The sequence below is a fragment of the Geodermatophilus sp. FMUSA9-8 genome (genome assembly GCF_037034165.1).
Taxonomy (GTDB): domain Bacteria; phylum Actinomycetota; class Actinomycetes; order Mycobacteriales; family Geodermatophilaceae; genus Geodermatophilus; species Geodermatophilus nigrescens.
In genome coordinates, this window is record NZ_JBAGKE010000008.1 from 113,475 (window position 1) to 171,145 (window position 57,671).

Here is a 57,671-nt window from a genome sequence, read left to right on the forward strand (position 1 = left end):
GCGGCCGATCCAGCCGTGGATCTCCGCGCCGTCGCGGATGGCGAAGACCAGCCGGTCGCGGAAGCGGTCGATGACCCGCCCGGTGGAGGCGTAGCTACCGAGGCCGGCGGCGACGATCTCGGGGTCCGTGGCGCCGAGGCGGCGCAGATGGTCGGTCAGCTCAGTCCAGCCGGCGGGTGCGTAGCCGAGGGCGACCCTCTCGTCCGCGGCAAGGTCGGTGCCGAGCCTTCCGATGAGGTAGGACGGCGCCCACGAGTCGCGGAAGCAGGCGGCGAAGAAGTCAGCGGCCTCCTCGTTGAGCTTGAGGAGGCGCTGTCCGTCAACGCGGGGTGCGTCGCCCAACTCGGCATGGCCGATCGCGCGACCGGTGTCTGCGGCACCAGCGGGTTCGTCCTCGGGCGGCCCAGGGGCGTCCGGCTCGTCAGGTTCCGCGAGACCGGCCAGCCAGTCCTCATCGAGGACGCCGTCCGGCGTCGGGAGCTCGTCGAGGTCGTCGGGCGGCGGGCATGCGTTGGTGAGCCCGCCGGACGTCGGATCGGTGAGCAGGCCGATCCGCCACACCAGAGCGGTGGTCAACTCCTCGGGACGCAGCGGCTCGTCGTCGGGGTGGCCGGCGCGCAGTAGGTCGTATGCGGTGTTAAGGAGCTGCTCTGGGGACCAGCCGGTGAGGCGGGCCGAGCTGACGGCGGCGACCAGCGCGGGCCACCCCGGATCGCCGAGCACCCGGTCGGCAGACGGGCCGCCGACGACGGCGGCAAGGGCCGGCGCCCAGTCCGGGCGCAGCGTCTGCGCCGAGACGGCATCGCCTGCCAGTGCGGCGGGGGAGAGGTGCCCGGACAGCCGCGCCCAGAGCGCGGCGGCCGGCTGCTCGTCGGGCAGCGGACGGTCGCCGGCGGCTTGGACCAGCGAGGTGACGTCGATACCGGCGCGCTCGGCCGTGCTGAGACGCTGGGCGAGGGTCGGCCAGTAGGGGTCGGCGGTGAGGCGCGGGTCGATGCCGTGGGCCAGCGCCGACCACTCTGCGGCGGCCGTGCCCGGTGCGCCGAGCAGCCGCTCGACGCGGCCGTTGAGGGTGCGCTGGACGCGGGCGTCGGCGGCCGCGGGCAGCGGGGGGCCGGTGGGGCGCCGGTCGGCGCCGTCGACGCCGTGGGCCGCGCGCCAGACGGCGAGGTCGGCGACGAGGCTAGGGTCGCGGTCGAGCAGCGGCAGCGCCCAGGCGGGGGCGCTGGCCGGGGTCCAGGCGCGGGCCCCGTTGCTGACGGCGGTGGCGAGCGCGGCGACCTCGTCGGCGCGGTGAGTGAGGTAGGCGCGCCACTGGGGGTCGCTCCGCAGCGTCTCGGGGATGGCGGGCAGCCACGGCAGTGGACCGGTTCCGGCTGAGTGGGAACCGGTGCGGTCGATCCGCCAGTCGAGGACCGCCGCGGCGTCGCGGGCGTCGTGCAGACCGCGCGGCGAGGCCAGCGCCCGCCCGAGGAGATCGACCGGGTCCCGGCCGGCGACGGCGCACAGCGCCAGGTGCGCGCGCAACACCGGGTAGGCGTCCTGCGCGGTCAGTCCGGGCACCGCGGCCTCGGCGGCGCTGTCGATCGCCACGAGCGCGTGGGACCCGAGCCGGTCCTCCGCGGCGGTGCTCAGCGCGTGGGAGTACCGGTCGGCGCTGGAGGAGAGCCGGGCGGCTGGGTCGGCCAGCGCCCGGCTCTGGCTGGCGGCCGAGGTCTGGCTGCCGTCGCGTCCCAGGACCCGGGTGAGCAGGTCGACGGCGGTGGGTGGCAGCAGCGCGTCACGGGTGATCGCGCTGTGCGGGTCGCCGTCCCCGGCGGTGAGGAGGAAGACGTGGTTGGCGTGACGGCCGCGGGTGAGCGCCACGTACAGCATCTGGCGGGTCTCCATGCCGGTGGCGACGGCATAGCAGGTGTCAGCCGTGACGCCTTGGGCGCCGTGCACGGTGGTGGCGTAGCCGAGGGTGACGTGCTCGGTGACGTAGCCGGCGGGCAGGGTGACGTGCCGGCCGGTGCGCTGGTGGACGACGTCGAGGGCGCCGCGGTCGTGGACGGCGGTGACGGTCCATCGGTCGCCGTTCTTCACCCAGTCGGTGGCGCCGAGCGCCAAGGTGCGCTCGTTGCGGCGGGTGATCACCGCGTCCCCGGTGGAGGCGGACATCGAGTCGGCCAGCGTGACCTCGCGGCCGATCGGTCCGGTCTGCCGGACCAGGCGATCGGTGCGGGCGCGGGCGTTCAGCTCGGTGACCAGCTCGCGGGTGGGGGCCAGCATGATGGCGTCGCGGCCCGCGGCGCGGTCGGTGGCCCAGACGGTGTAAGCGTCCTCGGTGACCGTGGCGAGGTCGCCGACGTGCACCCGGCCGTGGTCGACATAGTAGGCCAGCGCGGCCGGGTCGCCGTCGCGCAGCGCCAGCGACGCCGCGCCCTCGGCGTGGTTGGCACTGCCGGTCTCCGGGTCGGTGAAGCGGACGACCTGGGAGAGGCTGACCGCGCCGTGGGTGGCGGCGAGGTCGCGCAGCACTCCGCCGGCGCCGACCGCGGCCAGCTGCTGGTCGTCACCGATCAGCCGGACCGACCCGCCGACCGCGGTGACGTGCTCGATCACGCGGGCGAGATCTGCGGTGCCGGCCATGCCGGCCTCGTCGACCACGACGAGGGTGTCCGGGCCGATCGAAGGCAACCACGCCGGGACGTCGAGGCCGGTGGTCAGCGCGTGGATCAGCTTGGCCAGCGTGTCGGTGCTGGCGCCGATCTGCTCGCGCAGCACCGTGGCCGCCGCCGCGGAGGGAGCCAGTCCGACGACGGTGCCGCCGCCGGCGCGCCAGGCGGCCGACAGCGTCCGCAGCGCGGTCGTCTTGCCGGTGCCGGCCGGCGCGAGTGCCAGCTGCACCGGCGCGCCCGACGTGGCCAGCTCACGGACCAGCTGCACCTGGCCCGGGTTCAGCGTCACCCCGTTGGCGACCGACTCCACGAGCGCGACCTCGACGGCCGCAGCAGGGGTGACATGCCCGTCGCGTCTGCCGGCCGCGGCAAGGATGAGCTGCTCGGCGGCGAGGATCTCGCTCGAGGAGTAGAGCGCCGAGCCGGCCACCACGTACACCGACGTGCCGTCGGAGCGGCGCAGCGCGGCGGGTTCGTCGGCGACGGGTCGGCCTGGTGTCACCCCGCCGTCCAGCCGGATCGACAGCGGGGGTGACAGCGCGGCCGTGACGACCGCGTCGACCGCCCGGTCCACGTCGGTCAGTCCGATTCCGGCGGCCCGGGCCTCGCGTTCGGCCTCGGCGCGGACGTGGTTCTCCTGCCAGGTCGCCCGCGCGCTGCTGACCACTGCGAGCACCTGGTGGGCGGTCTCGGTCACCCACGCGCGCGTCGGGCCGCGTGAGCGGCCGCGTGTACCGCGCAAGACGCCGTCCAGATACGCGCGCAATCCCGCTTCGCCACTCAACGTGGCCAACGCCTGCGCCCGCCAGGAGGCGCGCTGCTCGGCGTGGGACCGCGGCTCGTGCTTGGCCTGGCGGGTCTCCAGGTTGGCCCGCTGAGCCAGGGACATCGCCTCGACCGTGGTCGGTGGGCGGCCGTGGTCGGCCTGGAACCGCACCGCCAGTGCCGCGCGGCGGACCTCGATCGCCCGCCGCCTCGAGGACCAGAGCTGGGGGAGTGGCCCCTCGATACCGACGATCTCCCGAACCGGACGTTTGCCCGGCTCGGTGCCGGGCCGGTCGGCGAAGCGGACGCCGAGCCGCTCGACCACCAGCGCCTCCAGCCGGGTGTTGTACCGCTCGGAGGCGGCGACCTTGTTCTTGTAGATCGGTCGCCCGTCCAGCGCCAGCCACCGGCCGTCGAGGGTCTGCACCTTGTTGCTGATCGCCACGTGGGTGTGCAGGTCCGGGTCACCGGCACGGGAGTCGCGGTGGGTGAACGCCGCCGCGATCAGTCCTCGGACCTCCACCTGCGCCACTCCGTTGCGGCCGACACGGGTGTACGTCGCGTGGTCCTCCAGCCACGTCAGCGTGTCGGCGACGGCGTCGGCGTGCGCCTGCTCGATGACCGCGGCGACGTCTGGCGGGGCGATCGCCCAGAGCGTGGAGACACTCTTGACTGGGCTGAACGTCAGGTCGTAGCCGGCCACCGCCGTCGTGGCCTGCCGGGAGATCCGAGCCAGGTGGCCGGACAGCTCCCGAGCGTCGGCCGGGTGACGGCCGTAGCTCTCGACGAACATCGCGCTCGCCACGGTCGTGCGGATCCGCGCGCGGTCTTCCTCCGGAACCGGGGTGACGGCGTCCAGTCCGCAGGCGATGTTGTGGTCACGGAAGCCCTCGGCGCAGCGACGACGGAACTCGTTGGACTGATCGAACACGCGATACGGCGCACCCAGCCGGCTGGCCTGATCAACGTGCTGCGCGTCTTTGCCCGCGAGCCGGGCCGCTTGTTCGATCTCCTCGGCGTTGGGGTGACGTCCGTTTCCGAACAGCGCCACCATCTGCGTCTCGGTGACCCGCTCACCGAGCGGGAAGTCCGGCACACCGGCAAGGCCGCGGCCCATCCAGACGCCGGGAGCTTCGCCCTTCTCGCTGTAGTAGTCGCCGAGGCTCCCAGATCCGCGTGTCGTGGCGTCGTGCGCGGCCACCTGGCAGGTCAGATACGTGTACCCATCGCCCGCGGTGAGCTTGTGCAGCGTCATCACGACCTGACGCTAGGAAGCCCTGTCCCACCAAGATCATCCTGGATGCACTAGGTGTGTCGGTCAATGCTGCTGGTGGTGGTGCGTGACGGCGTGGTGTCTGCCAGAGCGGGTCGAGTCAGGGGTCCATGGGGTGCGGACAGACGCTGTTGCGCTTTCAGTTCTTCGCGATCGCTGGCCGGCTAGGGGCCCTAGCTCGCCGCTACTGGTGGCGGGAATCGAAGCCGGGACCCCGCCGGAATGACGGGACGCGGATCTTGCGCTCTGTTGGGTCCACCCCGGCCGAATCGACGCACCGGGACTTCACCGTGCCCCCACCGGTAGGTGTCTCCGGACCTCGCGTGCCCGGCACCCGCGTCCACACCGGTATCGGAGGCGTCACCGGCAGGAACTTCTCCGATAGCGTTTGCAGACGGGGAGCGAGGCACCAGCGCAGTCGTTACGGTGCGGCGATGACTCGACTCCCCGACGGTCACCGCGACCAGATCCACTGCCCAGGCTGCAAGGAGGCCTTGGTGGGACGGCCGGTGCTGCCGTTGGGCACCGGCCACGACATGGTCGTCCTGCGACACCTCGACGAGAACGGGGAGCCGCTGAAGGACCAGCCCGGGCGGCGGGTGATCACCCAGATGAGCCTCGCGACGTACCGCAGCGAGGGCGGGAGCTAGCCGGTCAGCTATTCAAGGGTGGCGAACACGCGGGGTGCTCGACGAAGACGTCGATGACCGTGGGCGCACCTGGTGGCGCTGGGTGGGCACGGTTCGGCCACACGCGTTTCCCGCTTGACGCGCCTGTAGCAGACCGGCTAAATTTTTAGCCGTGGATGAACATCCGTACGCCGACGGCTGCAGCGCGCTAAATCGGGTGCTGACCCGAATACCGCGACTGCCCGACATCGTCGAGAGGTCGGTCTACACCGCGCGCGCCCGGACGCAGGGTCTCGCTCCCGCCGCCGCCGAGGACGCCATGCCCGACTTCGTGCGGCCCGAGATCCGCACGGCGCTCATCGAGGAGGGCGTGCTCGAGCCCTGGGGTGGGAGGAAGGGCGACCGAAACAGCCTGGCTTTCCTGATCGACCCCGAACTGAACGTGAGCCTAAGAGTGCTGAAGAAGCCGACGGACGCACGTGTCCCGCAGCCGCGCAGCCGCCGCCGCTCGCTGGAGTGCTGGCAAAACGAGGCGCTGTTCGGCGAGGACGTGGCGCCCTCGCGGCTGGTCCTGAACTGGACGTGGCACCTGACCGCCGATGGTGTCGTCTTGCAGCACCTGCTCCTGCCCAAGAGCCACGGGGGACTCACCGCGGCCGCGGGGCACGCCTGGCGCGTCCGTGTCCCGGACGCCCTTGCCGGCCTCGCAGCCGGCGGCTCGGCGGACCACTACGACGACGACCGCGACGACCTGGACGATCTGTTCCAGCCTCGCGACGAGATCGCCGACGACGGTGACGACGACGGGCCGGCACTGGCATGATCCACGGCTCCCGCGTCAAGCAGGCGAGGGAGCTGCGCGGCATCAAGAGCGGATCCCTGGCGGACAGCCTGGGCATCTCCCCGGGCCGGCTGACCCAGATCGAGCGCGACGGCGTCATCGCCGGCGCAATCACCCCTGAGCTGCTCAGCGCCCACCTGCTTATGCCGCCCGCTTTCTTCAGCACTCCCATTCCCGAGGAGCTCAGCGACGGTTCCATGCGGTTCCGCGCCCGCAAGACCACCAAGGCCGACCTGGCCCTGGTCCGACGGCGCGCGGAAGTGGCGCACGAGCTCGCCCACCATCTGGTCCGCTTCGTCAACCCCCCGGCCAGTCGAGTACCGGCACTGCCCGCTGGCGACATCGAGGAGGCGGCGCAGCAGACCCGGGCAGCGCTGTCGATAGCCCCCGACGCGGTCATCCCGAACGTGGTGCATGCCCTCGAGCGCGCCGGCGTTTTTGTGTATGCGGTCGAGCCGATCGAGAGCGGCAAGATCGACGCCTTCACCACCTGGACAGGGCCGGCCCTGGAGAGGCCGATCATGGCCATCGCAGCGACCGGCAGCTGGGACCGCCTCCGGCTCACCGCAGCGCACGAGCTCGGCCACCTGGTCATGCATCGTGCCAGCGCTCACCTGCCTGAGCTGGCCAACGACGTCGAGGGCGAGGCCGATCGGTTTGCCGGTGCGTTCCTGATGCCTCGGGACGCGGCCCTGGAGGAGATCCCTCGCGGGTTCACGCTCAACCAGCTGTTCCCGCTGAAGGAGCGCTGGGGCATGTCCCTCGGCGCCCTCGTGTGGCGCGCCTTTGAGGTCGGCGTCATCGACCTTGAGAGACGCCGTGGCCTGCACCAGCAGATCGGCGTGCGGGGCTGGCGAACCCGCGAGCCCGGGTGGGATGCGCGTCCGCCTGAGCGGCCCCGCGCTCTTCGCAAGATGTTCGAGCTCGCCTACGGGCCCCAGTTCGACATCGCCCGGGTCGCCGGCATGATGCACCGCTACGCAACCGACCTGCAGCGGGATCTTGCCCGGTACGCCGGGGCGCCGAGCCGTACCCGTCCATCGCGCGCGACCACAACGATGCCAGCGACTGACGAGCCCCGGGAGATGCCGAACAACGTCGTCCAGCTACGCCGGCGGTAGAGCAGCATGGTGGTCAGGCATGCCAAGTGGATGTCGAACAAGGGGGCGAGATGACCAAGAGCAGCGACGCACAGGCGCCATCTGTGCCCGCCCACTCGACCATGAGCGGGACAGGACACCTCGCAGTCGGTGGCCTTCAGTTGGCCGCACGAGGCGGCGGCTTCACCTCTGCGCCCGTCCCGGTCACTGTCGACTCGCTGTTCGCGTCAGGGGTCAAGCAGGCTCAACGCGGTCTTCGAGCTCGTCACGACGGCGATCACGATGATGCGGCGTTTCACCTGGGCACGATGGTCGAGCACCTACTGAAGGCGGTGCTCGTCAATCTGAACCCCGTACTGATTCATGACAAGAACCCCGACTTCAACTCCATGCTGAAGCTTGCCGGCCAAGGGCACCGCGCGAAGTCCGACCACAGTCTGCGCACCGTCGGGTTCGAGGAGGCCATGGCCCGCGTGGCCCAGATCTTGCATCCCATCGGAGGCGCCGGGCAGACCTGGCTCAAGGTCTACAAACCCATCGCCGCCGCGCGGAACGATGCCGCTCACCTCGGCGGTAGCCCCGACGACCCCGAGAACATCGCCGAGCTCGCCGTCGCCTGCGCTCGCGACCTGGTTGCGGAGATTGGCCGGGACCTCGACGACCTCTTCGCCAGCTACGGCGACACCGCTCGCAGCCTCATCGAGGCCAACACCACCAAGCTTGAGCGAGAACTGCAGTCGAGGGTCGACACCGCCCGCACCGCGTTCCTGGCGCGTTACGGCACGGTCCCCACCCCAGAGTCCGAGGCGTTGCTGAGCCTCGCCGACATCCAGGCGGCCGTGCTCGGCGACGACAAGCGTTCGCCGGTTCTCTGCCCAGCATGCGGTCGCACCGCTGTCCTCAGCGGCTTTCCTTACCTCGACTACCCGGCCGCCGTCGACGTCGGACCCCACACCTCGGAGACCGATCTCCATCTCCTGCTCTCCGCGGAGCGGCTGGACTGTCCTGCCTGCCACCTTCACTTCGACAGCGCCTACGAGATGTTCACGGCCGGGGTCTCTCCCGTCGCGGACCTGCGTCCTTCGACTGCACAAGATCGTGAGACGTACCCGGACCTGGACGATCTGTGGATCGACGTCGATCCCGATGAAGATGAGCCGGATGACGACGACTTCGCATCTGATCCCTGCGACGCATGAGATGCCGAGGCCATGCACCCGCACGGCTGGTTGCAGTTCTGGTTGCAATTGGCGCGGAAGGGTCTTGTTCCGTCCTGGTTCGTCAGCGTCCAGAGCGGCACGTGTGGCTGCTTGACCAGCGCTTTTGCGCGCCGGCGCATGTTGGCGAACGGCGTCAGGTCGGCTTAACAGTGTGGGGATCGGAGGCCGCGGCGGCAGCCTCTCTCGATCAAGTGAGGGTCGTAGACCGTCGTCGAGCGCACCGTTCAGTGCGGTGAACGCGTCAAGTAGCTCGTCACCACGAACCGCAGGCGCTCAGGTACATGAGGCGGGCTGGGCTGGACGAGGGGGTCGTCGACCGTGGGTCATCAACGTCGATGGACGTGAGCCAGTCAATCTTGGATCTTGTGAGGGCCGACCCGTCTGGGCGGGGCAACCCTGTCCCGACGGTCTGTCAGGCAGGATGCGAGGCGTGACGGGGACTATCCACGCTGTCCTGGACCGGCTGCGCAGCGAAGCGCTGGACGAGCGGGACAAGGGCAGCAAGTTCGAGCGACTGATCAGGGCCTACCTGACCTCCGACCCTGAGTGGAAGTCGCGGTTCTCCGACGTCTGGCTGTGGTCGGACTGGCCCGAGCGCGCCGGCCGGCCGGACACCGGCATCGACCTGGTCGCTGCGAACGCAGACGACGGCGGGCTCACCGCCATCCAGTGCAAGTTCTACGCATCGGGTCGCACGGTCGCCAAGGCGGACATCGATTCGTTCATCTCCGCCTCCGCTTCCGCCCAGTTCACCAAGCGGATCGTGTTCGACACGGCAGCGGGCTGGTCGACCAACGCCGAGGAGACGCTGGCCGGGGGAGTGGCCCAGCGCGTCGACATCGGGTACCTCGCAGACGCAGCGATCGACTGGGACCAGTTCTCCTGGACGACTCCGGAGATCGTCGTCCCGACGGGCAAGAAGGCGCTGCGTCCGCACCAGCAGAAGGCGCTGGACGACGTTCGCGCCGGGCTCGCCGAGCACGACCGGGGCCAGCTGGTGATGGCCTGCGGCACCGGGAAGACCTTCACCAGCCTGCGGATCGCGGAGGAGCTGGTCGGCGCCGGCGGCACGGTGCTGTTCCTGGTGCCGAGCATTCAGCTGCTGAGCCAGAGCTTGCGGGAGTGGATGGCCAACGCGGAGGTCGACATCCGTGCATTGGCGGTCTGTTCCGACGTCCGAGTGGGGCGCCGAGCGCCGTCTGACGACGCCGACCAGCTGCCGATCGACCTGACCGAGCCTGCCTCGACCGATCCGCAGACGCTGCTGAGCCGGTTCCAGGCAAGCACGAACGCCGACGGGCGCATGCGGGTGGTGTTCTCCACCTACCAGTCGATCGACGTGGTCACCCGCGCCCAGGAGCTCGGCCTGCCCGGGTTCGATCTGGTCATCTGCGACGAGGCGCACCGGACGACCGGCGTCACCCTCGCCGAGGGAGACGAGTCCGCGTTCGTGCGGGTGCACGACGCCGATGCCCTGAAGGCGGCCAAGCGGCTGTACATGACCGCAACGCCCAAAGTGTTCGGCGAGGAGCTCCGTCGCAAGGCCACGGACGCCGATGCGGTGCTGGCCGACATGGGCGACCAGGACACGTTCGGTCCGGAGCTGCACCGGCTCGGCTTCGGGCAGGCGGTCGAGGCCGACCTGCTGACCGACTACAAGGTGCTGGTGCTGGCCGTCGACGAGAAGTACGTGGCGGAGAACTTCCAGCAGGCCATGGCGAACTCCGGTGAGATCCAGCTCGACCAGGCCGCGAAGCTGATCGGCTGCTGGAACGGCCTGGCGAAGAACTTCGGCCCGTCGGCGACCGATGGCCAACCGTCGGTCGTCGGCAGGGCGCCGATGCGGACGGCGGTGGCCTTCGCGCAGCACATCAAGGCGTCCAGGACGGCGGCCGCGGCGTTCCCGGACCTGGCCGACCGAGCGCAGATCGACGCCCCGGAGGACCGCCCCCGGCTGCGGATTCAGGCGGCGCACGTGGACGGCACGATGGGCGTACACGAACGCAACACCCATCTCGCCTGGCTCAAGGAGCCCGCCCCCGACGGCGTGTGCCGGGTGCTCACCAATGCCCGCTGCCTGTCCGAGGGGGTGGACGTTCCCTCGCTGGATGCCGTCCTGTTCCTTACCCCCCGCGGCTCGCAGGTCGACGTGGTGCAGTCCGTCGGCCGGGTGATGCGCAAGGCGCCGGGCAAGGAGCTGGGCTACATCGTGCTGCCGGTGGTGGTGCCCAGCGGCGTCGCGCCGGAGGAGGCGCTGCGGGACAACGAGCGGTACAAGGTGGTCTGGCAGGTGCTGCAGGCGCTGCGCAGCCACGATGACCGCTTCCACGCGATGGTCAACCAGATCGAGTTGAACAAGCGCAAGCCGGACACCATCGAGATCGTCTCCATCACCGGTCCGACGGACGGCGACGGCGTGGCCGTGCCCGACCCGGATCAGCCGGCGCAGAAGTCCACCGAGCAGTTGCTCATGGAGTTCCCGGCCGACGAATTTCGGGACGCGATGTACGCGCGGATCGTGGCCAAGGTCGGCGAGCGCCGATATTGGGAATCCTGGGCGAAGGACATCGCCGACATCGCCGCCGCGCACGTCACCCGTATCAAGGGCCTGCTCGCGACGCCGGGGCCGGCGGCCTCCGAGTTCGAGCACTTCGTCGCTGGGCTGCGCGGCAACCTGAATGACTCGATCACCGACGACGCCGCGATCGACATGCTGGCCCAGCACCTCATCACCCGGCCCGTGTTCGAGGCGCTGTTCGCCCACTCCAGCTTCCTGGCTGGCAACCCGGTCGCTCGGACGATGGAGAACATGCTCGCGGTGCTCGATGCCCACGCTGTGGGCGCAGAGAACGAAACGCTCGAGGGCTTCTACGACACTGTGCGCAAGCGGGTGGCCGGGGTGGACAACGCGGCCGGCAAGCAGCGGGTGCTGGTCGAGCTCTACGACAAGTTCTTCGCCACCGCGTTCCCGAAGACGGTGGCGAAACTCGGCATCGTCTACACGCCGGTGGGGATCGTCGACTTCATCCTGCGCTCTGCGGACGAGGTGCTGCGCGCGGAGTTCGGCCAAGGGCTGAGCGACGAAGGCGTGCACGTGCTCGACCCGTTCACCGGCACCGGCACCTTCCTGGTGCGGCTGCTGCAAAGCGGCCTGATCGAGCCGCACGACCTCGCCCGCAAGTACGCCAAGGAGCTGCACGCCAACGAGATCCTCCTGCTGGCCTACTACATCGCCGCGGCCAACATCGAGACGACGTACGAGGAGCTGGAGGGGACGCCGCAGCCGTTCCCTGGACTCGTCCTCACTGACAGCTTCCAGTCGTGGGAGGACGACGACCAGCAGGACATCGACGTCATCCCGGAGAATAACGAGCGCCTGAAGCGGCAGAAGCGGCTGCCCATCCAGGTGATCGTCGGAAACCCGCCATACTCGGTGGGCCAGGACTCTGCGAACGACGACAACGCGAATGAGAAGTACCCAACGCTCGACGCAGCGATCCGCGACACCTATGCTGCGCGGTCCACGGCGACCAACAAGAACTCGCTTTATGACTCGTACATTCGCGCCATCAAGTGGGCGACGCTCCGGATTAAGGACCGCGGAATCGTCGCTTTCGTGACCAACGGTGGTTTCCTCGACTCCAATACCGCCGACGGTATGCGCAAGGTACTGGCCGAGGAGTTCTCCGCCATCCACGTCTTCAACCTGCGCGGCAACCAGCGAGCGGCAAACTGGAAGGCCGAAGGAGGCAAGGTGTTTGGCGGCGGGAGTCGAGCGACCGTTGCTATCACTCTGTTGGTCAAGAAGCCGAAGGCAAGCGGGCCGGCCATCGTCAGCTACACAGACGTCGGCGACTACCTGACTCGCGAGGAGAAGCTAGCGAAGGTCTCCGAGGCGCGAAGCATCAGCGGTCTTGCCCCTTCCGCGATCGTCCCAAACGAGCATGGCGACTGGCTGGACCAGCGTGCCGATGACTTCTCGACATTTCTACCGCTGGCGGGTCGGGACGCTGCCGTGATCAAGCTTGGCACGGCCGGTATAAAGACCAATCGCGACCTTTGGGCCTACAACTTCTCGAGAAGCAAGCTAGAGCAGGGCATCGAGCAGCTTGTTAGAGCTTTCAACGAATTCGTTGCATCCGGACGCACCGGCACCAAACTCGGCTGGAGTGGCAACCTCGACAAGCGCGCCACTGCTGGGCAACCGCTAGCCCGCTCCGTCGATCGGTCCCGCGTCAGCCAGTACCGTCCCTTCACCAAACAGTTCCTGTACTACGACTCGGTCCTCAACGAGCGCCGCTACCGCGTTCCTGCAGTATTTCCAGAGGCCGGTCAGGCCAACTGGGGCTTCGCTTTGACTGGCGTAAGTTCGCACGCCGATTTCAGTGCCATCGCTGTATCCACCATCCCCGATCTGCACGTTCTCGACAGTGGGCAGTTTTTTGCCCGGTGGCGATACGACAAGGTCGACGAGTCGGGCATGTTCAACGTCCACGAGGGTGAGGTGATCGACGGCCACCGGCGGATCGACAACATCACCGACGAGGCGCTGGGCGCGTTCACCGCGGCCTACCCCGGGGAGTCGATCAGCAAGGACGACATCTTCGACTACATCTACGGGCTGCTGCACTCGTCGGAGTACCGGGAGACGTACGCCGCGGACCTGAAGAAGATGCTGCCGCGTATTCCGTTCGCCAAGGACTTCCGCGCCTTCGCCGACGCAGGTAAGCAGTTGACCGAGGTGCACCTGGGCTATGAGACCGTGAAGCCGTACCCGCTGGAGGGGCTGGACGTTGCCGGTCCCGGTGGCGAAGCGGACTACGGGTTCTTCGCCGTCCGGGACAAGAAGATGGCCTTCGGTAAGCCGACCGCCGAGCAGAAGGCCGCGGGGCTTCGACACGACCGGTCGGTGATCCACTACAACGAGCGGATCACCCTGCGCGGCGTCCCAGAGGAGGCGTACCGGTACACGTTGGGCAGCCGCTCGGCCATCGAGTGGATCATCGACCGCTACTGGGTGAAGACGGACAAGGCGTCGGGCATCGTCAACGACCCCAACGACTGGTCCCGCGAGGTAGGCGATCCGCGCTACGTCGTCGACCTGCTGGCACGCATCGTCACAGTCTCCTTGGAGACGATCAAGGTGGTGGACTCCCTGCCCCCGCTCGATGTCCGTCACGACGGGTGAAGTACAGGGATGGCCGGGCTGCGATCACGGTGCGCCGGCCACCCCCGGTAAGGGCACAGGCCAGCCACGAGATGACACCTGGCCGTCCGCGCTCGGCGTCGCTCGTGGGCTGGCGCCCCGTGTCCTGCGGCTGCACGACGTCGAGGTCATTCACGGTCGGGGCGTCCCTTGTCCGTGCCTTAAGCACCGGCCAAAGCCGGTCGTCAGCGGTCAACAGGGGTGGACCCGTCTAGGCACGGGAGGCGCGCCAGAGCTGCGCTGAGCTGCTCAGACGCGTCAGTGCGTGGAGCGGGTGATCGGGATCAAACCGGCACGGCCGGCTGGAGATCGCCGTCGCTGATGCCTGCTTCGGACCCGGACAGTCGGTCGTTGTCAAGGCGAAGGTCGGCCCTGCCCGCATCCACGAGGTCATGCTGCGCCGCGGGATGCGCGCCGGCGGGAGACGGTGCGCTTCGTGGTGCCGAGCTGGGCAGCAATGTCTCGGATGGAGCTACCGCGAGTGGTGAGACGGCGGATGACCTCCTGTTGTTCGATCGTGGTGAGGTCCTCGTAGGTGATGTGATCGCCGGCAAGGGCACGTTCCACGGCGATCTCGTCCATGTCGTCTCTAAGGGAGGCGCCGACGATCGCTGGCGGCGGTACAGGATCGGTGTCGATGTCGTCCCAGGCCAGCGGCGGCAGCCACCCTCGTGCCGCAGCGTGGGCTCTGGCGGCGTCGGCGGCCGCACACTGCTCGCTGGTCGTCCGTGGTGGTCGGTCGTTCCACAGTCGCTCGTAGAGCGTCGCGACGTCTTGGGCGGTGTGGGCGGTGACGGACTCGCCGGTCATGCTGCGGCACAGGCTGCTCGGGCGGCGGCCGAGCAGGGCGGCCAGTAGCTCGACCGGCCAGCCGATGGCGATGAGCGCTTGCAAACGACGGCAGGTGCCGGTGGCGTCGACACGGCTGTTCGGCGCACGGTTGGCGTCGTCGATACGGATGCCCAGCACGCGCATGGCGGTGCTCGGGCGGACCCTCTGTGTCCCTGGGGTGTCGCCGCGGCCATGCTGTGCGAGCTCGCGGATGTGGCTGACGGAGAGGCTGGCAAGTTGCGCGATGCGCTCGACGCCGATCCCTGCTGCCCGCAGAGCAGCGATGTGCTCGCGGACGGGGCCGGCGTCGACGTAGGGGTGCCAGCGGCCGTAGATCCGCTCTCTGGTGACGCCGCGGCTGGCGTCCGTGTTGGCGGCGGTGCAGTCGGTGCAGCGGCAGCGGTCCTTGACGTAGGCAGCACGGGTTCCGTGCTGATGGCGGGCCTGCGGATGGGTGCAGTCGCGTGGCACTCGCCCCTGGAGTCGCGCGGCTCGGCGAGCGGCTTGCTCGAGGCCGCGCCGATGCTTGGCGCAGGAGTGCTGCCGATGACGAGCGTCGGCGAGTGCGGCGCTGGCGTAGTCGGCGGTGTAGCCGCAGGACGGGCAGGTGCGGCTGACCCTCATAGCTGCCTCGGCTGCCGGGAGGGCTCCGACCTTCCGGTGGCGCGGAGGTGGCGGCCGAGGACGCCGGCTCGGTGAACCCGGTCCTCGATCCAGTCGGTGCGAACGGTGCCGGCGTCACCGACGTGCTCGTCGAAGGCCATCGCGGTGAACTCGGCGGCGACCGCCGACCATTCGTCGTCGGAGAGCGACCGTTCCAGATGGGCCTCGACGGTGGGCCGGTCGACGTAGGCGATGCTCGCTTCGAGGAGATCACCCAGATCGGTCAGCAGCCGGTAGGCGTCGGCGCCGTAGGCGGTGACGACGGCCTCCACGGCCCAGGGGCGAACGGTCTCCCCAATCGACGCAACGCCGTCGTGGCCGCCGGTGACCTGGGAGCCAAGTGCGCCCGCAACGGAGCGGGGGCCCGTGTCGACCCCGCGCGCTTTCCGAGCTCGCTTCTCCATCGGCGCTCCACTCCTGCGGCCGTTGCTCTCAGCCGGAGAAGGCGCCATTTCGGCCCGTTTGGTGACACAGCCAGCGGATGTTTTTCGCTACTGAGCTGAGTACGTGGTGCGCGCCGGACTCGGGGACTGGAGGCCGTGGGCAGACGTGACGGCGACCGCGCATGTCAGCACCGGCCGGCAGGCTGACCGGCACCTGCTGCGTGGAGGAGGTCCGAAGATGACGGTGAGCGAGCGTCGACCGCGTGGTGATGGGCGTCGCCACGCCGTCGGGGATGGCCTCTGGCGAATAGTGGCCGCAGCTCCCGCCGTGCTCGGCAGCTCGCTGCTGACGCTGGCGTCCGTCCCCCTGGGCCCGTGGGCGGCACTGTTCCCGTTGGTTTGGGTAGCCAGTGCGGCGGTGCTGTTGACCCGGGTCGGCGAACGGATAGCCGTCCGCGGCGCCTACAGGTTCGGTCGACCCAGCGCGGTGCAGGCGGTGGTGCTGCAGCCCGCATGGGCGACTGCCCTACGAATGACCGGAACCGCAGCCGGTGACGTCGAGTTGTACGTCCAGGCCGCTCGGGTGCCCAACGCGTACGCCGCCGGCGGACGCAGCGTCGCGGTCACCAGCCGGGCCGTGGAGGACTGCAAGTCCGGACGACTGTCGGAGAACCAGCTGGTGGCTGTGCTTGTTCACGAGCTCGGCCATCACGCCTCGGGAGCGACTCGTCCGATGCTGCTGGTGTCGTGGCTGGCCGCGCCCTGGCGCGTGGCGAGAAACCTGCTGATCGCTCTGGCGAGTGTTCTGGCCGGGCGGCAGAGCCAGCGAGGAGCCATGGTCGCCGTGGTCGTCGGACTGGCCGTCGCCGTGACCCGGACACTGCACCAGGGGCAGTGGATGGTCGGGGGAGTGCTGGTCTTTCTCGGGTTGGCGGTGGTGCTCTGTCCCCTTGCTGACGCCGCGATCAGCCGGCGGGCCGAGTTCGTCGCCGACCGCTTCGCTGCCGACCACGGCCTCGCACTGCAGCTCGCTGCGGCACTCGGCGCGATGGACGACGGTCAGCCTGCTGCAAGCGGGCGGTTGCGGCTGCTCTTGGCGTCACACCCGACTTCCGAACGGCGGATCCGAGCTCTCCTCGCGGCGAATACCGCCTCGCGGGTCTGAGTTGGTGCGCGGCGGTGCTGCCCCAAGTGGCACCGTGTCCCCGGGGACTTCGTAGCGGCGGGGGAGGGGCGTCCGAGGGACCGGAGCGGCAGGAGTTCCGCTGCTCCGGTTGGCGAACTACCGGGGGAAGGTCTCCTCGTCGATGCCGGTGAGCCCCCACGGTGTCGCGTCGACAAGATCCTGATCACCAGTGACCTCATGCAGGTGTGGACACCAGGCCAGGAATCGCTCGTCATCCGGTGGCAAAACCTCGAACCTCCGGGCCTCCGGCCCCGTTGTGGTGTCGGCTCCGAGGTCGCGGCTGACCATGGTCGGGTGGCGGAGGAGGAGCCCGGGGATAGGGACGCGAGTGCCGCCCACCTCCAGTTGGCCTGGGTGCACGGCTATTACTTGGGGAGGTTTGCCGGTGACCGCGGTGATGATCAAGGGGCCGCGGGTGGAGGCGACCAGGTTGCCCTCAAGGATTAGGCGCGTCTGCCGCAAATGTACTCGGGCGGCATCGTCGTAGGCACCGATGCAGGGGATCAGATCCTCGCCGGTCGCAGTCTCGATCGCGACGATGTCGGACACGGTCTCGGTGTGCGCCCGCACCTGGTACAGCGAGTGCTCATCCAACTGCGATGGCTCCAGTGTGACGAAGGCCTCGCCCCCCACCTCGAACACCATTGTCTCGGCCTCGTGCAGCTGCAGTTGAAGCTGAGTCGAGGCGAGAATGAGCTGGTTCGTGAAGTTGAACGCTTCCCACTGTGCGACCGAGGGACGCGTTAGCAGTTCGCCTTCGACGTCGAACTGGAAGTGAACCATGACGCTGCCGGCCACGAGGACATGCCAGTGAGCGGTGCTCCCCTCCACGCGCCGATGGGCGACCGCCGCCTCGTACTCCGCCACAGTCGAGGCATCCCCACGTGCGAGTCGAACACTGACATGGTTGGCGGGGTCCTGCCGCAGAAGGTCGGTGACGGTGAACGGCCTCCAGTCGTCGGTCAGGCCCACCGCGGAGTCCCGCAGGTCGGGGACGGAAGTCTCCGGCGGCGCGACGAGGATGCGCGCGGTCTCGGTCAGCTCGGAGGCGCCGACGATTACGTCCTGGTTCCAGGCTCGCTCGTCGATAGAGATTAATCCCGCTTTCCGCAGGGTCTCGACGAACGAAAGGGTCGATGCGGCGAGTGCGGCAATCCGAGAGAAGACGCGGACCGCCGCCGCATAGCGTTCTCGTAGCGGAAAGCGCAGCGCCTCCTGCTTGGGGCCCTTCGGGTCGGCGTGGACCAGGTCGGCGTACAGCCATCCGGCCGCCAGTTGGGTGTCGGACACGAGGGGCGTTGCGTCCGTGCCATCGACCCGAATGGACTGGACTGCGTAGCCCTGGATCGCAGTGCCCTGGAGTTCGGAGGCCTCCCAGGCGCCGCGAAGGCGTTGCAGCCTGTCCCGATGAGCATCCGTCGTGGCCGCCGAGCCATGGAGCAGCCGTTCGACGGCGTCCAGGACCGTGACGTAGTAGATCGGCTCGCTCTTGACCGTCAGCGGGCGCACGCGGGCAGCGAGTGACTCGAAGGCCTCCTCGTCCTCCGGCAGCTTTCGCGTGAGCGACGTCGTGCCTGAGATGTCGAGATGGCCCGTGAGCGATCCCTGCGCGTGATGAACGAGGGCATCCCAGTCGCGAACCAGCGAGTGCGCCTGGATGCGACGAGCGCGTAGGACGAACTGGGCGATGGTGTCTAGGTCGTCGAGGTCGGCCACGAGTCAAGCTTGGGTCACGTCGGCTGCTCCCGGGGACGACTCGCCCTGCCGCCAGGAGAGCGACGAGCGATGAAGGCTGGAGCCGGACGAACGTGCCGATCTGGACGGAAGTGACCGTCGTTGAGTGATCTGCCGGCGACCGGCTCGCTTTCGGGCACCGAGGTGGTCGCCGGTGCGCGCGACCGTCTGCAACGCATGGTCCCGTACGGTCGAGGCGTGGGTCCTGGCGATGGCCTTTTCAGAGCGTTCATCCGTGAGAACAGGCCACTGTCTGGATACCTGCGCCAGAGGTTCGCCGGCCCCCTACTGCAGCAGGTCAGGGGGTTGGAACCCGCAGATTGTGAGCGGTCGACCGAGCGGATCGTGAGCGAGCTCATAGCGGCGGCCCGCGTGGAGCCCCCCGCCCTCGGTGGCTGGGATCGCGGCTCAGTGCGGGAAGGGGCGTGGCGCCCAGGTCTCGAGCGCGGGACACGAGTGGCCACCTACAGGCACTACGTGGCTATCGAGGTCATCGGCGACCATGAGCTCCTGGAGTGGTGGCCGGACGACGCAGACGTCGACCTCGCGGTCGTCGATCCTGGCGAAGTCGCTCTTGAGCAAGTCGGCGACTACTCGGCGCCCTACGACTACGAGGCCGAACTTCGCCGGCACGGCCAATCGCTGGCCCGCGAGCAGTGGACTTTGCAGTACCGCGAGGAGCGTGGCCCGGTGGCGCTGTGGACCTTCGTCGATCTGACCGAGGACGAAGAGGATGAGGTCGAGCGGGGAGCGCGCGACCTCCGCGCCGAGGTGGAACAACAGCGGAGCCAGATCGAGCCGATCGTCGCGGCCATACGGGGCCAGACGGAGCGCTTCTTCGCCGACGAGCTTCCCTCGGCGCTTACCCAAGCGGTGGAGCAGCGCAGGCAGCGGGTTCGCGCTCGTCAAGCAGTGGCGGACAACCTCAGCTGGCCGGACGGGTGGAAGTACGCACGCCCACAGCTCGAGCGGGCCGTGCAGCCTCAACCCGAAGGTAACCGCCCGGCGGCCGAGAGCGCGCTTATACACGTGGAGCACCGACCGCGGCTGGCGCCGGCCTCCTTCGCTGATGTCCAGCGCACCATGCGGGTCTGGGCCGACGCCGTGGAGCGGTATCCGCGAGCGTTCAGCCGCCTGCCGGAGGACCGACTCAGCGACCTACTGGCAGCCACGCTGAACGCGGCGCTGCCCGGCGCCCAACGGGAGGTGTACCGACGGACCGGCAAGTCGGACATCTTCATCAGCGCCGACGTCCTGGCCGAAGGGACAGGACCAGCCAAGGTCTTCGTCTGTGAGAGCAAGTGGTGGGGCGGCCGGGCGAAGGTCAACGAGGCCTTGGACCAGCACCTGAGCTACCTGGACACGAAGGACACCGCGGCCGTCCTTCTCTTCTTCCACAGACTCGCCAACCCGAATCGGCCTCGGATGGAAGCCTTGGAGGAACTTGTCTCACGAAGCGACTACCGAAGCCAGACGCGCGGGGCGACAGGCTGGCCGGTGCTGACCTTCGACACCGGGTATGGCGGCACCGTCGAGGTCTGCCGTGCCATGGTGGACCTGCCCGGTCTCCGGCGGACGGCTGACAGGTAGGCACGGCAACCGTGCTAGCGGTCCTCAGCGCGGAGTCACCCGGAGTAGGCACTCTTTAGGCACCCAATACCACCGTCCTCAATCCTCGCCAACCATCGCAGCCAACGCGCCGCACCATGTTTGAGCTGGGCGTTTAATGCCTGCCAACGCGACCCAACCGCTCAAGATCAAATCGCAGGGTTATTGGTTCGAGTCCAATCGGGGGAGCACCACCGCAGGCCGCGCACCGCTGCCGTCGCCCGATGCGGTCGTGGCGTCCCGGCGGAGGCGGTGTGAGCACCCAGCCGCCCGACCGTCCCGAGGTCGAGGTCGTGGCCCACCGCGGCGCCTCCGCGACCGCGCCGGAGCACACCCTCGCGGCGTACCGGCAGGCCGTGGCGCTCGGCGCGGACGCCGTCGAGTGCGACGTCCGGATGACCCGCGACGGCGTCCTCGTGTGCGTGCACGACCGCCGCATCCACCGGACGTCGACCGGCCGGGGCGTGGTGTCGGCACTGGACCTGGCCGAGCTCGAGCAGTACCAGGTGGTGCACCGCCGTCCGCGCGGCGCCCGACGCGCCGCGGCCCCGGTCGCCGCCCCGGTGCTCGGGGAGGACGACGACCTGGAGGCCGACGACGTGGAGGCCGACGAGGACGCGGGCCGGGTGCTGACCCTGGACCGGCTGCTGGACTACGCGACCTCCTCTCCCGGGCGGGTGCGGCTGGCGATCGAGACCAAGCACCCGACGCGCCACTCCGGCCAGGTCGAGGTGGCGCTGCTGGCCAGCCTGCAGCGGTTCGGCCTGCTCACCGGTGGGCGCCCGCTGGAGTGGTCGGGGCGGGCCGCGGTGCGCGTCATGAGCTTCTCGCCGACGGCGTTGCGACGGGTCCGGCTGCTGGCGCCGGACCTGCCCACCGTGCAGCTCTTCGGGCAGGTGCGGCCGTGGATGTCCGCCCGGCGGCCGCACCTGGCGGGCCGCGTCGTCGGGCCCTCGCTGGCCCTGCTGCGCCAGCACCCGGCGCTCGTGGCCCGGCTGCACCGGGCGGGCGCGCAGGTGCACGTCTGGGTCGTGAACGAGCCGGAGGACATGCGCTTCGTGCTGTCGCTGGGCGTCGACGCCGTCATCACCGACGAGCCCGCGCGGCTGCTGCACCTGCTGGGACGGGGAGGGCCGTCCTCGCCGGGGGACGCGTGACGCTACGACGAGCTGCGCGGCGCCGGGTCGCGCCTGCGTCGTCGGGGACGGGGCGGGCGAGAGGGCGAGCGCGTCGGTGCTGCTGACGCCGAGCCCGGAGGTGACGGAGCCCATCGCCTCCCCGGCGGCCGGGCGGCGACGGCGTCAGTCCCGCCGCACGGGACCGAGCCCGCGCACGAACGCCCGCAGGTCGGCGACCAGGCTCGCCGGCTGCTCCAGTGCGGCGAAGTGCCCGCCGTCGTCGACGTCGGTCCAGCGCACGATGGTGTTGCCCTGCTCGGCGAAGCGGCGGATGGCGACGTCCTCGGCGTAGGCCAGCACCGCCGTCGGCACCCCGGAGTCGGCGAAGGCCAGCGGGTCGGCGAACAGGTCGCCGTAGGAGGCGTAGACGACGTCGGCGGCGGAGGTGGCCGTCCGGGTCAGCCAGTAGACGAGCACGTCGGCCAGGTGGCGGTCGCGGTAGTGCCGGTCGCCGAGCCGCGCCGGGTCGTGCGTCCAGGCCTCGACCTTCTCCACGATCCAGGTCAGCAGGGCGGCGGGGGAGTCCTCCAGGCCGTAGCCGATCGTCTGCGGCCGCGTCGCCTGGATGACGGTGTAGCCGTTGCCGTCGGTCATGAACTCGGCGATGCGGGCGAGCCGGCGCTGCTCGAGCGGCGACAGGCCCGCCGCGGTCTCCTCGTCGACCTCTCCCATCGGGATGAAGCCGACCGTCGCGGCGTTCACGTGCACGCCGCGCACATGGGCGGGGTCGACGCGTCCCACCTGCGGGGCGAGCACCGCGCCGTGGTCGCCGCCCTGCACCACGTAGGACCCGTAGCCCAGCCGGGCCATCAGCTCCGCGTAGGCCCGGGCGGTGCGCGGGACGCCCCAGCCCGGCTCGGCGGTCCGGCCGGACAGCCCGACGCCGGGGTGCGAGGGGATGACGACGGAGAAGGCCGGGTCGTCGTCGGACTCCGGGGAGGTCAGCGGCGCGACCAGGTCGACCAGCTCGACGACGGTGCCCGGCCAGCCGTGCAGCACGAGCAGCGGGACGGCGTCCGCGCGCGCGGAGCGGGCGTGCACGAGGTGGACGGTCGCGCCGTCGATCTCGGTGGTGAACTGCGGCAGCGCGTTGAGCTCGTCCTGGAGGGCGCGCCAGTCGAACACGGCCAGGTCGCGGGCCCAGGCGCGGGCCTCGGCCACGGGGACGCCCTTGGCCCAGCCCGTGTCGCCGGGCAGCTGCTCGGGCCAGCGGGTGCGCGCCAGGCGGTCGCGGAGGTCCTCGATGTCGGCGGCGGAGATGTCGAGCTGGAAGGGCTGCACGGGAGCTCCCTGGATCTCGGGGTGGGCGGTGCACCCATCCTGGGGAACCTGCAGGTCAGATCCTGTCCGCTGTGCTGCCGAGCGGGTCCTGGCGGGCGGCGGCGCGGCGCCCGTGCTCGTTGCCCCTGCCGCGAGCACCGTGGTGTGATCCGGCCGACGCGACACCGGGGTCGCGCGGGCGCCCCGGGAGGGCTCATGGCCGAGGTCCACGGCACGTTCGACGACCGCTTCCGCGGGGTGCGCGACGCCTTCGCCGCGCAGCTGGAGGGCGACGAGCTCGGCGGCTCGATCGCCGTCGACGTCGACGGCGAGACCGTCGTCGACGTCTGGGGCGGCTGGCGGGACGAGGCGCGCACGACGCCCTGGACGCGGGACACGATCGTCAACGTCTGGTCGACGACGAAGACGGTCACCGCGCTGGCGGTCCTCACGCTGGCCGACCAGGGCCGCCTCGACCTCGACGCCCCGGTCGCCGAGTACTGGCCGGAGTTCGCCGCCAACGGCAAGGCCGGGGTCCTCGTCCGGCACCTGATGGCGCACACCTCCGGCGTCGCCGGCTGGGACCCGCCGTTCGCCCTCGAAGACATGTACGACTGGGAGACCTCGGTCGCCCGCCTCGCCGCGCAGGCGCCGTGGTGGGAGCCGGGGACGGCGTCGGGCTACCACGCGCAGGACCAGGGCCACCTGCTCGGCGAGGTGCTGCGGCGGGTCGACGGGCGGTCGCTCAAGCGGTACGTGGCCGAGGAGCTCGCCGGGCCGCTGGGCGCGGACTTCCAGATCGGTGCGCGGCCGGAGGACGAGGGCCGGATCGCGCCGGTCGTCCCGCCCCCGCCGCTGCCGATGGACCTCGCCGCGCTCGACCCGGCCAGCCCGATGGTGCGCTGCTTCACCGGCCCCGTCGCCGACGCGAGCCGGGCCAACACCCCGGAGTGGCGGGCCGCCGACATGGGCGCGCTCAACGGGCACTCCAACGCCCGCGGCGTCCTCGACGTCATGCGGGTGCTCTCGCTCGGCGGGGAGGCCGGCGGTGTCCGGCTGCTGTCGGAGAAGACGATCGACCGGGTCTTCGAGGTCCAGGCCGACGGCGTCGACCTCGTGCTCGGGGTGCCGTTCCGGATGGGCATCGGCTTCGGGCTCTCGCCGTCGGCCGCCGTGCCCTACCTGCCCGAGGGGCGGGTCGCGTTCTGGGGCGGCTGGGGCGGCTCGCTGATCGTCATGGACCTCGACCGCCGGGTGACGACGAGCTACATGATGAACCGGATGGCGCCCGGGATCGTCGGCTCGCCGCGGTCGGAGGCGTACCTCGGCGCTCTCTACGCCGCCCTGTGACCCGCCTCCCGGTGGGGGCGTCCCCGGAACGCGCGCCGGGGCTGCTCCGTTCTCGGGGGACAGCACCGCTGTGCCCATCCGGCCGTCGAAGAGAGTCATGAGCCCTTATCACAGTCCCCAGGCCACGCCCCCCGGATCCGCTGAGGGGGTGCGTGGCCGGTGACCGAGGTCCTGTCTCTGCTCCTGGGCGTCCTGGTCGTCCTCGCGATCACCGCCGCCACGGGCTACTTCGTGGCGCAGGAGTTCGCCTACATGGCGGTCGACCGCTCGACGCTGGCGGCCCGCGCCGAGGCCGGTGACGGCGCGGCCGAGCGGGCGCTCGCGGTCACCCGCCGCACGTCGTTCATGCTCTCCGGTGCCCAGCTCGGCATCACCGTCACCGGCCTGCTGGTCGGCTACGTCGCCGAGCCGCTGATCGGGGAGTCGCTGGGCTCGCTGCTCGGCGGCGTCGGCATCCCGACGGCGGTGGGCGTCGGGATCGGCGCCGTCCTCGCCCTGCTGTTCTCCACGCTGGTGCAGATGCTCTTCGGCGAGCTGTTCCCGAAGAACCTCGCCATCGCCCGCCCCGAGCCCGTGGCGCGGTGGCTGGCCGCTTCCACCACCGTCTACCTGACGGTGCTCGGCTGGCTCATCCGGGTCTTCGACCAGGCCTCGAACCTGCTGCTGCGCGTGCTGCGCATCGAGCCGGTGCACGACGTCGAGCACGCCGCCACCGCGCGCGACCTCGAGCACATCGTCGACGAGTCCCGCGAGAGCGGTGACCTGACGCCCGAGCTGTCGATGATGGTCGACCGGATCCTCGACTTCCCCGACCGCGACGTCGAGCACGCGATGATCCCGCGGCCCCGGGTGGGCACCGTGTCCGACGCCGAGACGGTCGGCCGGCTGCGCGAGCTGATGGCCTCGGGGCACTCGCGCTACCCGGTGCTGGAGTCGGGCACCGGCGACGTCGTCGGCGTCGTGCACCTCGCCGACGTCCTGACCACCGCCGAGCCCGACACCGCGCCGGTCACCGCCATCGCCCGTCCGCCCCTGGTGGTCTCCACGCTCGCCTCGCTGCCCGACGTGCTGCACCAGCTGACCGAGTCGCGCAACCAGCTGGCCTGCGCCGTCGACGAGTACGGCGGGTTCGCCGGCGTGGTCACGCTGGAGGACCTCGCCGAGGAGCTGGTCGGCGAGATCACCGACGAGCACGACGCCGACGTCGACCCGGAGTACGTGCCGGTCGAGGGCGACGGCGTGTGGGAGATGGCCGGCGACGTGCACGTCGACGAGGTGGAGCGCGCTCTCGGCGTCGACCTGCCGCGCGGCGACTACGAGACGATCGCCGGGCTGGTGATCGCCGCCCACGGCGACCTGCCCGAGCCGGGCACGACGCTGACGGTCGAGCTGCCGCCCGACCCCGGTGACCTGGTCCACGAGGACGTCCCCGTCGGCCGGGCCCTCGCCGTCGAGGTGCTCGCCGTCGAGCGGCACGTGCCGTCCCGGGTGCGCCTGGAGCTGCCCGACCACCCCGGGAGCCACACCACCGACCGGACCGCCGCCGAGGAGACCTCCCGATGACCGACGACCCGTGGGTGATCGTCCCGGTCACCGTCCTGATCGTGGCGCTGTCGGCGTTCTTCGTCGCCGTCGAGTTCGCCGCGCTGGCCGCCAAGCGGCACCGGCTGGAGGAGGCCGCGCCCACCAGCCGCTCGGCGCGCGCCGCGCTGCGCAACTCCTCGGAGTTGACCCTGCTGCTGGCCGGCTCGCAGCTGGGCATCACCGCGGCCACCCTCGCCCTCGGTGCCGTCAGCAAGCCGGCGGTGCATCACTGGCTGACGCCGCTGTTCGAGGACTGGGGCCTGCCGCTGGTCGCCGCCGACGTCACCGGCTTCGTGCTGGCACTGCTGGTCGTCACCTTCCTCCACCTCGTGGTGGGCGAGATGGCGCCCAAGTCGTGGGCGATCGCCCACCCGGAGCGCTCGGCCACCCTGCTCGCCGGCCCCATGCGGGCGTTCATGGCGGTGTTCCGGCCGCTGCTGCGGCTGCTCAACTCCGCGGCCAACGCGCTGCTGCGCCGGGTCGGCGTCGAGCCGGTCGACGAGGTCGCCGTCGGCCACAGCCCCGACGCGCTGCGGCACCTGGTGGAGCACTCGGCCAACGTGGGCGCGCTCGACGCGAGCTTCTCCGCGCAGATCTCCGGCGCCCTGGAGCTGGAGCGGCTGACCGTCCGCGAGCTGCTCGGCACCGGCTCGCGCCCGACCGGGGTGCGGACGACCGCCACCGCCGGCGAGGTCCGCGCCGCCACCCGGGCCTCCGGGCACCTGCGGATCCTGCTCGGCGCGGTCGACGGTGAGCAGGTCACCGGGGTCGTGCACGTCCGCGACACCCTCACCGCCCCCGACGACGCGCCGGCCGCCCCGTTCGCGCGCCCGGTGTTCACCCTGGAGGCCGACACCACCGTGCACGCGGCCCTCAAGGCGATGCGCGAGACCCGCAACCACCTCGCACTCGTGATCGACGGCGGTGCGGTGGCCGGCGTCGTCACCCTCGCCGACGTGCTCCGCCGGCTGTTCCCGCAGCCGGCGGCGGCCTGACCGTGGCGCGGCACGTGAGCACCGTCCCGCTCTGGCAGGACGAGCCGTACGCCCCGCGCCCGCCGCTGGAGGGCGCGGTGACCGCCGACGTCTGCGTGGTCGGCGCGGGCGCCGGCGGCCTGGCCACCGCGCACCGGCTGTCCGCCGCCGGCCTGTCGGTCGTCGTGGTCGACCGCGCGGAGGTGGCCTCCGGCGCCAGCGGGCGCAACGGCGGCTTCTTCCTCGCCGGTGCCGCCCCCGCCTACGGCGAGACCCGCGCCCTGTGGGGCCGCGAGCGGGCCGCGGCCGTGCACGCGGCGACGCTGGCCGCGCAGCGGGAGATGCTCGCGGTCGCCGAGGCCGTGGGCGCGCGCGGGGCGTTCCGGGTGGACGGGCTCGTGCGGGTCGCCGCCGACGCGGCGGAGGCCGCCGAGGTGCGCGCGGACGCCGCCGCGCTGGCCGAGGACGGCTTCCCGGGCGACCCGGTCGCCGGAGAGGACCTCCCCGGCCGGCTGGCCCGGCCGGACCGGGCGGGGCTGTTCTTCCCGCACGACGGGTCGGTGCACCCGGTCCGCTGGCTGCGGGCGCTCGCCGCCGCCCTCGAGCGGGACGGGGTGCGCTTCCACGAGCGCACCGCGGTCGTCGCGCCGCCGTCGGTGGACGGCGACGGCGTCCGGGTGCCGACGGCCGCGGGGGAGGTGCGCTGCGACCGGGCGGTCGTGGCCGCCGACGGCGACCTCGCGGCGCTGGTCCCCTCGGCGGCGGCGGTGCGCCCGCGGCGGCTGAACATGCTGGCCACCGCCCCGCTGGCGGAGACGGTGCTCCCGTTCCCCGTCTACGTGCGCCACGGCTACGAGTACGCCCACCAGACCGCCGACGGCCGGATCGCGCTCGGCGGCTTCTCCGACCTCGACGGGCCGGCGAGCTGGACCGACCGCGCCGAGGTGTCCGCGCCGGTGCAGGCGCGGCTGGACCGGTGGCTGGCCGAGGAGCTCGGCGTGACCGCCCCGGTGACGCACCGGTGGGCGGGGGTCGTGGGCTTCGCCGACGACCCCCTGCCCCGGTGCGGCCCGGTGCCCGGCAGTGACGGGCGGGTGCTCGCGCTCGGCGGCTACAACGGCACGGGCCACGTGCAGGCGTGGGTGGCCTCCCGCGTGGTGGCCGACCTGGTCACCACCGGGACGAGCGCCGACGCCGGGCTCTACGCGCCGGTCGACGCCTGAGTCCGCGGCTCCTCGTACGGGAGGGCCGGCTCCGGTTCGGCGTGCACCTCGCTCCTGAGGATGCGCATCGAGCGGCCCAGCGACCGCGCGGCGTCGGGGAGCTTCCGGTAGCCGAACAGCAGCATGACGGCGAGGACGACGAGGCCGATCTCGGCCGGTCCCAGGTTCACGGGTCCCCCTGCCGCGTCAGGCCGGCGGGCTCGGCCGCGTGCCGCCGGGACCGCCGGGCGGCGCGCCCGAGGGGGCGCCGTCGCCGCCGGGGGCCGCGCCGCCGCCGCTGGGCGTCGTCGTGGTGTCCACCCCGGCGGTGAGCGCGACGGTGTAGCCGCCGCTCACGTCGCCGGTGACCGTGGCGAGCTGGCTCGCGCCGCCGTCGTCGCCGAAGACGTTGTCGCCGTCGAGCGACACCCGGGCGAGGTTGGCGACGGAGGCCTCGTAGCCCGCGGTGGCGTAGACGGCCTCGCACACGTCCTGCGGCAGGGCCACCTGCGTGGTCGCGACGGCGTTCGTCGAGTCGGTGATGGAGGCCTGGTCGGGGTAGACCTCGACGTGCACGTGCGGCCAGCGCCCGTCGTAGCAGGCGGGGAAGACGCTGGTGAACGTCACGGTCCCGTCGGACCCGGCCACCTGCACGCCGCGCAGGTAGTTCTGGTCGGTGATCCCCTCCGAGTAGAGCGAGTAGCCGCCCTCGCGGGTGCAGTGCCAGACGTAGACGGCGGCCCCCGCGAACGGGACGCCGCCGTTCGCGAGGTCGGTGACCGTCAGGCGCAGGGTCATCGGCACACCCTCGGCGGTGCCGCTGTACTCGCCGAAGCTGGAGCGGATGTCGCTGCGCACGACGCCGGACTGCTCGAGCACGTCGGGCCCGTTCGACCCGTCGCCGGGGTAGGGGCCGGCGGTCTCGTCGGGGATCTCCCCGGCCGCGGCGGCCGCGGAGGACGACGAGGACGACGACGAGCCGGCGGCCGACGAGGAGCCGGAGCCGCACGCGGCGAGGCCGACGGTCGCCGCGCCGATCCCGAACAGCCCGAGCAGCCGGCGGCGGCTCATGAGGGTGCCGATGTCGAAGGCCAGCCCCTGGTCGACCACCTCCTCGTCGGGGCGGGGCAGCGGGCGGCCCTCGTAGGCGGGGACGGTCGGGGGGTGCGGGGGCACGGGCTCTCCTGGCGGACGGTGGTGCTCGGTCGCCGTCCACGGTCGGTGTGCCGCCGGTGCGCATCCCGGGCACCGGCTGTGAGTCCGCTGGGACTCTCCCCGCCGGGCGTCCGCCCGGACCGCGGCGGGCATCATGACGACAGCCCGGATCCGGAACGGATCCGGCCGACCCCGAGGAGCCCACGTGCACACCGACGTACCGGCCGTGGTGGAACGCATCCACGAGGAGGTCCTGCGGCGCAACCCCGCGGAGCCGGAGTTCCACCAGGCCGTCCGCGAGGTCCTCGAGTCGTTGGCGGTGGTCCTCGACCGGCACGCCGAGTACACCGAGATGAAGACGATCGAGCGGATCTGCGAGCCCGAGCGGCAGGTCATCTTCCGCGTCCCGTGGCAGGACGACTCCGGCGAGGTGCAGATCAACCGCGGCTTCCGCGTCGAGTTCAACTCCGCGCTCGGTCCCTACAAGGGCGGCCTGCGGTTCCACCCCTCGGTGAACCTCGGCATCGTGAAGTTCCTCGGCTTCGAGCAGGTCTTCAAGAACGCGCTCACCGGCATGCCGATCGGCGGGGGCAAGGGCGGCTCGGACTTCGACCCCAAGGGCCGCTCGGACGCCGAGGTCATGCGCTTCTGCCAGTCCTTCATGACCGAGCTCTACCGGCACCTCGGCGAGTACACCGACGTGCCCGCCGGCGACATCGGCGTGGGCGCGCGCGAGATCGGCTACCTGTTCGGCCAGTACAAGCGGATCACCAACCGCTACGAGTCCGGGGTCATCACCGGCAAGGGGCTGGGCTGGGGCGGCGCGCTGGTGCGCACCGAGGCCACCGGATACGGGGCGGCCTTCTTCGCGCAGGCGATGATGGAGGCCGCGGGGGAGTCCTTCGACGGCAAGCGCGTCACCGTGAGCGGCTCGGGCAACGTCGCCGTGTACGGCATCGAGAAGGTCCACCAGCTCAGCGGGACCGTCGTCGCCTGTTCGGACTCCAGCGGCTACGTCGTCGACGAGCGGGGCATCGACCTCGAGGTCCTCAAGCAGGTCAAGGAGGTCGAGCGGGCCCGGATCGGTGCCTACGCCGACCGGGTCCCGTCCGCGTCCTTCGTGCCGGGCGGGAGCATCTGGGACGTGCCGTGCGACGTCGCGGTCCCCAGCGCCACGCAGAACGAGCTCGACGGCGCGGCCGCCGCGGTGCTCGCGCGCAACGGCTGCCGCTACGTCGTCGAGGGGGCCAACATGCCGGCCACCCCGGAGGCGGTCCGGGTCTTCCGCGAGGCGGGCACCGCCTTCGCGCCGGGCAAGGCCGCCAACGCCGGCGGGGTGGCGACCTCGGCGCTGGAGATGCAGCAGAACGCCTCGCGGGACCGATGGTCCTTCGAGCACACCGAGGCGCGCCTCGAGGAGATCATGCGCGGCATCCACCAGCGCTGCCACGACACGGCCGAGGAGTACGGCTCCCCGGGCGACCTCGTGCTCGGGGCGAACGTGGCCGGCTTCCTGCAGGTGGCCGAGGCCGTGCACGCCCACGGGCTGGTCTGAGCGCCGGTCGGCGCGGCCGGCGCCAGGCGCCTCAGGGGAGGAGGAGCAGCTTGCCCGTGGTGCGCCGGCCCTCGAGGTCCTCGTGCGCCCGCCGCGCGTCGGCCAGCGGGTACCGGCCGCCGACGCGCACGTCGAGCCGGCCGTCGGCGACCAGGCCGAGCACCCGCCCGGCGAGTTCCCGCAGCAGCTGCGGCGTGCGGGTGTAGGTGCCGAGGGTCGGGCGCTGCACGTACAGCGAGCCGTGCGAGGCGAGCGACTGCACCTCCAGCGGCTCGGGCTGCCCGCTGGAGGCGCCGTAGACGACCATCCGCCCGGTCGGGCGCAGCGCGCGCAGCCCGTCGGCGAACGTCGTCCGGCCGACCCCGTCGTAGACCGCGGCCACGCCCTCGCCGTCGGTGAGCTCGCGCGCCCGCTCGGCGAACCCGTCGTAGCCGACGACGACCTCGTCGGCGCCGGCCGCGCGTGCGAGCTCCGCCTTCTCCCCGGTCGACGTCGTGGCCAGCACGTGCCCGCCGCGCAGCCGCACCAGCTGGGTGAGCAGCAGTCCGACGCCGCCGGCGGCGCTGTGCACCACCACCCACTCGCCCTCGGCCACCGGGTGGGAGTCGGCGGCGAGGTAGTGCGCCGTGCAGCCCTGCAGCATCACCGCGGCCGCGGTCTCGGCGGAGACGCCGTCGGGGACCGGCACCAGCTCCTCCCGGGGTGCGGCGACCCGGCCCGCGTAGCTGCCGGGCACGTCCAGCCAGGCGACCCGCTCCCCGGTGCCGGCCACCCGGCCGGCGCCCTCGCTGCCCACCACGGCGGGCAGGTCCTGGCCGTAGGGCGGGCGGCCCTCGCGCTCGTACACGTCGCGGAAGTTGACGCCGACCGCCTCGACGTCGACCAGGACCTGCCCCTCGCCGGGCGAGGGGTCGGGCACGTCGCGCACCGCGAGCACCTCGGGTCCGCCGGTGGACTCGATGAGGACCGCCTGCACGTCGCCTCCCTGGCCGTCGCCTGCGGCCCCACGCTAGGGCGTGGCGGGCCTGGTGGCACCGCGTCCCGGCTGAGAGGCTGCCCGCCATGCAGCGTGCCTTCGGCCTGGACGTGCCCGAGTCCGTGGCGGAGATGTGCCGCCCCGGAGCGGCCGCGGTCCTGGTCTACGACGCCCAGGTGGGCATCCTCGCCGCCGTCCGCGACCGGGACGGGCTCACCGCCCGGATCGCCGACGTGCTCGCCGCGGCCCGCGCCGCCGGCGTCCCCGTCTTCTACGTGCGGCACGTGTCGCTGCCGCCGTCGCACCTGGGCGTGGCCGCGCTGCGCACCGCGATGGCCTGGCAGCGCAAGGACCGGGCCGACGCCGTCACCTCCTCCTTCCCGCCCGACGCCGCGCACACCCGGCTCGACCCCGCGCTCGCGCCCGCCGACGGCGAGCCGGTGTTCGACAAGCTCGGGATGTCGGCGCTGGTCGGCACCCCGCTGGAGGCGGCGCTGCGCGACCGCGGCGTCACCACGCTGGTCGTCGTCGGCGCGGTGCTCGAGATCGGCATCGAGCCGACCGCCCGCCACGCCGCCGACCTCGGGCTGCTGCCGGTGGTGGTCGACGACGCCTGCGGGGTGGTCGACGACGAGGCCGCGCAGCGGTCGCTGGCGAGCCTGGACTACAGCCTGCTCAGCCACCGCTGCTCCACCGCCGAGGTCGTCGCGGCCTTCGGGGGTGCGGCGTGAGCGCGGCGCTGCCGGAGGAGGCATCGGTCGTCGTCGTCGGCGGGGGGCTCACCGGCCTGGCCAGCGCCTACGAGCTCGCCCGCGCCGGGGTGCCCGACGTCGTCCTGCTCGACCGGGACTCGTTCGGCTCGGGCTCGACCAGCCGGGCGGCCGGGGGAGTGCGGGCGATGTTCTCCGACCCGGTCAACGTCACCCTCGGTGCCCGCAGCCTGGAGACCTTCCGCGACTTCCCGGCCCGCTTCGGCCAGGAGATCGACTACGCGGAGGTCGGCTACCTGTTCCTGCTGTCCACGCCCGAGGCGGTGACCGCATTCGAGGACGCCGTCGCGCTGCAGAACTCCCTCGGCGTGCCCAGCCGGATGGTCGACGTCGCCGAGGCGCGACGGCTGTCCCCGCTGATCGAGACCGACGGGCTGCTCGCCGCCGCGTTCTCGCCCACCGACGGGCACTGCACCCCGGAGTCGGTGGTGCTCGGCTACGCCTCGGCCGCCCGCCGGGCCGGCGCCACGCTGCTACCGGGCCGCGCGGCCACCGGCATCGACGTCACCGGCGGGCGGGTCACCGCGGTGCACACCGCCGCGGGCAGCATCCGCACCGGCGCGGTCGTCTGCGCCGCGGGCCCGTGGTCGGCGGAGGTGGGTGCCTGGGCCGGCGTCGACCTGCCGGTGACCCCGCTGCGGCGGCAGATCCTGGTGACCGAGCCGGTGCCGGACCTCGACCCGCACACCCCGTTCACCATCGACTTCGCCACCTCCTTCTACTTCCACCGCGAGGGCCGGGGCCTGCTCATGGGCATGTCCGACCCCGAGGAGACGCCGGGCTTCCGGCTCACCCGCTCCGACGCGTGGCTGCCGCGCCTCGGCGAGGCGATCGAGCGGCGCGCGCCCGCGCTGGCCGGCGTCGGCGTCACCGGCGGCTGGGCCGGGCTGTACGAGATGACGCCGGACCACAACGCGCTCATCGGCCGGGCCCGCGACGTCGAGGGGTTCCTCTACGCGACCGGCTTCTCCGGGCACGGCTTCCTCATGGGGCCGGCCGTCGGGGAGGTCGTGCGCGACCTGTACCTGGGCCGGGAACCCCTCGTCGACGTGTCGGTCTTCGATGCGGGACGCTTCGAGGGCGCGGCCGTCCGGCCCGAGCTGAACGTCGTCTAGAACCAGGAGATCCATCCCCGTGACCAGCCTGCCCACCGCCGAGGAGCTCCGCCGACTCGCCGAGGAGGCCGCCCGCCGCTGCGGGGTCGACCTCGGCGCCGTCGCCGGCGACCACCCGGTGACCTCCCCGGTCAACGGGCAGCACCTGCTGTCGGTGCGCCGGCAGAGCGCGGCCGACGTCGCGGCCGCCGTCGAGCGCGCGGGCGAGGCGTTCCGGCAGTGGCGGACCGTGCCGGCGCCGGTGCGCGGCGGGCTGGTGCGCCGGCTCGGCGAGCTGCTGCGCGAGCACAAGGCCGACCTGGCCACCCTGGTGAGCATCGAGGTCGGGAAGATCACCTCCGAGGCGGCCGGCGAGGTCCAGGAGATGATCGACATCTGCGAGTTCGCCGTCGGCCTCTCGCGGCAGCTCTACGGCCGCACCATCGCCTCCGAGCGGCCCGGCCACCGGCTCACCGAGAACTGGCACCCGCTCGGCGTCGTCGGCGTCATCAGCGCCTTCAACTTCCCGGTCGCCGTCTGGTCGTGGAACACCGCGCTCGCGCTGGTCTGCGGCGACCCGGTGGTGTGGAAGCCCTCGGAGCTCGCCCCGCTGTCGGCGCTGGCGTCGGCCGCGCTGCTCGACCGGGCCATCGCCGAGACCGGCGCGCCCGAGGGGCTCAGCCAGGTGCTGATCGGCGGCGCCGACGTCGGCGAGGCGCTCGTGGACTCGCCCGGCATCGCGCTGCTGTCGGCCACCGGCTCCACCCGCATGGGCCGCGCGGTGGGCCCGCGGGTGGCCGACCGGTTCGGCCGCTCGCTGCTCGAGCTCGGCGGCAACAACGCCGCGATCGTCACGCCGTCGGCCGACCTCGACCTCGCCACCCGCGGCGTCGTGTTCTCCGCCGCTGGCACCGCCGGGCAGCGCTGCACCACCATGCGCCGGGTGATCGTGCACGAGGACGTCGCCGACGCCCTCGTCGAGCGGGTCGCCGCCGCCTACCGGAACCTGCCGATCGGCTCGCCGCTGGAGGGCGGCACGCTCGTCGGCCCGCTCATCCACGACGCCGCCTACAAGGGCATGCAGGACGCGCTGCAGGCGGCGCGGCAGCAGGGCGGCGAGGTCGTCGTCGGCGGCGGGCGGCGGCTGGCCGAGGAGGCCCCCGACGCCTGGTACGCAGAGCCGGCGCTCGTGCGGATGCCGGGGCAGACCGACATCGTCCGGCAGGAGACCTTCGCGCCGGTGCTCTACGTGCTGACCTACCGCACGCTGGAGGAGGCGGTGGCGCTCAACAACGACGTCCCGCAGGGGCTGTCGTCGACCATCTTCACCTCCGACCAGGCCGAGGCCGAGCGGTTCCTCGCCGCCGACGGCTCCGACTGCGGCATCGCCAACGTCAACATCGGCACGTCGGGCGCGGAGATCGGCGGCGCGTTCGGCGGCGAGAAGGCCACCGGCGGCGGCCGCGAGTCCGGGTCGGACGCCTGGAAGGGCTACATGCGCCGGGCCACCAACACGATCAACTTCTCCGGCGAGCTGCCGCTGGCGCAGGGCGTCGAGTTCCCCATCTGAGGGGAGGGGCCGGGCCCTCGCGGGCCCGGCCCCTCGCTCACAGCCCGAGCGTGCGGGCGACGAGCATGAGCTGCACCTCGGTGGTGCCCTCGCCGACCTCGAGGATCTTCGAGTCCCGGTAGTGCCGGGAGACCGGGTACTCGTTCATGAAGCCGTAGCCGCCGTGCACCTGGGTGGCGTCGCGGGCGTTGTCCATGGCGGCCTCGCCGGCGACGAGCTTGGCGATCGCCGCCTCCTTCTTGAACGGCAGGCCGGCGAGCATCTTCGCCGCGGCGTCGTAGTAGGCGGCGCGCGCGGCCACCACCCGCGCCTCCATCCGGGCGATCTTGAACGCGATCGCCTGGTTCTGGGCGATCGGGCGGCCGAACGCCGACCGCTCCCGCGCGTACTCCACGCTCTCGTCGACGCAGCCCTGGGCGGCGCCCACCGACAGCGCGGCGATCGCGATGCGGCCCTCGTCGAGGATCGACAGGAAGTTGGCGTAGCCGCGGCCGCGCTGCCCGAGCAGGTTCTCCTCGGGCACCCGCACGTCGTCGAACGACAGCGGGTGGGTGTCGCTGGCGTGCCAGCCGACCTTGTCGTAGGCGGGCTCGGCGGTGAACCCGGCCGTGGGCACCGGCACGAGGATCGAGCTGATCTCCTTGCGGCCGTCGGCGAGCTCGCCGGTGACGGCGGTGACGGTGACCAGCCGGGTGATGTCGGTGCCGGAGTTGGTGATGAACGCCTTGCTGCCGTTGATCGTCCACTGCCCGTCGGCGAGCACCGCCGTCGTCCGGGTGCCCCCGGCGTCGCTGCCGGCGCCGGCCTCGGTCAGGCCGAAGGCGCCCAGCGCCTCCCCGCTGGTGAGCAGCGGCAGCCACTGCTGCCGCTGCTCCTCGCTGCCGAACCGGTGGACCGGCATGGCGCCGAGCGAGCAGCCGGCCTCCAGGGTGATGGCGACGCTCTGGTCGACCCGCGCGAGCTCCTCGATGGCCAGGCACAGGGCGAAGTAGTCGCCGCCCATGCCGCCGTACTCCTCGGGGAAGGGCAGGCCGAACAGGCCCATCTCGGCCATGCCGCGCACGACCTCGTAGGGGAACGTCCTGTCGCGGTCGTGCTGGTAGGAGACCGGCGCGACGACCTCGCGCGCGAACTCCTCCACGGTCTTGCGCAGCTGCTGCTGCTCGTCGGTGAGGCGGGTGTCGAGCACGTCACGACTCCTGTGTCGGTGCTGCGGGGGGTGCCGCGGGAGTTGCCGCGGGGTGGACGACGGCCAGTTCCTGGCCCAGGGCGACCTGGTCGCCGACGCGGACGGAGAGGTCGACGGTGCCGTCGGCGGGAGCGGTGAGCGTGTGCTCCATCTTCATCGCCTCGACGACGACGAGCGGGGCGTCCGCGGCCACCTCGGCGCCGGCGGCCACGTGCACCGCGACGACGGTGCCCGGCAGCGGGCTGCGCACCGTGCGGTCGGCGGTGCCGGCGTCGGCGTGCAGCCGGGCGGGCGGCAGCTCGGTCAGCGCCGCGGTGACGCCGTCGACGTGCACCCACGTGGTGGCGCCGTCGACGGCGGTGCGGGCGGACGTGGTGCGGCCGTCGACGGTGAGCAGCAGCCCGCCGTCCGCGGGTACGGCTGCGACCGCGTGCTCGTCGCCGTCGCCCACCCGCAGCCGGGTGCCGCCGGTGAGGGCGACGGTCAGCCGCTCGCCGTCGGGGCCGGCGACGTCCCACCGCAGCGGCGCGCGCCGGCCGCCGGTGCGCCAGCCGCTGGGCACGTCCCACGGGTCGACGACGGGGCCGGCGGGGGACAGCGCGGCCAGGCGGGTGAGCGCGAACGCGGCGTACGCCTCCACCGGGACGGCGCTGCTCGTCAGCGCGTCGAGATCGCGCTCGACGAGCCCGGTGTCGAGCCGGCCGGCGCGGACGTCGGGGGAGGCCAGCAGCGCGCGGAGGAACGCGGTGTTGGTACCGACGCCGAGGACGACGGTGCCGGCCAGCGCGCGGTCGAGGCGGGTGAGCGCGGTCTCCCGGTCGGGCCCGTGCGCGATCACCTTGGCGAGCATCGGGTCGTAGGTGGTGCCCACGACCGAGCCCTCGAGCAGGCCGCTGTCGACCCGCACGCCGGCGCCCGCGGGCTCGGCGAGGACGAGCGCGGTGCCGCCGGTGGGCAGGAAGCCGCGCGCCGGGTCCTCGGCGTACAGCCGCGCCTCGACCGCGTGCCCGGTGAGGACGACGTCGTCCTGGCCGAACGACAGCGGCTCGCCGGCCGCCACCCGCAGCTGCTGCTCGACCAGGTCGGTGCCGGTGACCAGCTCGGTGACCGGGTGCTCGACCTGCAGCCGGGTGTTCATCTCCATGAAGAACGGCTCGTCGGGGGCGTCGCCGGCGACGATGAACTCCACGGTGCCGGCGCCGGTGTAGCCGACGGAGCGGGCGACCTCGCAGGCCAGCGCGCCGTAGCGGGCGCGCTGCGCCGGGGTGAGCAGCGGCGAGGGCGCCTCCTCGACGATCTTCTGGTGCCGCCGCTGCAGGCTGCACTCGCGCTCGCCGAGGTGCACCACGGTGCCGTGGGTGTCGGCGAGCACCTGCACCTCGACGTGCCGCGGGTCGGGCACGAAGCGCTCGAGGAAGAGGGTGTCGTCACCGAAGCTGGTGGCGGCCTCGCGCCGGGCGGAGACCAGCGCGGCGCGCAGGTCGGCGTCTCGGTGCACCAGCCGCATGCCCTTGCCGCCGCCGCCGGCCGAGGGCTTGACCAGCACCGGGTAGCCGACCTCGGCGGCCGCCTCGACCAGGTCGTCGTCGGTCATGCCCGGGTCGGTGCGGCCGGGGACGACGGGGACGCCGGCCGCGCTCACGGTCTGCTTGGCGCGGATCTTGTCGCCCATGATCTCGACGGCCTCGGCCGGCGGGCCGACGAAGACCAGCCCGGCGTCGGCGCAGGCCGAGGCGAAGGCGGTGTTCTCCGAGAGGAAGCCGTAGCCGGGGTGCACCGCCTGGGCGCCGGTGGCCGCCGCCGCCTCGAGCAGGCGCTCGACGGCCAGGTAGGACTGCGCCGCGGGGGCGGGGCCGAGCCGCACGGCGACGTCGGCCTCGCGGACGTGCCGGGCGCCGGCGTCGGCGTCGGAGAAGACGGCGACGCTGCGGACGCCGAGGCGGCGCAGGGTGCGGATGACCCGGACGGCGATCTCGCCCCGGTTGGCGACGAGGACGGTGTCGAACACGCTCACATCCGGAAGACGCCGTAGGAGACCGGCGCGAGCGGCGCGTTCGCGCACGCCGACAGCGCCAGGCCGAGGACGGTGCGGGTGTCGAGGGGGTCGACGACCCCGTCGTCCCAGAGGCGCGCGGTCGCGTACCAGGCGTTGCCCTGGGACTCGTACTGCGCGCGGATCGGCTCCTTGAACGCCTCCTCGTCCTCGGCGCTCCACGAGTCGCCGAGCTGGTCGCGGCGGACGGTGGCCAGCACGCTGGCCGCCTGCTCGCCGCCCATCACGGAGATGCGGGCGCCGGGCCAGGTGAACAGGAAGCGGGGGGAGTAGGCCCGGCCGCACATGGAGTAGTTGCCGGCGCCGAACGAGCCGCCGATGACGACGGTCAGCTTGGGCACCCGGGCGCAGGCGACGGCGGTGACCATCTTCGCGCCGTGCTTGGCGATGCCGCCGGCCTCGTAGTCGCGGCCGACCATGAACCCGGTGATGTTCTGCAGGAACAGCAGCGGGATCGACCGCTGGTCGCACAGCTCGATGAAGTGCGCCCCCTTGAGCGCCGACTCCCCGAAGAGCACGCCGTTGTTGGCGACGATGCCCACCGGGTGGCCCTCGACGTGCGCGAACCCGCAGACCAGCGTGGTGCCGTACAGCGCCTTGAACTCCGAGAACCGGCTGCCGTCGACCAGCCGCGCGATGACCTCGCGGACGTCGTAGGGCGTGCGCGGGTCGGCGGGGACGACGCCGGGCATCTCCGCGGGGTCGACGGCGGGCGGCTCGGCCGGGCGCACCTCCCACGGGCGCGGGGCGCGCGGGCCCAGGTTCGCCACGATGTCGCGGACGATCCGCAGGGCGTGCGCGTCGTCGTCGGCGAGGTGGTCGGTGACGCCGGAGGTGCGGCTGTGCAGCAGCCCGCCGCCGAGGTCCTCGGCGCTGACGACCTCGCCGGTCGCGGCCTTCACCAGCGGCGGGCCGCCCAGGAAGATCGTGCCCTGGTCGCGGACGATGACCGCCTCGTCGGCCATCGCCGGCACGTAGGCGCCGCCGGCGGTGCACGAGCCGAGCACCGCGGCGATCTGCGGGATGCCCTGGGCGCTCATGGTGGCCTGGTTGAAGAAGATCCGGCCGAAGTGCTCGCGGTCGGGGAAGACCTCGTCCTGCATCGGCAGGAAGGCGCCGCCGGAGTCGACGAGGTAGACGCAGGGCAGCCGGTTGTGCAGCGCCACCTCCTGCGCGCGCAGGTGCTTCTTCACCGTCATCGGGTAGTAGGTGCCGCCCTTGACGGTGGCGTCGTTGGCCACGACGACGACCTCGCGGCCGCTGACCCGCCCGACGCCGGTGATGATCCCGGCGCCCGGGGCGTCGCCGTCGTACATGCCGTCGGCCGCGAGCGGGGAGAGCTCGAGGAACGGGCTGCCCGGGTCGAGCAGGGCGTCGACGCGCTCGCGGGGGAGCAGCTTGCCCCGGGCGACGTGCCGCTCCCGGGTGCGCGCGGGGCCGCCGAGGGCCGCGGCGGCGAGCCGGTCGTGCAGCTCGGCGCGCAGCTGGTCCTGGGCGGCGGCGTTGCGGCCGAAGGTCGCGCCGCGGACGTCCGCTTTGGAGGCGAGCGGCGTCCCCGACGTGTTAACCGCAGTTAACGTCACGGGCGTCACGTTAACGCACGTTCACACCCGGCGCTACCATCCCGGCGTGGCAGCGGCCGGGGGCGACGTCGACAGCGCGCTGGCCGCCGACGCGGCCCGGCCGTCCCGGCGCGAGCAGATCCTGCGGGCGGCGGCGCAGCTGTTCGCCGAGCGCGGCGCCCGGTCGGTCGGTGTCGACGACGTCGGCGCGGCGATCGGGGTGACGGGGCCGGCCATCTACCGGCACTTCGCCAGCAAGGACGCGATGCTCGCCGAGATGCTCGAGGGCATCAGCGAGCGGCTGCTCGCCGGCGGGCGGGAGCGGGTGGCCGCCGCCGGTGACGACCCGGCGGCGCAGCTGCGCGCGCTGGTCGCCTTCCAGGTCGACTTCGCGCTCGACAACCCGGCGCTGATCACCGTGCACGACCGCGACCTCGGCTCGCTGGCGCCCGAGCACGCCGCGCGGGTGCGCCGGTTGCAGCGCCGCTACGTCGAGGTGTGGGTGGACGTGCTGGCCCGCCTGCTGCCGGAGGAGGGGACGGCGGCCAGCCGCGCCCGCGCGCACGCCGTCTTCGGGCTGGTCAACTCCACCCCGCACAGCGCCGGCCGGCTGTCCCGCGAGCGGACCGCCGCCCTGCTCGCGGCGATGGCCGAGGCCGCCGCCACCGCCTGACCCCGCCATCCGCGCGCGGACGGCGGGCCTCGACGTGACAGCGTGCGCGGACGTGCAGCTCCGCGGCTCGGGACTGCACCTCCGCGCACACCGTCGGCCCGCCGCCGGCCGCCCTCCGCCGACGGCGGGATGTCAGGCGTTGCGGACCGCGGCGGCCGACTGCAGGCCCAGCTCCTCCACCGACACCTCGCGCATCTCGACCTTGCGCACCTTGCCGGTGACGGTCATCGGGAAGGCGTCGACGACCTTCACGTAGCGGGGGACCTTGTAGTGGGCGAGCTTGCCCGCACAGAACTCGCGCAGCGCCTCTGACGTGAGCGGCGCGGCGCCCTCGCGCAGCCGCACCCACGCCATCAGCTCCTCGCCGTAGCGCTCGTCGGGGACGCCGATCACCTGCGCGTCGACGACGTCGGGGTGGGTGTAGAGGAACTCCTCCACCTCCCGCGGGTACACGTTCTCCCCGCCGCGGATCACCATGTCCTTGATCCGGCCGACGATGTTGAGGTAGCCGGCCTCGTCCATGACGGCGAGGTCGCCGGTGTGCATCCAGCGGGCGGCGTCGATCACCTCGGCGGTCTTGTCCGGCTCGTCCCAGTAGCCGAGCATCACCGAGTAGCCGCGGGTGCAGAACTCGCCGGGCGTCCCGCGCGGCACGGTGATGCCGGTGGCGGGGTCGACCACCTTGACCTCCAGGTGCGGGTGCACGCGGCCGACGGTGGAGGTGCGGCGGTCGAGGTCGTCGTCGGCGCCGGTCTGGGTGGACACCGGCGAGGTCTCGGTCATGCCGTAGCAGATGGTCACCTCGGTCATGCCCATCTCGGCGACCACCCGCTTCATCACCTCCACCGGGCACGGCGAGCCGGCCATGATCCCGGTGCGCAGGCTGGACAGGTCGTAGGTGCCGAAGTCGGGCAGGGCGAGCTCCGCGATGAACATCGTCGGGACGCCGTAGAGGGAGGTGCAGCGCTCCTCCTGCACCGCGCGCAGGGTGGCCACCGGGTCGAAGGCGGGCGCCGGGATCACCATCGTGGCGCCGTGGCTGGTGGCCCCGAGGTTGCCCATCCCCATTCCGAAGCAGTGGTAGAAGGGCACCGGGATGCAGATCCGGTCGGCCTCGGTGTAGCCGCAGCCCTCGCCCACGAAGAACCCGTTGTTGAGCAGGTTGTGGTGGGTGAGCGTGGCGCCCTTCGGGAAGCCCGTGGTGCCCGACGTGTACTGGATGTTGATCGGGTCGTCGGGGGAGAGCTCCGCGGCGCGGGCGGCGAGCAGCGAGCGGTCGGCGGCGCGGCCGGTCTCCAGCAGCCGCTCCCACTCCGGGTCGCCGAGGAAGACGACCTCGCGCAGGTCGGGGCAGTCGCCGCGCACCTCGGCCACCATCGCGCGGTAGTCGCTGGTCTTGAACTCCGGGGCCGCCACGAGCACCGAGATGCCGGCCTGGCGCAGCACGAACGCCAGCTCGTGGGTGCGGTAGGCCGGGTTGATGGTGACCATGACGGCGCCGAGCTTCGCCGTCCCGTACTGCACGAACACCCACTCGGCGCAGTTGGGCGACCAGATGCCGACCCGGTCGCCCTTCGCCACGCCCAGCGCGTCCAGGCCCAGCGCGCAGGCGTCGACGTCGGCGACCAGCTGCGGGTAGGTCCACCGGCGGCCGGTGGCGCACTCCACGAGCGCCTCGTGGTCACCGACCCGCGCCGCCGTCCGGTCCAGGTTCGCCCCGATGGTGTCGCCGAGCAGGGGGACCGTCGAGGTGCCGCTCGCGTACGAGGGCAGGGCCGGGGGCGCGCCGTGCTGGGTCACTGCTGGTCCTCTCCGTCCGGGCATGGGTGGGTAGAGGCTGCACCCTCGGGGCGGCCCGCGGCACCCCCGAACGGCCGGGGCAGTGGCTCTGCCTGTTTGTACCTACCGGTGTGTACAGTCCGCGCCGTGAACGCCCGCGAGCGACTGGTCGAGGCCGCGCAGGACCTGCTGTGGGAGCGCGGGTACGTCGGCACCAGCCCGAAGGCGATCCAGGACCGCGCCGGTGCGGGCCAGGGGAGCATGTACCACCACTTCACCGGCAAGGCCGACCTCGCGCGCACCGCCCTGCAGCGCACCGCCGACCGCGAGCGGGCCGGTGCTGAGGCCCTGCTCGGTGGCGACGGCCCGGCGCTCGAGCGGCTGACCGCCTACCTGCGGCGCGAGCGCCAGGTGATGCGCGGCTGCCCGGTCGGCCGACACGCGCAGGACCCCGACCTCGTCGCCGACCCGGAGCTGCGCGCGCCGGTCGAGTCGACGTTCGCCTGGCTGCGCGCCCGTCTCGCCGAGGTCGTGGCCGAGGGGCAGGGGTCCGGGGAGCTGCGCCCCGGCGCCGATCCCGCGGCGGTGGCGGCGGCCGTCGTCGCCACCGTGCAGGGCGGCTACGTCCTCGCCCGGGCGGCCGGGCGGCCGGAGCCGTTCGACGAGGCCGTCGAGGGCGCCGTCGCGCTCCTCGGCGCCCTCGCCCGCTGAGACCCCGGAGGAGGGGACGACGTGCACGTCATGCAGTACGAGATCGGCCTGCCCGCCGACCAGGACATGGGGGTGATCGAGCGCCGGGTGGCCACCCGCGGCACGGCCACCGACGACTTCCCGCACCTGGGCGTCAAGGCCTACGCCGTCCGCCGGGTCGGCCGGCACGGGTCGGCGGTCAACGCCTACGCGCCGTTCTACCTGTGGCGCGACCCCGCGGGCCTCGACGCCTTCCTCTACGGCCCGTTCCGGAACATCGTCGCCGACTTCGGCCGGCCGCCGGTGCGCTCCTGGATCGGCGCCTCGTTCGACCGCGGCCCGGCGTTCGCGGAGGCGCCGGTGTTCGCCACCCGTGCGGTGCGGTCGCTGCCCGCCGACGTCGCACCGGGGGAGGCGGTGGAGCGGGAGGCCGCTGAGCCCGGCCCCGGGGACGACCGGTGGCACAGCCAGGCCGTCGCCGTCGACCCCTCCCGGTGGGAGCTGGTCCGGTTCGTGCTGTGGAGCGCGGTGCCCGACACCGTCCCCGCCGGGTCGACGCCCTTCGACCTGCTGCACGCGAGCACCCCGCACCTGACCGACCTGCCGACCGGCCGCCTCTGGTGACGCGTCCGGCCCGCCTCCCCGGGAGGGGGGACGGGCCGGACCGGTGCTGCGGGGGAGGTCAGCGCGGGTCGCCGACCAGCTCCCGCTCGCGGGACGTGGCCGGGTCGCGCTCCAGCGCCGCGCCCTCGACGTCGAGCACCGGCAGCCACCGCAGCCAGCGCGGCAGCCACCACGCGCGCTCGCCGAGCAGCGCCAGCGCCGCGGGCACGAGCACCATCCGGACGACGAACGCGTCGACCAGGATGCCGATCGCCAGCGCGAACGCGATCGACTTGATCGTCGCCTCGCCCGCCGGCACGAACCCGGCGAACACGCTGAACATGATCAGTGCCGCGGCCACGACCACCGGCGCGGCCTGGCGGAACCCGGTGCGGATCGCCTGCAGCGGCGGGGTGCCGTGGCTGTGCGCCTCGTGCATCCGCGACACCAGGAACACCTGGTAGTCCATCGCCAGGCCGAACAGGATGCCGATCACGAGGATCGGGGTGAGGCTCAGCAGCGGCCCGGTGGTGTCGAGGTTGACCACGTCGGCCAGCCAGCCCCACTGGAACACCGCGACGGTCGCGCCGAGCGAGGCGCCGATCGTGAGCAGGAAGCCCAGGACGCCGACGAGCGGCACCAGCAGCGACCGGAACACCAGGACCAGCAGCACGAGCGCCAGCCCGACGACGAGCGCCAGGTACTTCGGCAGCGCCTCGTCGAGGCTCTGCGCGACGTCGACGCTGACCGCCGTCTGCCCGGTGACCGAGGCCTCGACGCCGTCGAGCGAGCCGAACTGCTCGCGCAGGTCGGCGACGAGCTGCTCGGTGGCCGTGCTGCTCGGGCTCGACTGCGGGACCACCGTCAGCAGGGCGGCGGTGCCGTCGGCGTTCGGGATCGGCGGGGCGACGACGGCGACGTCGTCGAGGGCGGGGATCTCCTGCGCCTGCCCCGCTGCGGCCTCGACGGCGCCGTCGCCCTCGAACAGCACGGTGATCGGGCCGTTGAAGCCCTCGCCGAAGCCCTCGGCGAGCAGCGCGTCGGCGCGGGCGGCCGACGTGTCCTCCGCCGGCTGCTGGATGAGCGTCGTGCGCATCGAGGCGACCGGGATGGCGACGACGCCGAGCGCGACGATCGCCAGCAGCAGCGAGGCGACCCGCCGGGAGGTGACACCGTCGGCCCAGCGGGCCAGGAAGCCGCGACCGCGGGCCGCCACCGGTGCGCCGCCGGCGGCCGCCGCCCGCGCCTTCCGCGGCAGCACCCGGGTGCCCAGCAGAGCGAGCGCCGCGGGCACCAGGGTCAGCGCGACGAGCACCGCGACGACGATGGTGCCGGCCGCGGCCAGACCCATCTGCGTGAGGAACGGGATGCCGGCGACGAACAGGCCGGCCAGCGCGATGACCACGGTCAGCCCGGCGGTGACGACCGCGGAGCCCGCGGTGCCGACGGCCAGGCCGATCGAGCGGCGCACGTCGGTGCCGCGCAGCAGCTCCTGGCGGTGCCGCGTGACGATGAACAGCGTGTAGTCGATGCCGACGGCGAGGCCGAGCATCGCGGCGAGGATCGGCGTGGTCGAGGACAGGTCGACGAAGCCGGTGGCGATGGTGATGCCGAGGACGCCGACGCCCACGCCGACCAGCGCGGTCAGCAGGTTCATCCCGGCGATGGCCAGCGCGCCGTAGGTGACGGCGAGGACGACCAGCGCGACGACGACGCCGATGACCTCCGACGGGCCGCCGACCGCGGGCACCTCCTGCACCGCCTCGCCGGTGACCTCGACGGTCAGGCCGCCCGCGCCGGCGTCGGCGACGGCGTCCTGCAGCGCCTCCTGCTCCTCGGGGGTGACCCCGCCGGGCGCGGCGTCGTAGCTCACCGTGCTGTAGGCGGTGGTCTGCTGCTGGTTGACCGCGGGCGCGGCCGGGTCCAGCGGGTTCGTGGCGGAGGTGACGCCGGGCAGCTCGCCGAGCTCGGTGACCAGCCCGGTCACCGCCGCGGCGTTCTCCGGCGTCGTCAGGGTCTGCCCCTCGGGAGCGACGACGACGACCCGCGCGGTCGCCCCGCCGGCGCCGGCGCCGAACTGCGACTGGATCCGGTCGAGCGCGGTCGTCGACTCCTGGCCCGGGATGGAGAAGTTCGTCGACGTCGGCCCGGAGAGGGTGACGGCGCCGACGCCGCCCGCCACGAGGACGAGCAGCCACACGGCCAGGACGGCGAACCGGTGCCGCGCGGAGAAGGTCCCGAGTCGGGACAACAGGACAGCCATGGATCAGGCCTCCGCCTGGTGGGGGTGGGAAGGGACCGCGCGGGGACGGCGGTGTCCGAGCGCGTCGAGGCACGTGGCGACCACGAGGGGCCGCCACGTGCTGGTCTGGTCCGCCTCGTGGGCGGCGAGGGAGAGGACGGCGAGGGCGGCGACGGCGCCGAGCACGCGCACGAGCCGCTCGGGGTCGGCGTCCTCGTCGTGGGGGTCGACGCCGAAGCACTCGAAGACCGCGGTCTCGGGGCCGCCGGGCTCGTGCGCGCCGCCGCCGGGGAGCTCGGTCACCGGGGCGAGCAGCATGGCCACGAAGCCAGGGTGGCCGAGGGCGACGTCGACGAGGACCTCGATCGCCCGCCGGTCGCGGGCCGGGCCCGGGGGCAGGGGCCGGACGGCCTCGAGCACCCGCCGGCCGAGCGCGTCGGCGTGCGCGAGCACCGCCTCGTGCAGGGCGTCCTTGCTGGGGAAGTGGTGCAGCAGGCCGGCCTTCGACAGCCCGACGGCGTCCGCCACGTCCTGCAGCGAGGTCTTGGCGTAGCCGCGGCGGGCGAACAGGCCGGCGGCGCGGTCGAGGATGCCCTCGTCGATCTGCTGCCGGAAGGGTCGTGCCACGTCGTCACACGGTACGCGCGACCGACCAAATCGGTCGGTCGGCCGTCCGATCCGGTCGGGTGGGGTGTGTCACGTCCCGCTGGCCGGGAGTCGGCTCGGTCCTCGCGGCCGCGGACGGGAGGATGACGTCATGACGACACGCAGGAGGGTCGGCCCCGCGGACGCGCGTTCGTGGCTGCTGGTCAACGGGGCGCGCCCCGAGCTGTTCGACGAGCGGTACGCCTCGCGCGCCGACCAGGTGGTCCTGGACATCGAGGACGCCGTGGACCCGGCCCACAAGGACGAGGCGCGCGCCGGCGTCGTCGAGTGGCTCGGGGACGCCGGCCGCTCGGCGTGGGTGCGCATCAACGACCACTCGACGCCCTGGTGGGAGCACGACGTCGCGGCCCTGGCCGGCCTCCCCGGCCTGGCCGGCGTGATGCTGGCCAAGACCGAGGCCGGCGAGCACGTCACGGAGACCTTCGACCGGCTCGGCGGCTCCACCCCGGTGCTCGCGCTCGTCGAGTCGGCGCTGGGCATCGAGGAGGCGGTGGGCATCGCCCGCGCCCGCGGCGCCTTCCGGCTCGCCTTCGGCAGCGGCGACTACCGCCGCGACACCGGCACCAGCGCCGACGACCTGGCGATGGCCTACCCGCGCTCCCGCCTGGTCGTGGCCAGCCGGATCGGCGGGCTGCCCGGCCCGATCGACGGCCCGACGGTGAGCACCAGCCACCCGGTGCTGCGCGAGCAGTCCGCCGTCACCGTGTCCCTCGGCCTCACCGGCAAGCTGTGCCTCGACCCCGACCAGGCGCCGGTGATCAACGAGGTCATCAGCCCCGCGCCGTCCGACGTCGCCTGGGCCCTGGACTTCCTCGCCGACTTCGAGGCGCGCGGCCAGGTCATCCGCGACGGCAGCGACCTGCCCCGCCTCGGCCGCGCCCGCAAGATCGAGCGGCTGGCCGCCACCTTCGGGGTCCAGCCCAGCTGACCCCCCTACGGTCCTCCCGGACGACGCCCAGCAGGCGCTCGGGAGGACCGCAGGGCGCCGGGCGTCGCGAGGCGATGTGCGCTTTGGGCGCACTTCGAGCCCGGAGCGCACCTCAGGTGCACATCACCGGGCGGTCGGTCCAGCGTGTGCGCCGACGCCGCGTTCGGGGCGCCGGAGTGCGGCGTGCGCGCACACCCTCGCCCCGCCGTCCCGCGCGGGGAGGCCGGGAGTACCCGCTAGACCGCCGTCGCGGTGACGAAGGTGCAGACGCCGTCGCCGGAGGTGGCGCGCTGGCGGACGCCCAGCAGCCACAGCAGCGCCATCTCCACGCGGTAGGCGATCCGCATCGGCCCCGTGTAGAGGGTGTCGCCGGCGGTGGTGACCTCCACCGAGCCGAAGCCCGCCCGCTGCACGTGCCGGGTGAGCATCCAGTCCGGCAGCAGGGTGATGTGGCCGGGGGAGTCGTAGTGCCGCGGCCCGAAGATGTACGGGGCGCCGCGCAGCAGGGTCAGCAGCCGCGAGTGCGGGTGCGTGACGTTCGGCGTGCTGACCAGCAGCCGCCCGCCGGGCCGCAGCAGCGCGCGGATGGAGCGCAGCACCTGCCGCGGGTTCTCCACGTGCTCCAGGGTCTCCACGCAGACGACCAGGTCGAACGGGCCGCGGGTGTCGTCGGTCCACTCGGGGTCGTCGAGGTCGAGCCGGGCGATCCAGTCGTGCGGCGGGTCGAGGTCGGTGGGGACGACGTCGATGCCGGCGTCGCGCAGCCGCAGGGCCAGCGCCCCGCAGCCCGAGCCGACCTCGAGCACCCGGCCGCCGTCGGGCAGCGCGGCGCGCACCTGCGCGGCGGCGTACTCGTGCACCCCGGGCGCGGCGTGGATGCCGTGCCCGCGGTAGGTGCGGACCGCTTCGGTCCGCCGGCCGTCGCGGTGCTGGAGGTCGGTCACCGGAACAGCCTGTCAGTCCCGCCTCCGGCCCGCCGGAGGGCGGCGGTTCAGGCGGGCGCGCCGTGGTGGACGACGCGGCCCTTGCCGGCGCGCTTGGCGGCGTACATGGCGGCGTCGGCGCGGGCCATGAGCTCGTCGGCGCCGACGGCGGCGTCGCCCGGGCCGAGCGCGACCACGCCGGTGCTGGCACCCACCGGCCGCAGCGTGCCGGCGACGGTGAACGGCAGCGCCATCGCGGCCGCCACCCGGGCGGCGGCCTCGCCGGCGTCGCCGCCGTCCTCGAGCACCACGGCGAACTCGTCGCCGCCGAGGCGGGCCACGGTGTCGCCGGCGCGCAGCGAGCCCGTCAGCCGGCCGGCCACCCCCTGCAGCAGCTCGTCGCCGGCCGCGTGCCCGAGGGTGTCGTTGACCGCCTTGAAGTCGTCGAGGTCGAGGAAGACGACGGCGACCGGCCGCATGTCGCGGGCGTGCAGCGCGAGGGCGTGCTCGAGCCGGTCGAGGAACAGCGCGCGGTTGGCCAGGCCGGTGAGCGGGTCGGAGAAGGCCAGCCGGCGCAGCTGCGCCTCGCGGGCGGCCAGGTCGTCGGCGAGCCGCACGTTCTCGCGCACCGTGCCGTACTGGCGGGCGAGCAGCGCGGCGATGACGACGGCGACGACGAGCTCCTCGCCCTGCGCCAGGGTCCCGCCGCCGAGCGTGCGGACCAGGGCGGCGCCGAGGGCCAGGGTGACGGGGGCGTAGGGGAGCAGCGACGCCGCGGCGCTGGTCCGGCGGGCGGCGTGGCCGGCGGGCGCGGCGCCCGCGGCGGTCGCCGGGCGGCACAGGCCCGCCACCGCGAGCAGCACGAAGGCCAGCGTCCAGCCGGCGTCGGCGGTGCCGCCGTCGTAGGCGCTGGTGGCGGCGAGGTAGGTGAAGGCGCTGTCGGCGACCGCCATCGCGGTGACGCCGGCGGCGACCAGGTTGAGCGGGCGGCGGTCGCCGGCGGTGCGGGTGACGAGCAGGACCGCCAGCACCACGAGGGCGACGTCGGCGACCGGGTAGGCGGCCAGCAGCAGGCGGGCGGCGACGTCGTGGCCGGTGTCCTCGCGCAGCACCGCGCCGAGCGCGGTCTGCCAGCTGACCAGGCCCACGGCGCCGGTGGTCATCACCGCGTCCAGGCAGCGCTGCCACCGCCCGGTGCGCCCGCCGCCGGCCGGGTGGACCGCCAGCGCCAGCACCGCGCACGCGGAGAAGCCGAGGAAGCCGACGTCGGCCAGCGACGGGAACGGCGACTCCCCGCGGGCGGCGAGCACCGTCCAGTACGCCTGCCCCGCCGACCACGACCCGCAGGCCGCGGCCAGCAGCCACCAGGCCGTGCGCATCCGCAGGCCGGCCGACGCGGCGGCGTGCCGGGCGGTGGCTCCCGCGGCGGCGGCCGCGGCCAGCGCCTGGGTGAGGTCGGAGACCAGCGTCGCGGCGGAGGAGGGCAGCACGGCGGTCGCGAGCACGCCCGCCGCGCAGACGGCGACGAGCAGCGCCCCCAGGTGCCGGGGGGCCGGGCGGGGCGGGGCCATACCGCGCTCCTCTCGGTCGACGGCGGTCTCCTCCTGTCATCGGCGCGCGGCGGCGCCGGGGAGATGACCCGTCGGGGTGAGGGAGCGCGCGGCTCAGCGTGCGGCGAGCGCCGCCGTCTGCTCCGCGCAGAGCTCGGCCAGCGCCTGGGGCGCCGACCGGCACAGCCGCGGGAAGGCGAGGAAGCCGTGCGGCATGCCCACGTACTCAGTGTGCCGCACCGGCACCCCGGCCGCGCGCAGCACCGCGGTGTAGCGGGCGCCGTCGTCGCGGATCGGGTCGTGCTCGGTCACCTGCACCAGCGCCGGGGGCAGGCCCGTGTGGTCCGGGGCGAACAGCGGGGAGGCGTAGGGGTCGGTGGGGTCCTGGCCGCCCAGGTAGTGGTCGCGGAAGGCGAGGCAGTCGGCCTTGGTCAGCACCGGCGCGGAGGCGTTCTCGTCGATCGATGGGCTGCTCATCGTCAGGTCGACCGAGGGGTAGACCAGCCCCTGGTGGGCGATCCGCGGACCCGAGCGGTCCCGCGCCATGAGGCAGACGACGGCGGCCAGGTTGCCGCCCGCGCTGTCGCCCATGACCGCCACCCGCTCCGGGTCGGCGCCGAACTCGGCCGCCCGCGCGACGACGTCGACCAGCGCGGCGTAGCAGTCCTCGGCCGCCGCGGGCCAGCGGTGCCCGGGCGCGAGCCGGTAGTCGACCGACACGACGACGGCGCCGACCGCGGCGGCCACGTTGCTGCACAGCCAGTCGGCGGAGTCGAGGTTGCCGAGCGTCCACCCGCCGCCGTGGAAGTTGACGACCAGCGGCAGCGGGCCGTCGCCGCGCCCGGGCCGGTAGGTGCGCACCGGCACCTCCCCGGCCGCGCCGCGCGCCGTGCCGTCGGTGAGCCGCACGCCGCGGGCCACCCCGCCGAGCAGCGCGTCGGTGACGGGGTTGTGCGGGATCCGCTGCGCCTGCGCCCGGCGGATCCGCTCCTCGTCCATCGACGAGACCGACATCCGGCCCAGCAGCCGGCCCAGCACCCGCACCCGCAGGTCCATCCGTGCCACGCGCTCCTCCTCGGTTCCGGTGGGGTCGGGCCCCGCGACTCAGCCCTCGGCGTACCAGGCGAACCCGTGGCCGGGCACCACGACCCGGCCGTCGGCCACCGGCAGCACGCCGTCGCTGCCGTGCACCTGGGTGAAGGTGCCCAGGCCGGTGACCGTGTCGGCGTCGACGGACGCGGGGCCCGCGGCCACGTTGGCCACCCCGACGAACGTGCCGTGCCGCGGGTGCCGGCGGCGCCACACCAGGACGGCGTCGCTGCCGGCGTCCAGGGGCTCGGCGCCGACGTCGCCGGTCAGGGACGGCAGCGACCGGCGGGCCGCACCCAGCTCGCGCAGCGCGGCGCACACCCGACCCTCCACGGTGGCGGGGTCGGCGGCCCGTGCGGCGGCGGCCCAGTCCAGGGGCGGCCGGTGCATCCAGCGGTTGTCCGGGGCGAGCTCCGGGTCGGCGAGGTAGCCGGCGTCGTTGCGCTGGGCGAGCTCGTCGCCGGAGAACAGCAGGGGGATGCCACCGAAGCCGTAGGCGACCGCGTGCAGCAGCACGAACCGGCGGACGGCGGCGTCCAGTGCCGCGTCGTCGCCGGCCTCGAGGGCGGCCTCGACGCCGCACAGCGAGGCGGTGGTGCCGGAGATCCGGGCGTCGCCGGTCGCCTCGTTCTCCTGGAACAGCGCGCCGCGGGCGAACGAGCCGGGGAAGCGGCCGGCGTAGAAGTCGTTGAGGAACCGGCGGTGCGCGAAGCCGTCCAGGCCGACCGCCGCGGCGTCGGTGTCGGTGACCGCCCAGCCGATGTCGTCGTGCCCGCGCACGTAGGTGCACCAGGTGGTCGTGCGGGGGATCGGCCGCATCCCGCCCAGCGACTGCCGCGCCAGCCGCACGTCGCCGGTGGCCAGGCTGCTCCAGAGCAGCACCATGAGCTGGTTGTGGTAGGCCAGCTCGCACTCGGGCCGCTCGCGCTCGTGGGCGCCGAGGTACCGCACCAGGTCGTCGGGCGCGACGATCGCCTCGGCCTTGAACACCACGCCCGGCGCGGCCAGCCGGGTGAGCGCGTGCAGCACCTGGAGCAGCAGGTGCGCCTCGGGCTGGTTCTGGCAGTCGGTGCCCCGCCGCTTCCACATGAACGGGACGGCGTCCATCCGGAAGACGTCGACGCCGCGGTTGGCCAGCCAGGTGATCTCGCCGAGCACCGCGAGCGCGACCTCGGGGTTCGCGTAGTCGAGGTCCCACTGGTAGGGCCAGAACGTCGTCCACACCCAGCCGCCGGCACCGCCGAGCGCCTCCGGCACCCAGGTGAACGAGCCCGGCGCCCGGTCGGGGAAGACCTCGGGGATCGTCGCGTCCCACGCGTCGGGCTCCGCCCGGTCGGGGTAGGCGGTGTAGAAGCCGGCGTACGCCGGGTCGCCTGCCAGCCAGCCGCGCGCCCACGGGTGCTCGCGGGCGGTGTGGTTGAGCACCAGGTCGATGCACAGGCTCATCCCGCGCCCGTGCAGCGCGGCGGCGACCGCCTCGAGGTCGGCCATCGTGCCCAGCCGCGGGTCGACGGCGCGGTAGTCGGCCACCGCATAGCCGCCGTCGTTCTCGCCCTCGCGCGGGCGCAGCAGCGGCATGAGGTGCAGGTAGGTGGTGCCGAGGTCCTGCAGGTGGTCCAGCCGGGCGGGCAGCTCGCGCAGCGTGCCGCAGAACCGGTCGACGTAGCAGACGTAGCCCTGCACGCCGGGGGACTGGAACCAGCCGGGGTCGATCTCGCGGCGCCGGTCGATCCGCCGCAGCGGCGCGGGCCGCTCGGCGGCGGCGGCCAGGGCGGTCCGCAGCCCGCGGGCGAGGACGTCGCCGGCGCGGTCGCCGTACAGCCCGGTCAGAGCGGCGGTGAGGTCGGGCAGGGCGAGCCCGACCCGGGTGAGGAAGGCGTCGGCCTCCTCCGCGCCGAGCGCGGTGGCCACCTCCCCGGCGAACCCCACCGGCAGCCTGCTGTCCTCCGCGCCCCCGCTCACGTGTCCTCCGTAGCGCGTCCCGGGCCCACCCGCACCCGGGCGAGCGCCTCGTCGGCGAGCCGGGCGAACTCCTCCGCGGGCGACGCCGGGTCCCAGGTGCGGAACGCCGCCCCGAGCGCCGCGCCGGCCGCGGCGGCCAGCAGCCGCGGGCCGAGCTCGTCGCCGGGCAGCCGCCGGGCGGCCCACGCCTCCAGTGCCGCCTGCACGTGCCGGTGCACCTCGACCGGGTAGTCGCCGAGCTCGCCGGAGCCGGCCACCCGGCGGTAGACGCGCAGCGCGTCGTGCGGGCCCCAGCGGACGAACACCGCGCAGATGCCGCGCAGGTCGGTCCACACGTCGCCGGTGTCCGGCGCCTCGGCGGTCAGCCGCTCCAGCCGCTGCGCGAGCTCCGGGTCGGGGTCGAACAGCGCGGCGGCCTTGGTGGGGAAGTAGTTGAAGAAGGTCCGCCGCGACGTGCCGGCCGCCGCCGCGACGTCGTCGACGCTCACCGCCGCGAAGCCGCGCTCGGCCACCAGCCGCAGCGTGGCCTCGCGCAGCGCCCGCCACGTCTCCAGCCGGGTGGGGTGGCGGGCCTGGGTCACGGCCCCGACCCTAGGGCCTTGCACTGAGTGCAAGCGATCCCTAGCGTGACGCGCGGCACACGGCCGAGCGGAGGAGACGACATGGCGGGACGGGTCGAGGGCAAGGTGGCGCTGGTGACCGGCGCGGCGCGCGGGCAGGGGCGGGCGCACGCCGTCCGGCTCGCCGCCGAGGGCGCCGACGTCGTGGTGGTCGACGTCTGCGGGCCGCTGCCCGACGTCAGCTACCCCTCGGCCACCGAGGAGGACCTGGCCGAGACGGTGCGCCAGGTGGAGGCCCACGACCGGCGGGCGGTGTCGGCGGTCGTCGACGTCCGCGACCTCGACGGGCTGCGCGCGGCCGCCGACCGGGGCGTGGCCGAGCTCGGCCGGCTCGACGTCGTCGTCGCCAACGCCGGCATCTGCAGCCCCCGCGCGTGGGACCAGGTCGGCGCGGAGGTCTTCGCCAACACCCTCGACGTCAACGTGACCGGCGTCTGGAACACCGTGATGGCCACCGCGCCGCACCTCGTCGCGGCCGGCGGCGGCTCGATCGTGCTGGTCAGCTCCGCGGCGGGCCTCAAGGTGCAGCCGTTCATGGTCCACTACACGACCAGCAAGTGGGCCGTCCGCGGGATGGCCAAGGCCTTCGCCACCGAGCTCGCGCAGCACGCGATCCGGGTCAACAGCCTGCACCCGACCGGCGTCGCGACGCCGATGGGCGAGGGCGACATGCAGGCGACGCTGGGCGCCGCGATGGCCGGCGACCCCAGACTGGCGCCCATGTTCAGCAACCTGCTGCCGGTGCAGATCACGCAGCCCGAGGACGTCGCCGACGTCGTCCTGTTCCTCGCCTCCGACGAGTCCCGGTACGTGACGGCGCACGAGATGGCCGTCGACGCCGGCGTCTCGGAGTTCTGAGGTGGGCTCCCCGGGCAGCCGGGCGCTGGTCCTCGGCGGCGGCGGGATCGCCGGCATCGCGTGGGAGCTCGGGCTGCTGTCCGGGCTGGCCGCGGCCGGCGTCGACGTCCGCGACGCCGACACCGTGGTGGGCACCTCGGCCGGCTCGATCGTGGGCACGCTGGTGCGCACCGGCGCCGACCTGGAGGAGGCCTACGCCGCGCAGCTCGGCCCGGTGCCGGCCACCGAGCGGGCCGTCGACTTCGACGGCGCCGGGTTCTTCGCCGCGATGGCCGAGGCCCTGGCCGGCGTCTCCTCCCAGCAGGAGGCGCGGGCCCGGATCGGCGCGCTGGCACTGCGGGCGCAGACGATGGCCGAGTCCGAGCGGCTCGCGGTCATCGGCGGGCGGATCGGGTCGCCGGGGTGGCCCGCCGCGCGCCTGGTGGTCACCGCGATCGACACCGCCGACGGGGAGTTCCTCGCCGTCGACAGCGGCACCGGCTTCGACCTGCTGCCGGCCGTCGCCGCGTCCTGCGCGGTGCCCGGGGTGTACCCGCCGATCACGATCGGCGACCGGCGGTTCATGGACGGCGGCCTGCGCTCGCCCACGAACGCCGACCTCGCGGCCGGGCACGACCGGGTGCTCGTCGTCGCGCCGATGGGCGGCTTCCCCGGCAGCCCGCTCGGGCCCTCGCTCGACGAGGAGCTGGCCACGCTGCGCCGCGAGGGGCAGGCGCACCTGGTGCTCGCCGACGAGGCGGCGCTGGCGGCGTTCGGGTCGAACCCCCTTGACCCGGCCACCCGGGAGCCCGCCGCCCGCGCCGGTCGTGCGCAGGCCGGGCGCGTCGCCGCGGAGGTCGCCGCCGTCTGGGGCTGAGGCCTCATCCCTCCGGGGAGCTGGGGCCTCACCCCTCCGGGGAGGGCGTCGCCGGACCGGCTCCAGCACCCGCCCGTCCCGCCGATCACCAGGATGCCCGGCCGGCCCGGGCGACCTGGTCCCGGACGGCGGATGCCGTCCCCGGAGGAGAGGAGGTGGCGGCGTGACGGCAGCGACGGCGGCACCCGGCGCCCCCACCTACAGCGCCACCGCGGTCGACGCGACGGCGCTCCTCGTCGTCGACGCCGTCGGCGGCGGGGCGCTGCCCGTCAGCTGGGCCAACGAGGGCGCCGCCCGCCTGCTCGGTGCGCGCGCCGCCGACCTCCGCGGTCACGACCTGCGCTCCTTCCTCCCCGGCGTGGCGCCCGACGTGCTGCACGCGCTGCTGCACTCCGGCCGCACCGCGCAGCTCACCGCCCCGGTGCGGCGGGCGACCGGCGAGCACGTCGAGGCGGTCGTCGTCGCCATGCCCGAGCCCACCGGCACCCGCTGGACCCTCCGCGTCATCTCCACCGCCGACGAGCTCGAGCGGGCGCTGCGCGCCACCGCCGACGCCCACGAGCGGCGCTTCGCCGCGGTCACCGAGCGCTCGCCGGTGCCGCTGCTGCTCAGCGAGCAGGGCATGCGGCTCACCCACGTCAACGAGGCCATGTGCGCGCTGGTCGGCGCACGGGCCGAGCAGCTGCTCGGCGTCGGCTGGCTGGACTTCCTGCACCCCGACGACCTCGACGACGTCGTCGACCAGGTCGCCGGCGTGCTCGAGGGCGCCGACGGCGTCACCTCGATGCGCGTGGTGCGCGCCGACGGGGACGTGCGGACGGCGGTGCTGCGGCTGTCGCACGTGACCACCCCCGGCGTGGGCGCCGGCTTCGTCGCCACGCTCGAGGACGTCACCGAGCGGATGGCGTTCGAGGCGCGCCTGGCCCACCAGGCCAACCACGACCCGCTGACCGGCCTGCCCAACCGCACGTTGCTCAGCGGCTGGATCGCGGAGCACTTCGAGCCCGGGGCCGGCGGCCTGGCGTGCCTGTTCCTCGACCTCGACGACTTCAAGGTGGTCAACGACTCCCTCGGCCACGCCGCGGGCGACGTCCTGCTCGTCGAGGTGGCCGACCGGCTGCGCGCCGCCGTCCGGCCCGGCGACCTCGTGGCCCGCTTCGGCGGCGACGAGTTCGTCGTCGTCGCGACGTCGGTGGACGAGGCCGAGGCGGTGCTGCTCGCCGAGCGGCTGGTGGCGGCCGTGGCGCTGCCGGTGCGGCTCAGCGGCGTGGAGGTGCGGCCCACCACCAGCGTCGGGGTCACCGTGCAGACCGGCGCGCACGTCACCGCCGAGGACCTCGTCCGCGACTGCGACATCGCCATGTACCAGGCCAAGGCCGGCGGCAAGGGCCGGGTGGCCGTGCTCGACGAGCGCGCCCGGGTGGCCGCGCGCGAGCGGCTGGCGCTGGTCGCCGACCTGCGCGACGCCATCTCCGGCGGCGGCATCGCGGTGTGGTTCCAGCCCATCCTCTCCGCCGCGGACGGGCGCCCCAGCGGCGTCGAGTCGCTGGCGCGGTGGATGCACCCGGAGCGCGGCGCCGTCAGCCCCGAGGAGTTCGTGCCGCTCGCGGAGTCCAGCGGGCTCATCGGGCCGCTCGGCCTGCACGTGCTCGACGAGACCTGCCGCCAGCTGGCCGCGTGGGACGCCGAGCTGGGCGACGCCGCCCCGCGGCGCGCCAACGTCAACGTGTCCGCGCTGCAGCTCGACGCTTCGCTGCCCGGCCGCGTCGCCGCGGCCCTGGCCCGGCACGGGCTCACCCCCGGGCGGCTGTCGATCGAGCTCACCGAGTCGGCGCTCATGACCGACCCGGCCGCGGCCCGGGAGGTCCTGCAGCAGCTGCGCGACCTCGGCGTCCACCTCGCGATCGACGACTTCGGCACCGGCTACTCGTCGCTGGCCTACCTGCGGCACCTGCCGGTCGACTGCCTCAAGGTCGACCGCTCCTTCGTCGCCGAGCTCACCACCGGCGGCGACGCGATCGCCGCGGCGGTCATCGGCCTCGCCCGGACGCTGGGGCTGAGCACGGTCGCCGAGGGGGTCGAGACGCACGACCAGGCGGGGGAGCTCGCCCGGCTCGGCGTCACCCACCTGCAGGGCTTCCTGCACGCCCGCCCCATGGCCGGCACCGACTGCGCCGCCTGGTTCGCCGCCCGACGGGAGACGCCGTGACCGTCCTCGACCCCCCGGTCCCGCTCGACGCCGACCGGCTGCTGGCCCGCATCGACACGCTCGCCGCCAGCCGGCCCGTGGCCGCCCAGCTGGTCGCCATGACCAGCGCCGAGGACGCTGGGGCCCGCGACCTCGCCCGCGTGCTCGCCGCTGACGTGGCGCTGGCCGGCCGGGTGATGAAGCTGGCCAACTCCGCCTACTTCGGCATGTGCGGCCGGGTGACCTCGCTGCAGTTCGCCGTCACCGTCGTCGGCCTCATGACCGTCCGGACGATGGCGACCGTCGCCCTCACCGACCTCGGCGACGAGTCCGCGCTGCCGGAGGACTTCTGGCTGACCGGCACCCACGTCGCCCAGGCGGCGGCCGCGCTCGCGCCGCGCTTCGGCGAGCGCCCGCCCGACGCCCTGTGCCTGGGCATGCTGTCCCAGATCGGGGCCGCGCTGCTGCACCAC

43 protein-coding genes (2 of these 43 cut by a window edge) are annotated in these 57,671 nt (G+C 73.4%); 24 read left to right on the plus strand and 19 right to left on the minus strand.

All coding sequences use genetic code 11. The features are described from left to right. Nucleotides 1-4,680 carry the 5' portion of a MobF family relaxase gene (gene mobF / locus WA616_RS17035; protein ID WP_336031917.1) on the minus strand. Its footprint begins 891 nt before the window's first position, so the window shows 4,680 of its 5,571 coding nt (coding positions 1-4,680); its start codon is at nt 4,678-4,680; its stop codon lies beyond the left edge, outside the window. Between the two features lie 515 nt (nt 4,681-5,195). Between mobF and WA616_RS17040 the strand changes: the two genes are divergently transcribed. The 5 genes from WA616_RS17040 (at nt 5,196) to WA616_RS17060 (ending at nt 13,676) form a co-directional block, all read left to right on the plus strand. Then, a complete protein-coding gene (locus WA616_RS17040; protein WP_336031681.1) occupies nt 5,196-5,348 on the plus strand; it encodes a hypothetical protein in 153 nt (50 codons plus the stop codon). Nucleotides 5,349-5,499: 151 nt separating this feature from the next. Further along, nucleotides 5,500-6,150 carry a hypothetical protein gene (locus WA616_RS17045; RefSeq protein WP_336031683.1) on the plus strand — a complete coding sequence of 217 codons (651 nt, stop codon included), beginning with the start codon at nt 5,500-5,502 and terminating at the stop codon, nt 6,148-6,150. Further along, complete coding sequence (locus WA616_RS17050; protein WP_336031684.1) at nt 6,147-7,289, plus strand: XRE family transcriptional regulator; 1,143 nt, start codon at nt 6,147-6,149, stop codon at nt 7,287-7,289. The genes WA616_RS17045 and WA616_RS17050 overlap by 4 nt, the downstream gene beginning before the upstream one ends. Before the next feature lie 50 nt (nt 7,290-7,339). Then, nucleotides 7,340-8,467, plus strand: a complete 1,128-nt coding sequence (locus WA616_RS17055) for a hypothetical protein (RefSeq protein WP_336031686.1) — start codon at nt 7,340-7,342, stop codon at nt 8,465-8,467. Nucleotides 8,468-8,918: 451 nt separating this feature from the next. After that, nucleotides 8,919-13,676 (plus strand): DEAD/DEAH box helicase, encoded by a 4,758-nt coding sequence (locus WA616_RS17060; protein ID WP_442902008.1) that lies wholly within the window; start codon nt 8,919-8,921, stop codon nt 13,674-13,676. Nucleotides 13,677-14,084: 408 nt separating this feature from the next. Here WA616_RS17060 and WA616_RS17065 read toward each other — a convergent pair whose 3' ends face one another. Together WA616_RS17065 and WA616_RS17070 are read right to left on the minus strand one after the other, a co-directional pair. Further along, entirely contained in the window at nt 14,085-15,149 is a 1,065-nt protein-coding gene (locus tag WA616_RS17065) for a helix-turn-helix domain containing protein (RefSeq protein ID WP_336031689.1), read from the minus strand. Further along, nucleotides 15,146-15,460 (minus strand): hypothetical protein, encoded by a 315-nt coding sequence (locus tag WA616_RS17070; protein ID WP_336031690.1) that lies wholly within the window; start codon nt 15,458-15,460, stop codon nt 15,146-15,148. Before WA616_RS17070 ends, WA616_RS17065 begins: the two co-directional genes overlap by 4 nt. Nucleotides 15,461-15,809: 349 nt before the next feature. Here WA616_RS17070 and WA616_RS17075 point away from each other — a divergent pair, with 349 nt between their 5' ends. Beyond that, nucleotides 15,810-16,736 (plus strand): M48 family metalloprotease, encoded by a 927-nt coding sequence (locus tag WA616_RS17075; protein WP_336031692.1) that lies wholly within the window; start codon nt 15,810-15,812, stop codon nt 16,734-16,736. A gap of 117 nt (nt 16,737-16,853) precedes the next feature. Here WA616_RS17075 and WA616_RS17080 read toward each other — a convergent pair whose 3' ends face one another. Beyond that, complete coding sequence (locus WA616_RS17080; RefSeq protein ID WP_336031694.1) at nt 16,854-18,473, minus strand: hypothetical protein; 1,620 nt, start codon at nt 18,471-18,473, stop codon at nt 16,854-16,856. Nucleotides 18,474-18,968: 495 nt separating this feature from the next. Here WA616_RS17080 and WA616_RS17085 point away from each other — a divergent pair, with 495 nt between their 5' ends. Together WA616_RS17085 and WA616_RS17090 are read left to right on the plus strand one after the other, a co-directional pair. Further along, nucleotides 18,969-20,081 (plus strand): hypothetical protein, encoded by a 1,113-nt coding sequence (locus WA616_RS17085; RefSeq protein ID WP_336031696.1) that lies wholly within the window; start codon nt 18,969-18,971, stop codon nt 20,079-20,081. 272 nt (nt 20,082-20,353) lie between these two features. Next, complete coding sequence (locus WA616_RS17090; RefSeq protein ID WP_073419212.1) at nt 20,354-21,256, plus strand: glycerophosphodiester phosphodiesterase; 903 nt, start codon at nt 20,354-20,356, stop codon at nt 21,254-21,256. Between the two features lie 144 nt (nt 21,257-21,400). Here WA616_RS17090 and WA616_RS17095 read toward each other — a convergent pair whose 3' ends face one another. Next, on the minus strand, nt 21,401-22,558 hold the full coding sequence (locus WA616_RS17095; protein WP_336031698.1) for an epoxide hydrolase family protein: 1,158 nt from the start codon (nt 22,556-22,558) through the stop codon (nt 21,401-21,403). Nucleotides 22,559-22,753: 195 nt separating this feature from the next. Between WA616_RS17095 and WA616_RS17100 the strand changes: the two genes are divergently transcribed. The 4 genes from WA616_RS17100 to WA616_RS17115 all read left to right on the plus strand — a co-directional run bounded on the left by WA616_RS17100 (nt 22,754) and on the right by WA616_RS17115 (nt 27,668). Beyond that, a complete protein-coding gene (locus tag WA616_RS17100; protein WP_073419214.1) occupies nt 22,754-23,887 on the plus strand; it encodes a serine hydrolase domain-containing protein in 1,134 nt (377 codons plus the stop codon). Between the two features lie 159 nt (nt 23,888-24,046). Continuing rightward, complete coding sequence (locus tag WA616_RS17105) at nt 24,047-25,450, plus strand: hemolysin family protein (RefSeq protein WP_336031700.1); 1,404 nt, start codon at nt 24,047-24,049, stop codon at nt 25,448-25,450. After that, nucleotides 25,447-26,466, plus strand: coding sequence for a hemolysin family protein (locus tag WA616_RS17110; protein ID WP_336031701.1), 1,020 nt, complete (start codon nt 25,447-25,449; stop codon nt 26,464-26,466). Before WA616_RS17105 ends, WA616_RS17110 begins: the two co-directional genes overlap by 4 nt. Nucleotides 26,467-26,480: 14 nt before the next feature. Beyond that, on the plus strand, nt 26,481-27,668 hold the full coding sequence (locus tag WA616_RS17115; protein WP_336031702.1) for an NAD(P)/FAD-dependent oxidoreductase: 1,188 nt from the start codon (nt 26,481-26,483) through the stop codon (nt 27,666-27,668). Here WA616_RS17115 and WA616_RS17120 read toward each other — a convergent pair. Next, nucleotides 27,647-27,838, minus strand: coding sequence for a twin-arginine translocase TatA/TatE family subunit (locus WA616_RS17120; RefSeq protein ID WP_336031703.1), 192 nt, complete (start codon nt 27,836-27,838; stop codon nt 27,647-27,649). The genes WA616_RS17115 and WA616_RS17120 overlap by 22 nt on opposite strands. A 16-nt stretch (nt 27,839-27,854) precedes the next feature. Next, the gene (locus tag WA616_RS17125) at nt 27,855-28,823 is read right to left on the minus strand and encodes an intradiol ring-cleavage dioxygenase (protein ID WP_336031705.1); all 969 of its coding nucleotides are present in this window, start codon (nt 28,821-28,823) and stop codon (nt 27,855-27,857) included. A 184-nt stretch (nt 28,824-29,007) separates the two neighbouring features. Here WA616_RS17125 and gdhA point away from each other — a divergent pair, with 184 nt between their 5' ends. Then, nucleotides 29,008-30,357: an NADP-specific glutamate dehydrogenase gene (gene gdhA / locus WA616_RS17130; RefSeq protein WP_336031707.1), complete on the plus strand. Its 1,350-nt coding sequence runs from the start codon at nt 29,008-29,010 to the stop codon at nt 30,355-30,357. Nucleotides 30,358-30,388: 31 nt separating this feature from the next. On the opposite strand, the gene WA616_RS17135 is transcribed toward gdhA, so the two are convergent. After that, the gene (locus WA616_RS17135) at nt 30,389-31,333 is read right to left on the minus strand and encodes a quinone oxidoreductase family protein (RefSeq protein ID WP_336031709.1); all 945 of its coding nucleotides are present in this window, start codon (nt 31,331-31,333) and stop codon (nt 30,389-30,391) included. A gap of 86 nt (nt 31,334-31,419) precedes the next feature. On the opposite strand from WA616_RS17135, the gene WA616_RS17140 reads away from it, so the two are divergent. From WA616_RS17140 to amaB, 3 genes are read left to right on the plus strand one after another with little or no spacing between them, the layout of a single operon-like run. Next, a complete protein-coding gene (locus WA616_RS17140) occupies nt 31,420-32,064 on the plus strand; it encodes a cysteine hydrolase family protein (RefSeq protein ID WP_336031712.1) in 645 nt (214 codons plus the stop codon). Beyond that, on the plus strand, nt 32,061-33,218 hold the full coding sequence (locus WA616_RS17145) for an NAD(P)/FAD-dependent oxidoreductase (protein ID WP_336031714.1): 1,158 nt from the start codon (nt 32,061-32,063) through the stop codon (nt 33,216-33,218). The genes WA616_RS17140 and WA616_RS17145 overlap by 4 nt, the downstream gene beginning before the upstream one ends. A 19-nt stretch (nt 33,219-33,237) precedes the next feature. Then, entirely contained in the window at nt 33,238-34,767 is a 1,530-nt protein-coding gene (gene amaB / locus WA616_RS17150) for an L-piperidine-6-carboxylate dehydrogenase (protein WP_336031716.1), read from the plus strand. 37 nt (nt 34,768-34,804) lie between these two features. Here the strand turns inward: amaB and WA616_RS17155 are convergent, their stop codons facing one another. From WA616_RS17155 to WA616_RS17165, 3 genes are read right to left on the minus strand one after another with little or no spacing between them, the layout of a single operon-like run. Continuing rightward, nucleotides 34,805-35,956, minus strand: a complete 1,152-nt coding sequence (locus WA616_RS17155; RefSeq protein ID WP_336031719.1) for an acyl-CoA dehydrogenase family protein — start codon at nt 35,954-35,956, stop codon at nt 34,805-34,807. 1 nt (nt 35,957) lies between these two features. Continuing rightward, nucleotides 35,958-37,964 carry an ATP-binding protein gene (locus tag WA616_RS17160; RefSeq protein WP_336031721.1) on the minus strand — a complete coding sequence of 669 codons (2,007 nt, stop codon included), beginning with the start codon at nt 37,962-37,964 and terminating at the stop codon, nt 35,958-35,960. 2 nt (nt 37,965-37,966) lie between these two features. After that, entirely contained in the window at nt 37,967-39,592 is a 1,626-nt protein-coding gene (locus tag WA616_RS17165) for a carboxyl transferase domain-containing protein (protein ID WP_336031722.1), read from the minus strand. Between the two features lie 46 nt (nt 39,593-39,638). On the opposite strand from WA616_RS17165, the gene WA616_RS17170 reads away from it, so the two are divergent. Further along, nucleotides 39,639-40,244, plus strand: a complete 606-nt coding sequence (locus WA616_RS17170; RefSeq protein WP_217651138.1) for an SACE_7040 family transcriptional regulator — start codon at nt 39,639-39,641, stop codon at nt 40,242-40,244. A 132-nt stretch (nt 40,245-40,376) separates the two neighbouring features. Here the strand turns inward: WA616_RS17170 and WA616_RS17175 are convergent, their stop codons facing one another. After that, nucleotides 40,377-42,044 carry an AMP-binding protein gene (locus WA616_RS17175; RefSeq protein WP_336031725.1) on the minus strand — a complete coding sequence of 556 codons (1,668 nt, stop codon included), beginning with the start codon at nt 42,042-42,044 and terminating at the stop codon, nt 40,377-40,379. A gap of 126 nt (nt 42,045-42,170) precedes the next feature. Between WA616_RS17175 and WA616_RS17180 the strand changes: the two genes are divergently transcribed. Together WA616_RS17180 and WA616_RS17185 are read left to right on the plus strand one after the other, a co-directional pair. Continuing rightward, complete coding sequence (locus WA616_RS17180) at nt 42,171-42,734, plus strand: TetR/AcrR family transcriptional regulator (protein ID WP_336031727.1); 564 nt, start codon at nt 42,171-42,173, stop codon at nt 42,732-42,734. A 30-nt stretch (nt 42,735-42,764) separates the two neighbouring features. After that, the gene (locus WA616_RS17185) at nt 42,765-43,337 is read left to right on the plus strand and encodes a DUF4865 family protein (RefSeq protein ID WP_336031919.1); all 573 of its coding nucleotides are present in this window, start codon (nt 42,765-42,767) and stop codon (nt 43,335-43,337) included. Nucleotides 43,338-43,395: 58 nt separating this feature from the next. Here WA616_RS17185 and WA616_RS17190 read toward each other — a convergent pair whose 3' ends face one another. After that, a complete protein-coding gene (locus WA616_RS17190) occupies nt 43,396-45,579 on the minus strand; it encodes an MMPL family transporter (protein WP_336031728.1) in 2,184 nt (727 codons plus the stop codon). Nucleotides 45,580-45,582: 3 nt separating this feature from the next. Beyond that, a complete protein-coding gene (locus tag WA616_RS17195) occupies nt 45,583-46,185 on the minus strand; it encodes a TetR/AcrR family transcriptional regulator (RefSeq protein ID WP_336031730.1) in 603 nt (200 codons plus the stop codon). Nucleotides 46,186-46,315: 130 nt separating this feature from the next. Between WA616_RS17195 and WA616_RS17200 the strand changes: the two genes are divergently transcribed. Next, nucleotides 46,316-47,152 (plus strand): HpcH/HpaI aldolase/citrate lyase family protein, encoded by an 837-nt coding sequence (locus tag WA616_RS17200; RefSeq protein ID WP_336031733.1) that lies wholly within the window; start codon nt 46,316-46,318, stop codon nt 47,150-47,152. A 236-nt stretch (nt 47,153-47,388) separates the two neighbouring features. Here the strand turns inward: WA616_RS17200 and WA616_RS17205 are convergent, their stop codons facing one another. From WA616_RS17205 to WA616_RS17225, 5 genes are all read right to left on the minus strand, one after another. Beyond that, complete coding sequence (locus tag WA616_RS17205; protein WP_336031734.1) at nt 47,389-48,096, minus strand: class I SAM-dependent methyltransferase; 708 nt, start codon at nt 48,094-48,096, stop codon at nt 47,389-47,391. Between the two features lie 47 nt (nt 48,097-48,143). Further along, nucleotides 48,144-49,646 carry a GGDEF domain-containing protein gene (locus tag WA616_RS17210; protein WP_336031736.1) on the minus strand — a complete coding sequence of 501 codons (1,503 nt, stop codon included), beginning with the start codon at nt 49,644-49,646 and terminating at the stop codon, nt 48,144-48,146. A gap of 93 nt (nt 49,647-49,739) precedes the next feature. Next, nucleotides 49,740-50,681 carry an alpha/beta hydrolase gene (locus tag WA616_RS17215; RefSeq protein WP_336031921.1) on the minus strand — a complete coding sequence of 314 codons (942 nt, stop codon included), beginning with the start codon at nt 50,679-50,681 and terminating at the stop codon, nt 49,740-49,742. 48 nt (nt 50,682-50,729) lie between these two features. Continuing rightward, complete coding sequence (locus WA616_RS17220) at nt 50,730-52,676, minus strand: alpha-amylase family protein (protein ID WP_336031737.1); 1,947 nt, start codon at nt 52,674-52,676, stop codon at nt 50,730-50,732. Continuing rightward, on the minus strand, nt 52,673-53,257 hold the full coding sequence (locus tag WA616_RS17225) for a TetR family transcriptional regulator (RefSeq protein WP_336031739.1): 585 nt from the start codon (nt 53,255-53,257) through the stop codon (nt 52,673-52,675). Before WA616_RS17225 ends, WA616_RS17220 begins: the two co-directional genes overlap by 4 nt. A gap of 81 nt (nt 53,258-53,338) precedes the next feature. Between WA616_RS17225 and WA616_RS17230 the strand changes: the two genes are divergently transcribed. The 4 genes from WA616_RS17230 to WA616_RS17245 all read left to right on the plus strand — a co-directional run. Continuing rightward, nucleotides 53,339-54,154: a mycofactocin-coupled SDR family oxidoreductase gene (locus WA616_RS17230; protein WP_073419238.1), complete on the plus strand. Its 816-nt coding sequence runs from the start codon at nt 53,339-53,341 to the stop codon at nt 54,152-54,154. Between the two features lies 1 nt (nt 54,155). Beyond that, nucleotides 54,156-55,010, plus strand: coding sequence for a patatin-like phospholipase family protein (locus WA616_RS17235; protein ID WP_336031741.1), 855 nt, complete (start codon nt 54,156-54,158; stop codon nt 55,008-55,010). A 163-nt stretch (nt 55,011-55,173) separates the two neighbouring features. After that, nucleotides 55,174-57,219: a putative bifunctional diguanylate cyclase/phosphodiesterase gene (locus WA616_RS17240; protein WP_336031742.1), complete on the plus strand. Its 2,046-nt coding sequence runs from the start codon at nt 55,174-55,176 to the stop codon at nt 57,217-57,219. Then, nucleotides 57,216-57,671 carry the 5' portion of an HDOD domain-containing protein gene (locus WA616_RS17245; protein ID WP_336031743.1) on the plus strand. 360 nt of this gene lie beyond the right edge of the window, so 456 of the gene's 816 nt are visible here — the first part of the coding sequence; its start codon is at nt 57,216-57,218; its stop codon lies beyond the right edge, outside the window. The genes WA616_RS17240 and WA616_RS17245 overlap by 4 nt, the downstream gene beginning before the upstream one ends.

Excerpts from the sequence above, each read along its gene's own strand:
- WA616_RS17050 (WP_336031684.1), top strand. The coding sequence starts at position 6,147 with ATGATCCACGGCTCCCGCGTCAAGCAGGCGAGGGAGCTGCGCGGCATC.
- WA616_RS17055 (WP_336031686.1), top strand. The coding sequence starts at position 7,340 with ATGACCAAGAGCAGCGACGCACAGGCGCCATCTGTGCCCGCCCACTCG.
- WA616_RS17065 (WP_336031689.1), bottom strand. The coding sequence starts at position 15,149 with ATGAGGGTCAGCCGCACCTGCCCGTCCTGCGGCTACACCGCCGACTAC.
- WA616_RS17075 (WP_336031692.1), top strand. The coding sequence starts at position 15,810 with ATGACGGTGAGCGAGCGTCGACCGCGTGGTGATGGGCGTCGCCACGCC.
- WA616_RS17100 (WP_073419214.1), top strand. The coding sequence starts at position 22,754 with ATGGCCGAGGTCCACGGCACGTTCGACGACCGCTTCCGCGGGGTGCGC.
- WA616_RS17110 (WP_336031701.1), top strand. The coding sequence starts at position 25,447 with ATGACCGACGACCCGTGGGTGATCGTCCCGGTCACCGTCCTGATCGTG.
- WA616_RS17140 (WP_336031712.1), top strand. The coding sequence starts at position 31,420 with ATGCAGCGTGCCTTCGGCCTGGACGTGCCCGAGTCCGTGGCGGAGATG.
- WA616_RS17185 (WP_336031919.1), top strand. The coding sequence starts at position 42,765 with ATGCAGTACGAGATCGGCCTGCCCGCCGACCAGGACATGGGGGTGATC.
- WA616_RS17190 (WP_336031728.1), bottom strand. The coding sequence starts at position 45,579 with ATGGCTGTCCTGTTGTCCCGACTCGGGACCTTCTCCGCGCGGCACCGG.
- WA616_RS17200 (WP_336031733.1), top strand. The coding sequence starts at position 46,316 with ATGACGACACGCAGGAGGGTCGGCCCCGCGGACGCGCGTTCGTGGCTG.
- WA616_RS17210 (WP_336031736.1), bottom strand. The coding sequence starts at position 49,646 with ATGGCCCCGCCCCGCCCGGCCCCCCGGCACCTGGGGGCGCTGCTCGTC.
- WA616_RS17215 (WP_336031921.1), bottom strand. The coding sequence starts at position 50,681 with ATGGACCTGCGGGTGCGGGTGCTGGGCCGGCTGCTGGGCCGGATGTCG.
- WA616_RS17230 (WP_073419238.1), top strand. The coding sequence starts at position 53,339 with ATGGCGGGACGGGTCGAGGGCAAGGTGGCGCTGGTGACCGGCGCGGCG.